Source organism: Pseudomonadota bacterium (assembly GCA_036141575.1).
Classification (GTDB): Bacteria; Pseudomonadota; Alphaproteobacteria; order UBA2136; family JAPKEQ01; genus JAPKEQ01.
This window is the reverse complement of record JAYZXF010000001.1, coordinates 115,343-173,013: the sequence shown is the minus strand read 5'-3', so window position 1 is coordinate 173,013 and position 57,671 is coordinate 115,343. Positions and strand designations below refer to the sequence as shown.

Below are 57,671 nucleotides of genomic sequence, written 5' to 3'. Positions count from 1 at the left end.
ACAGATTTCGCACAAAGCTCTCTTGGCGATGTTGTGTTTGTAGAACTACCAGAAGATGGCGCTGAAGTTTCTAAAGGCGATCACTTCGCTGTTGTTGAATCTGTGAAAGCAGCCTCAGAAGTTTACACACCAATCAGCGGTAAAGTTGTTGAAGTCAACACAGAGCTTGCTGATGCACCAGACATGGTGAACTCAAACCCATTTGGCGATGCTTGGTTCGTTAAAATTGAAATGAGCGACGCTGAAGAGCTTGAAGATACCCTAGACGCAGATGCTTACACAGCATACGTTGAAGGTATCCAATAGGCCCAACTTAAAACCACAATAATAAAGGGACACCGTACGTGAGATACCTACCCCATACAGATGAAAGCAGAAAGGACATGCTGAACGCGATTGGCGCAAAGCATATTGATGAACTATATACACATGTTCCAAGTGAAACTCTTATGTCAGAGCCACTTTCCTCGCTGCCATCCCACATGGGGGAAATGCAGGTTGAATCGCATATTAAAGCCCTTGCAGAAAAGAACACACCGACATCAAAGTTGCCATCTTTCCTTGGCGGCGGGTGCTACCATCACCATATCCCTGCAAGTGTTGACCACCTGATTCAGCGCGGTGAGTTTCTCACAACATACACACCGTACCAGCCAGAGGTTTCTCAAGGTACATTGACGTATGTTTACGAGTTCCAAAACTACATCGCACGCCTAACAGGCATGGATATCGCCAACGCCTCTATGTATGACGGCGCAACAGCGGTTACTGAAGCAGCCCTTATGGCCAAACGCCTCACAAAGCGTAGCAATGTAATCGTGTACCCATGCGTACACCCTGATTACATTGATGTCCTCAAGAGTTACTCAACACATAGCAATGGCACTGTAGAGCTTGGCACTGAACCTGATGAAAATACAGCTTGTGTCATCATCCAGTCACCAAACTACTACGGCCTTGTCTTTGACCTTAAAGAGCTCCGTGAGAAGTGTGACGCCGTTGGCGCTAAACTTGTTGTGGCTGTCACTGAGATTGTATCACTTGGCCTCCTTCCCGCTCCGGAAGTTGCAGATATCGTTGCAGGTGAAGCACAAAGTATTGGCGTTCCAATGAGCTATGGTGGCCCTCACCTTGGCTTCTTTGCATGTAAAAAACAGTACATGCGTCAAATGCCGGGCAGACTTTGCGGTAAAACAGTAGATGCTGATGGTAAAGAAGGTTTTGTTCTTACACTTAACACACGTGAGCAACATATTCGCCGTGATAAAGCGACATCTAACATTTGCACAAACCAAGGCCTTTGCGCGCTAGCATTCAGCATTCACCTTAGCCTTCTTGGTGAAACAGGCTTTAAAACACTGGCTCAGCTTAACCATACACAGGCTTGTAAACTTGCAGATGCCTTAGAAAGCATTGATGGTGTTACACTGAAAACGGAAAGCTTCTTTAATGAAGTAACTGCCTCTTTCCCAATCTCTACAGAGCTTTTGAAAGACGAACTCTCTAAACACAGTATTATCGGTGGTATTCCAGTTGGTAAAACTTTGCATAGCATGGTGTTCTGTGCCACAGAGCTCACAACAGATGAAGATATTGCAAAACTCAAAGCAGCGATTGAAACCATCTTAAGTGAACACAGCACAAATGGAGGGCTTTCTCATGCCGTTTGAAACTGAACTCCTGATCCATCAAAGTGTAAAAGGTCGTTATGGCGTAGATCTGCCAACACCTGAAGTGCGTAACCGTACAGGTCTTAATGCCCGCAGTGAAATTGGCCTACCAGAAGTGAGCGAACCACAAGTGGTGCGCCACTACACACGCCTTTCTCATCAAAACTACAGCATTGATGGGAACTTTTACCCGCTAGGTTCATGCACAATGAAGCACAACCCAAGGCTCAATGAAAAACTTGCTCGCCTCGAAGGGTTTGCAAACCTGCACCCTCTTCAAAGCGAAGAGCATTCACAAGGCGCGCTTGAGCTTATTTACCAGCTCACAGATTGGCTGAAAAAGCTTTCGGGCCTTCCAGGCGTAACACTGGACCCTGCTGCAGGTGCTCACGGCGAACTCACAGGTATGATGATGATTCGCAAAGCACATGAAGCAAAAGGCAACCCGCGTAAAGTTGTTCTTGTGCCTGATAGTGCTCATGGAACAAACCCAGCAACAGCTGCCACGTGCAAATACACGATCGTCACCATTAAAACTGGTGATGATGGTATGGTGGATATGGACGCATTCAACAGCGCCATTGAAACACATGGTGAAGATATTGCAGCCTTCATGCTGACCAACCCAAGCACATGTGGCCTGTTTGAGCCGAATGTAAAAGTTATCGCTGATACACTCCATAGCATTGGCGCTTACTTCTACTGTGATGGTGCAAACTTCAATGCCATTGTTGGTAAAGTCAAGCCGGGCGATATCGGCGTAGATGTTATGCAAATTAACCTACACAAAACATTCTCAACACCACATGGTGGCGGTGGCCCAGGTAGTGGCCCTGTTATGGTGACTGAAGAGCTTGTGCCTTACCTCCCTATTCCATACGTAGAGAAGAAGGAAGACGGAACATTCACTCTCATTAAAGAGAACGAGACAACAATTGGTCGTATCAAAGGCTTCCATGGTCAATTTGGCATGATGATCCGTGCCCTTGCTTACATGATGAGCCACGGTGCTGATGGCCTACAAAAAGTGGCTGAAGATGCTGTCTTGAATGCCAACTACATTCTGCATAACCTGAAGGATGACTTCCATGTGCCATACCCTGGCCCATGCATGCACGAGTGCCTGCTCACGCATAAAAAGCAGAAGGAAAACGGTGTCACAACAATGGATATCGCCAAAGCCCTTCTCGATGCAGGCTTCCACCCTATGACGGTTTACTTCCCGCTTGTAGTAGACGGCGCAATGCTGATTGAACCAACAGAAACAGAATCACGCGAGACACTTGATGGCTTTATTGAAGCGATGAAGACAATAGCAAAACGTGCCCGCGAAGGCGATGCTGACGCATTCCACGCTCAGCCACAAACAACCTTCCGTAAACGCTTGGATGAAACAAGGGCTGCACGTAAACCGGTTCTTGTTGAAGAAAAATAAGTACCTAAAAATAAAAAGAGGCCAGCAGGCCTCTTTTTTCAGTTCATCTCAAAAAAGGTTGGCAGAAATTTATTTAGTTCAAGCTCTTATTTTAAAATGGGTACAGATATGAAAAAAGGATTTCAGCAAAGGCTAGTAGAAGAGTTAGCCAACTTTTTCTACTTCAAAGAACTGGTGGAAAGCCTTAGGAAGCTGAACAACGTTATCTGCATCATAACCGTTTACAGATGTTTCAATTTGATGCTGTGCACGAAGCTGAGACGGGCGAATAGACTCTTCGCTCTGAGGAAAACGCTTATGCATAGACGTCGCCATACGCTCGATAAGATCGCTCATATGTGCTTTTTCAGATGACGTCATTTTACGAGGCTTGCGCATATTTTTCTTCTAGCTCCGTTTCGCTAACCACAAGATAGTCCCAAACAATATCTGGCCAATCATCCATAGCAACCTCACCTTCTGTTTCAGAAGGTTCAGAACTTGGCTCTTCTACAGCCATTAACTCAAGGATCTTATCTTGCATGTTTTTTTGTTCTTATTTTTATTACAGCTACTTAATAGCTGTGTTATGGCACGTATTGCCATAACCATGTGTGAATGCTAAGCAAAATCACATTTTGTGCAGGCATGAGCATCATGCCTCTAACTAAGAACTTACCTAAAAAAAGGCGCCAATTCTAGCGCCTTAAAGGTTTATACCTGTTTGGAGATGACCCTCTGTGTTATGAGAGTCACGATTTTAATTCCTCAATCTTTTTGTAAAGTTCCGCCCCACTGAGTGGTGTTTTTTCTTTCAACATATCGCGAATTTTCTTCACTTTATACCCCTCACCTAGAAGGTTCAAAATTTCACTTTCAAGTCCCTCACTTGTAAGTAAGTGGCTCCCTTCAGCGGCAGCGTCAATCACCACAACAAACTCACCAAGCACATCTTTTCTATCTTCAAGAGAGGCACGAACTTCACTCAATGTGCCTGTCAGGTGCTCTTCATATGTTTTAGTAAGCTCACGACCAACAAAGCAGTTTCGGTTGCCCAGCAAACGCTCTACATCTGCAAGCGTTTCAAGGATGCGGTGCGGTGCTTCATAAATCACCTGACTAAACGGCAAGTTCTTCACGCTCTCAAGTAGTGCTTCTCTCGCTTTGTTTTGGCGAGGTAAAAAGCCAAGGAAGGTAAAACGATCAGACGGAAGACCTGAAAGAGCAACCCCCATTGTTAGCGCCGATGTACCGCCTGACGCTTTCACATCAATACCAGCTTCACGAGCAGCTCTGACCAACATAAACCCAGGGTCACTAATACAAGGCATGCCTGCATCGCTCACATAAGCGACGCTTTGACCTGAGGTCAGTAAATTCACAATACCTTTTACAGATGAGTGCTCGTTGTGCGCCCCATGAGACAGAAGCTTCTCTGGTTTAATGCTGTGGTTACCCAGCACACGGAGTGCTTTACGGGTATCTTCAGCAGCAATCACATCAACAGATTTCAAAATCTCAACCGCATGAGGTGTCATATCCCCATCACGACCAATTGGAACACCAACAAGCCAAAGCATTACAGCACCTCAACCTTCCAGTAAACAGTAGCACGACCACTGCCCTTCGTCAGGCGTGAGGCCCATGTGCTTGCCACATCTACCTTTTCACCTGAGGCAAAGAACTGGTGCTCTAACCATTTAAAGCCAGCCTTTTCCCAAAGTGGTTTTACATGGCTTTCTAATGTCTCAGCTGTAATTTCTGGGAGGTGGTTTGTACGAAGCGTCTCACTATCTTGCAGCGCAAAAAGGTTGACGTAAATATCACCAATGGCATTCTCTTTGAGACACTTTTTAATGCCAGTAAGAAACGCCTCATCCGCAAGAACAGTGACATCCAACAGACTCCCCCACGGGAAGTTGATGCTAAATGTATCTGCAACTGGCTGGGCAAAATCATCAGGGAGCTCAATAGCATTAGCACAGACATAACGCACATTTGCTGCCCCACCCTTTGCAGGTTTCTTTGCAGCTTTTGTCGCACCAGTTACAAGGCTGTCCCTATCGGCATCAAGGCCAATAACAAGTTCATCCTCAACCTTACGTGCACGTCGCAGCGCAAACATGCCGTCTCCTGTCCCAAAATCAATATGGACTTTCGGATACGTTTGGCATAAAGCCAGAAAGTCGTCAGAAGAAATCTCCTGACGACTTTTCTTACTTTCAATGATCTCAACCAAGAAGTATGACCTCTTAGCTATGTAGTGCGCGACCATCCACAGCAAGAGCTGCTTCTTTTGTCGCTTCACTCATTGTTGGGTGAGCATGCACACTACGCGCAATATCTTCAGCAGAAGCGCTAAATTCCATAGCAACAGCTGCTTCAGCAATCATTTCAGAGGCATTTTTACCGATAATATGCACACCAAGAACCTTATCCGTTTCTTTGTCTGCAATAATCTTCACAAAGCCGTCTTCAGCATCTACCGCAAGGGCACGACCGTTTGCGCGGAAAGCAAACTTACCAACCTTAACAGCACGTCCGCCTTCTTTGGCTTCCTCTTCAGTTTTACCAACACCAGCAATTTCAGGCTCAGTGTAAACAACCCAAGGGATACAATCGTAGTTCACATGGCCAGCAATACCAGCAATGCGCTCTACACATTCCACACCTTCTTCTTCACCCTTGTGGGCAAGCATTGGGCCTTTCACACAGTCACCAATCGCGTAAACACCTTTAACATTTGTTTGGCCGTGGTGACCCGTTTCAATCACACCACGCTCATCGTAAGCAACGCCTGCTTTATCCAGTGTTAGACTTTCAGTAAAGGCACGGCGACCAACAGCCACAAGTACTTTGTCAGCGTCTAGAACTTCTTCCTTACCGCCAACTTCAATCTTCACTTTTGCTTTCGCGCCTTTTACATCAACGCTGGCAACTTTTGCACCCATCTTAAAGTTGAGGCCTTGCTTCTTAAATAGTTTCTCAGCTTCTTTACCAAGGTCGTGATCCATCACAGCAACTGGACGCTCTGCGATATCAACAAGCGTCACTTCAGAGCCAAGGCGGCTCCATACAGAACCCATTTCAAGACCAATCACACCCGCACCGATCACAACCATTTTACCCGGTACTTTATCAAGTGAAAGTGCGTCAGTACTATCAATCACAACTTTATGGTCATACTTTGCAAACGGTAGCTCAATTGGTGTAGAGCCCGCAGCAATAATGATGTGCTCAGCTTTTACAGCAGGTTTACCGTCTACAGCAACCACACCGTCACCTTCAAGTGAACCAAAGCCGTTAATCACATCAACTTTGTTTTTCTTCATAAGGAAAGCAACACCACCAGTAAGTTTTGTGACCACTTCATCCTTACGTGCAATCATTTTCTTCACATCCATCTTTACGCCAGATGTGCTAATACCATGGCCTGCAAGATCATGCTTTGCTTCATGGTATTTTTCAGATGAGTTAAGTAGAGCTTTAGAAGGAATACAGCCAACGTTTAGGCATGTTCCACCAAGCGTTTTATCTTTTTCAATAATTGCTGTTTTAAAGCCAAGCTGTCCAGCACGGATTGCCGCTACATAACCAGCAGGGCCCGAACCAATCACAACAAGATCGTATTGTTTCATCTTTTTTTCCTATTATTTATAAAACTTAAAAAATCAAAAGTAGTGCAAGTATCGCCATAGGGATAAACGTTGCCATCATCGCTACTTGTCTAAAGCGCATTGTTTTGTAGCGCTCTTCAAACACCACAATACTATAAGCATGCGCTACGCGGCCAAGAATGAATACGCCAGCAATACTGGTCAACCAATGCTCAGCAAGTTCACTCTGAAGCTCTACAAGAGCCATCAAAATAACAACAATCGGCACATACTCAGCAAAGTTACCATGCGCACGCACAGTTCTGCGAATCAAGCCATCAGGCACATCGAGCGTTTCTTGCTCTTTCATACGGAACTTAATCACAAGGATTGAAAGCACCAAATAGAGAAGAGCAAGAAGGCCCGCAGTTAGAGACGTAATCTCTAGGTTCATCTATTACACTCCAATAAGAAGACGGCTAGGATCTTCAAGTACTTCTTTAATGTGCTTCACAAAGCTTACTGCTTCACGGCCATCAACAATACGGTGATCATATGTCATCGCAAGGTACATCATTGGACGAATTTCAATCTGACCGTTCACAACAACTGGACGCTCTTGGATTGAGTGCATACCTAGAATACCAACCTGTGGGTAATTTAGGATTGGCATGCTCATCATAGAACCAAATACACCACCGTTTGTAATTGTGAATGTACCGCCAGCCATATCGTCAGGCATCAGCTTACCGTCACGCGCTTTCGCACCAAAGTTTGCGATTGATTTCTCAATATCAGCAAAGCTCATTTGGTCAGCATCACGAATAACTGGAACAACAAGACCACGCTCAGTACTTACTGCAATACCCATGTTGTAGTAGTTCTTGTAAACAATCTCATCGCCATCAATTTCGGCGTTAAGTGCTGGCCAAGCTTTAAGGGCATCAATTGTTGCCTTTGTAAAGAAGCTCATAAAGCCAAGCTTAATATCGTTCTTCTTCACAAACTGGTCTTGGTATGACTTACGAAGTTCCATCACCTTAGAAAGGTCAACTTCGTTGTAAGTTGTCAGCATTGCTGCCGTGTTTTGAGATGTTTTCAGGCGACCTGCAATCGTTTGACGCAGCTTTGTCATCTTCACACGCTCTTCTCGCTCAGCAGTGTTTTGTTTTGCAGTTGGTGCTGGCGTAGATGCAGCCGGCGCAGATTTTTTCACGCCAGTTTTCATAAAGATCAGTACATCTTCCTTTGTAATACGACCACCTTTACCAGTACCTGGAATATCAGATGCATTCAGGCTGTTTTCTTCTACAAGACGACGCACAGCTGGAGAAAGATCATCTGGAAGAGACACTGCTTCAGTTGCTGGAGCAGCAGCTTTGGGTGCCGACGCAGTTTCAGCAGGAGCAGCTTCAGCGGCGGCTGGTGCAGCACCGCCAGTAGCGCTTTCATCAATTTCACCCATGCTATCACCAGGAGAAACCGTATCGCCCTCACCTGTCATGATCTTCATAAGCTTACCTGCTTGAGGTGCGTTTACCTCTAGGTTTACTTTATCAGTTTCAAGCTCAGCAATCAGCTCATCCTGTTCAACAAACTCACCTTCAGCTTTCAGCCATTTGGCAACGGTTGCTTCGCTGATGCTCTCGCCCATAGTTGGGGCTTCAATTTTTACAGTCATTGGAATCGTTCCTTATTAATTATTTTTAAATACTTCATCAAGAATGGCTTGCTGTTGCATAGCATGCACTTTGCTAGAACCTACAGCAGGACTTGCAGAGGCTTCACGGCCTGCGTAGCCTAGCTTACCACCAGTGAGTGGTGCAAGGTGCTCAAGCATGTACCACCAAGAACCTTGGTTCTTCGGCTCTTCTTGTGCCCATACAACATCAGCATTCTTGTATGCTTTCAGCTGTTCTTTAATTTCTTTATCAGCAAATGGGTAAAGCTCTTCAACACGAACAATCGCCACATCTTTACGCTTCAACTTTTCACGCTCAGCAGCAAGATCGTAGTAAAGCTTACCCGTACAAAGTACAAGACGCTTCACATCTTTTGCTTTAACAGTTTCATCACCAATCACACGCTGAAACTCACCTTTTGTCAGTTCACTCACTGGAGAGACAGCTTGCGGGTTACGCAGCAGGCTCTTTGGTGTCATGATCACAAGAGGCTTACGCACTGTGCGGTGCATCTGACGACGCAGCACGTGGAAGATCTGTGACGGTGTAGAAAGGTTACATACGCTCCAGTTGTTCTGTGCGCTCAACTGTAGGAAACGCTCGAGGCGACCACTTGAGTGCTCAGGACCTTGGCCTTCAAAACCATGTGGAAGCATGATAACCAAACCACTGTAACGGCGCCATTTTGTTTCACTTGAACTCACAAACTGGTCAATCATCATTTGCGCACCGTTTGCGAAATCACCAAACTGTGCTTCCCAAATTGTCAGTGTTTTTGGATCTGCAAGAGAGTAACCAAACTCAAAGCCCATAACAGCAAGCTCACTGAGCGCACTGTTAATGGCATCAAATTTAGAGCCATCTTTGCTCATTGCACCCATAGAGATATGAGGCTCGCCTGTCTCTTGATCAAAGATGTAAGCATGGCGGTGTGTAAAGGTACCGCGGCGCACATCCTGACCTGTAATACGAACATTGTAGCCTTCGTTCAAAAGTGAACCATAAGCTGCAACTTCAGCTGTACCCCAATCTAGGTTTTCCTTACCAAGCATCATTTGCTCACGACGATCAAGCAACTTGCCAATTTTACTATTCACTTTGAACCCTTTTGGAAGAGCTGTGTAAGTTTTAGCAATTGCTTTTGTTGTTGCTGCACTAATAGATGTCTTTGGCTCTTTAGAAACTTTACTTTGGAACTTCTGCCAAACATCACCACCAAACATTTCAGGCTTAACAGTTGCGCCCTTCTTGTTCGCGTCAGCGTAAGCAGTATCAAGCTGAGACTTGTAGTCCTGCTCAATTATCTTCAGGTCGCCTTCTTCGATTGCGCCTGTTTCTAGAAGTTTCGCACGGTAAATTTCATATGGAGACTTATGAGTCTTCACCTTGTTGTACATCACAGGGTTTGTGAACATTGGATCGTCACCCTCGTTGTGACCAAACTTACGGTAACAAACAAGATCTACAAATACATCTTTACCAAATGTGTTGCGGTAAGCTGTTGCAAGCTCCATTACAAAGTTACAAGCTTCAACATCATCACCATTTACGTGGAAGATTGGCACTTGCAGCATACGTGCTACGTCTGTGCAATATTGACCACTAAATGTTTCATGCTTGCTCGCAGTAAAACCAATTTGGTTGTTAATGATAATGTGAACTGTACCACCGTTTGTGAACCCTTCTAGGTTCGCAAGGTTCAGTGTTTCAGCTACAATACCTTGGCCTGCAAATGCGCTATCACCATGGATCGTTACTGGCATAACGCGCTTAAAGCCTTCTGCACCAATTTTATCTTGTTTGGCACGCGCACTTCCGCACACAACAGGGTTGACCTGCTCTAGGTGTGACGGGTTGTTATGAAGTGAAATGTGAATGTCATGTCCGCTACGTGTTGTCACATCATATGATTTACCCATGTGGTACTTCACGTCACCCATAGCAAAATCGTCTTCCATCACAAGCTTCTCATTAAAGGCAGCCATGATTTCACCAAGAGGTTTATCAAGAATGTTTGCAAGAACGTTCAGGCGGCCACGGTGAGCCATACCCATAATCACTTCAGATACGCCAGAGTCACCAGCAACATCAAGCATAGTATCCAGCATTGGAATAAGAGCTTCACCACCTTCAACAGAGAAGCGCTTCATACCCACAAATTTTGTGTGAAGGAATTTTTCAAACTGACTCGCTACAACAAGCCCCTTAAACATACGGCGCTTTTGGTCTTTAGAGTAACTTGGCAGGTTGTGCGTTTTTTCCATACGCTCTGCAAGCCACTTGCGCTCTTCACGCTCAGATGTCAGTGCATACTGAACACCAATACGGTTACAGTAAGTTGTTTTAAGAGCGTCAACCACTTCACTTAGTTTACCTGTACCAGATGGCAGTAGACCATCACTGTCTACTGTTTGGTTCAGGTCAGCGTCAGTCAGGTTGAATGCTGCAAGACTCAAGTCTGCGCCAAGTTCTGGCTGCTCAGATAGAGGATCCAAATGTGCATATTTATGACCGTGATTACGGTACGCGTTAATCATACGAGAGACGCGATTTTGAAGAGAACCCTCAACATTGCTAGATGCACTTGGCATCTTCTTAGTCACGATATCTTGGCCAGTTTTTACACTTTCAAAGAAAGTACGCCATTCGTGAGAAACAGAGTTAGGGTCTTGTTGAAATTGCTCGAAAAGAGTTTCTACATAGTCCGAGTTGGACGCATACATAGTGCTGAAACGATCCACAGCGCATGCCTTTATTTTTTGTTATTGTCTAGACAGCGCTTATTCTAACAGGCGCCGCGACGTTAAACAAGTTTAAGGGGCATGAAATTTAAGATTTCGCCGAAAGCTCTTTAAGGAATGTGTCCGCACCATCTAAAACAGTCTGCTTTTCTGTTTGTGGGTTCTCGACCATCAGGTCATGCGGGTACTTTCCCCGTAGCCATGTACGCTGACGTTTTGCATAGCGACGCATTTGCTGGGAGACCTTTTCCACAAGCTCATTCCAAGGCAGCTTTCCATCAAAATAATCGTAAAAATCAGGTGCACCAATACTGGTCATGGCCGGTAGGTTCAGAGGGTATTTTTTGTCATACAGAGCACGCATCTCGGCCTCAACACCATCATCCACCATAATATCAAAGCGCAAGTTAATACGATCAATCAAACGCTGACGTTCTGGGTTTAAAGCAATATAATAAGGTGCACATTCTAGTGCCCCTACCCTTGGCAGTTTTTGCCACTCTACAATACTTTGCCCTGTCACTAAAAAGACAGAAAGCGCACGTACAATCTTTTGTCGGTCTAACGCATCAATTTGCTTTGCAGCTGCAGCATCTTTTTCTGAAAGCTCAGTGTAAAGCGCTTCCGTTTCACGCTCATTCAACTGCTCAATCAAACCTTCATCAATCTCAGGAATCGGCGAAAGCCCCTCAAGTAAAGACTGAATATAAAAACCAGTACCACCCAGAAGAATTGGAACCTTTCCGCGGCCCCAAATTTCCTCACAGGTCTTTTTTGCCATCTCTGCATATTTTAAAGCATCACATTTTTCACTCACTTCAAGCACTTCATAAAGGTGATGCGGCGCGCCTGCTTGCTCTTCAGCAGTTGGCATCGCTGTAATAATTGGCATCTCTTTATACAGCTGGCGACTATCAATATTCACCACCTCACCGCCAACATGGTTAGCGAGATCAACACCCAGAGATGTTTTACCAGAAGCCGTAGGCCCGAAAAGAACAATAAGGGGGCGTCTCGCCCCCTTATGTGTTTGAGTTTTGATCACTCTTCCTCTTCCTTCACTTTAAGCGCAAGGAACAGGTTGTTGCCGCCCCTGCGAACCAGCACCAGTGCAGTTGTATCTGCATCATCTAGCGCCTTTTTCACATCAGCAACAGCATTCACGTCATCGCCTGCAACTTTCACCAGCACATCACCACGACGAATACCAGACTGAGCTGCCATGCTACCGCGCTCAACTTCAAGAACAGCAACACCTCTTTGATCCTTCTCAAGAGAGAGTTGCTCTCTCAGTTTAGAGTTAAGAGGCTTCAGCGTCATACCAAGAAGGCCATCAGATGAAGCCTTTTCAGTCTTCTCTTCTTGAGCATCTTGCTCGTCAAGCTCTTCAATTGTAATATTGAGCATCACATCTTTTTCACCGCGACGCACAAGAACTTTCACATTTTTACCAATTGCTGTTTCAGCAACCTGCTTTGGAAGATCGTTCATTTTCTCAACACTGACACCGTCAAAGTTTAGAATCACATCACCAGACTGCAAACCACCCTTCTCAGCAGGGCTACCCTCAACAACCTCAGCAATGAGTGCACCTTTTGGATTATCCAAGCCAAGCGCATCAGCAAGGTCAGTTGTCACGGTTTGAATTTGCACACCGAGCCATCCACGAATTGGGCGACCATGCTCTTTAATCTGCTCAGAAATTAATTTAACCGTGTTAATCGGCACAGCAAAACCAATCCCTTGATAGCCGCCTGTACGGCTAAGAATCGCTGTATTAATACCAATCACTTCACCTTCACTGTTAAACAGTGGGCCACCTGAGTTACCCGGGTTAATAGCTGCATCTGTTTGGATAAAGTCATCATAAGGGCCTTGGTTAATGTTACGACCAGTCGCACTTACAATACCCGCAGTTACACTGCTTGCGAGACCAAACGGGTTACCAATGGCAAGCACCCAGTCTCCAACACGCATTGCGTCACTGTTTCCAAGTGGTGCAACAGGAAGGTCCTCACCCTGTGTATCAACTTTCAGGAGCGCAATATCGTTTTTAGGGTCAGAACCAATAAGCTCTGCCTTAAACTCACGAGAGTATCCATCAACTTTGACCAGAATATCGTCAGCACCTTTAACAACATGGTAGTTCGTAAAGATAAGACCATCCTTTTCAACAATCACACCAGAACCAAGAGAGCTCTGTGGACGGCGCTGTTTTGGCTGCATACCCGGCATACCTCCAAAGAAGTGTTCAAAAGGTGTCCCTTTAAGCTCAGGTGGAATCTCCGGCAGACTCTTTGCCTCAACAGGCTTAGGCGCTGTTTTTGTTGAAATGTTTACAACTGTATTTTGGTACTTTTCAATCAGTGGTGCAAAACTCTTTGGCATAGCATGCGCAGTTGAGCTTACAAGTACAATAGAAAGGGCAAGTATAGCTTGCTTCATCATGGGATTATGACTCCTCTTTTATCTATATTTACTAATTCACTACTTACTAAATTGCTTGAAAAAGCTCATATCGCTATCAAGCACCATATATGTGTTCTCACCCTTTAGGCCTGCACGGTAGGCATCAAGAGAACGCATAAAGCTGTAAAATTCAGGATCCTTGTTAAACGCAGTCCCTGTGATTTTAATAGAGAGCGCATCTCCTTCACCACGTAATTTTTCACTATCACGGTTTGCTTCTGCAAGGAGAATTGTACGTTGCTTATCCGCATCTGCACGGATCTTCTGTGCTTCCTCTTCACCCTGCGCGCGAATCTCTTTAGATTCCTTCTCACGCTCAGCGCGCATACGTTGATAAATCGCACGAGAGTTCTCTTCAGGAAGGTCAGAGCGCTTAATACGCACATCAACAATTTCAACACCAAGAGGCTCAGCCTGTACGCGTGCATTTTCAAGAATGCTTTGCATCATCTTCGCACGGTCACCTGATACAATCTCAACAAGATCTTCACGACCAAGGTAAGAGCGCATCGCAGAGTTAACAATAATGTTAATACGCTCAAGGGCTAGGTTTTCGTTACGCACAGATTCGTAGAACTTACGTGCGTTTACAATTTGCCAGCGTGTAAAGCTATCAACCAGAAGACGTTTCTTATCTTTTGTTACGTACTCAGTTGGTGTCGCATCTGTTTCAAGAATACGCTTATCAAACATCACAATGTTTTGAATGAAAGGTACTTTAAACTTAAGGCCTGGCTCACTAATAAGGCGATCAACCTTACCAAGAGTCAACACCATTGCTTGGTTTGTTTCTTTAACAATAAACAGCGAATTCATACCAATAATGACAGCAATCGCTAGACCAATCAGGCCAATAGTATGGATAGGTTTCATTAGCGGCGCCCTCCTTCTTTCATGCGATCCAGAGGTAGGTATGGTAGAACGTTACCGCCCGCACCTTCTGTAATCACAACTTTTTGCGTATTCGCCATAACCTCTTGCATTGTTTCAAGGTATAGGCGCTCTTTCGTTACTTCTTTTGCACCACGGTACTCTTTCAACTGAGCGCTAAAGCGTGCCGCGGCACCCTCTGCCTCAGAAACACGAGCACTCTTGTAAGCTTCTGCTTCTTGTAAAATTTGAGCAGCTTCACCACGTGCACGTGGAAGAATGTCATTGGCGTAACCAATGGCTTCGTTCTGCGCGCGCTCTTTATCGGCACGGGCAGCCTGTACATCACGGAAGGCATCAATAACTGGCGCAGGTGGGTTAACCTGTTGAAGTTCAACACCAGAAATCACCACACCCATTTCATATTCGTCCGCCACACTCTGAATCAGAGAACGAACTTCTTCCTGAATCATTGCACGGTTTTCAGTAAGCGCATCATCAATCGGGTGCTTACCAATCACTTCACGCATCGCACTCTCTGCAATGTTCTTAAGTGCACTGTTTGGGTTAGACACTTTAAATAGGTAGTTTTCAGGGATACCAATACGCCAACGTACAGTAAAATCTAGGTCAACGATGTTCTCATCACCTGTCAGCATGAGTGACTCTTGCTTAATATCAACAATCTGATCATCACGAAGTCTCTGACGCATCTGCTGACCAAAAACAGCACCCACATTACGACTACCTCTAAAGCCAACTTCAACAATGTTTTCCGTTGTTACTTTAGGCTTAATCACAGTTTCAATTGGGTATGGAAGGTGGTAGTTAGGGCCTGGCTCAGTTACCGTTTTCACGTATTCACCAAAACGTAGAACAACACCGTTCTCATCAGGCTGTACAATGTAAATACCGCTGGCAAGCCATACAAATGTAAGACCGGCAAGAACAAGGCCAAGCACCTTACCGCCGCCTTCACCACCAGAGCCGCCACGCCCGCCCATCATGTGCTTCATACGGTTTTGAGCTTCACGCAAAACATCATCAATATCAGGGCCGCCCGGACGGTACCCACCGCCACCAGAAGGACGCTTACCGCCACCTTTAGGTGAATCACCCCACGGGTTTCCACGTTTACTCATCATAATGGAACTTAAAATAGACATATTATTTCCTTGTTCTTTTTCTTAAATGTTTAAGAGGTTGGGCTAACTTCATAGTTATTTGACGCAGCGTGGCTGTGGCAAATTTTAAAACGAAGTGATCAAATAGTGTTTCCGCAAATTTTCGTGGCATTCCCACAAAAGCTTAAGGAAACCTATTTGGGTAACATTTGAAACGCCACCCTCTGGGCAGGCTATTTAAATTGCGACCTTTTAAATTTTTCATTGGTCATATAACTATAATATATTCCCTCTTCAAAATTCAAATTCTCATCAATTTAAACGTCCTGCGCTAACATCAAATAACTATGAAGTTAGCCCATATATTATGACCGACCTACAGGACGGGTCAAGATTATCCAGCCTCTTCAAATACGATTTTCACAGGTCCACTTGCGCCCTCTTCTGACGCATTCAAGTATGACCATACCTTCTCAGCAAGTTCAGTATATGCTTTTGCGCTTGCACTATCAGGCGCATAAATATTAACGGGCTTACCTTCATCAGTCAGCTCACGAAGTTTTGGTTCAAGTGGCACTTCCGTCAGCAGGGGCACACCCAGCTTATCAGCAGTTTTCTTCGCACCATCTTTACTAAAGATATGGCTTTCATGGTCGCAATTCGGGCAGCAGAACACACTCATATTCTCAACAATCCCCATCACAGGAATGTCAACCTTATTAAGCATATTCAAACCCTTAACCGCATCAATTAAAGCAATATCTTGAGGCGTAGAAACAATTACAGCACCATCAACAGAAGCTTGCTGGGCAATAGAGAGTTGAATGTCACCTGTCCCCGGAGGCATATCTAAAATCAGCACATCCAGAGGTGCCCAATTCACTTGACGAAGCATCTGCACAAGAGCAGATTGCACCATAGGGCCACGCCATACCATTGGCTCGTCTTCCTCAACAAGGAACCCCATAGACATCACCTTAACGCCATGGTTCAACACAGGTTCAATATTCTCACCATCACTCACAGGTTTTTGATCTTTTACACCCAACATACGAGGCTGAGACGGACCATAAACATCCGCATCTAAAATACCAACGCTGTGACCTTGGAGGTTAAGTGCGACGGCAAGGTTCATAGCTGTTGTTGACTTACCAACGCCACCCTTACCAGAAGCGACTGCAATAATATATTTTACGCCGTCAATTTTCATAAGATTTCAATTCTTTTTCTTACTATAAAACTGTTTAATTGCGTGTTGCATGGCATTCGAAAATTATGTTTTTGAGAGAACCGCAACACAATGTACTTAAAGTACCTGAGTAGCGGAAGCGGAGCAAAAACTAATTTGCAGAACCATGCAGCGCATAAGTTAACAGTTTTATTTTTACGCCTTTAAGCAATAAAGTGCAAGCTAAACAGGACTACATTTGGCCTATTTTTTATGCATATAAAAAGCCTCCCAATGGGGAGGCTTTTTAAGAGGTCAAGCTCTACGCCGCGTACGACATAACTTTCTCTTCTTCGTAAGAAGCGTAGTAAGCACCGTTCTTTGTTTCAAAGAATGCATCTAGAGGAATATCTTCCTGCTTAAGGAAACCTTGATCAGGCAGGCTACCGTTACTTACCATTTCAATCACAGCACATAGGCTTGCTGCTGTTGTCCAGCTAATTGCACGGTACATGCTGTCACCAATACGCTCTGGCTCGTAGCAACGCACAAACTCTTCACGTGTTAGCTTGCCGTGTTTTTCGCCTTCTACAGCTGCGTGCACAAGTACAAAGTCTTCGTTTACTGGAGGTTTTGCATGGACAAGAATATCCCCTGCTTCCTCGCGACGATCCTTCATGTGCAGCTCTTCAAAGAAGAAACGCATCAGGTGGCAATGCCCTGGGTAGCGCATTGTTTTGTAGTTCAGCGTATCAACTTTACCAGCGTATGTTTCGCACATTGTGCCAAGGCCACCTGATGTTGTGAACGCTTCAAGCTTCAAACCATCAATAAGAATTGTTTCTAGGCCTTCCATTGGAGGCACCATTTTGCGCTCACCATTATGGATCACTTCACAATCGTTCAGGTATTCGTTTACAACACCTTCTGCTGACCAGTTAAACGCGTAACCCATTTTACCACGAGGGTGCTGTGGTAGTGCGCCAACGCGCAACTCAATTGAGCGCAAGCTATCAAATGTTTTGGCAAGGCTAGAACCGACAATACCAATAAAGCCCGGTGCTAGACCACACTGTGGAGCCATCAAGCAGTTTGCGCCTTTGCTCATTTCAATAATGGCGTTTGTTGTTGGCACATCTTCAGTAAGGTCAAAGTAGTGTGTGTTAAGTTCTGCACATACTTTAGCGACTTCAATATTAAAGTTGTAAGGCAGGCAAGAAACCACCGCATCAAAGTCACCAACAAGCTTTGTCAAATCAGCTTTGTTTGTTACATCACCAACGATAGTGTTAAAAGAAAGATCACGGCTGACAGCGTCCATACCTGTCACTTCAAAACCGCTATTATGAAGAAGCGTCCCCACAAGATTACCAACTTTACCTAGACCAAGAACCAACGTCGATTTAATTTTCTGACTCATGTGCGAGCTTCTCCTTATTTAATTGTGCCACATTTATAACCTTAACTAGACTTGGGCGCAATATCAGGATACAAAGAAGTTATAAATATCTTTTCCCTCCCTTTTAAAGGATCACAACCATGGACCTTTTTCCTTGGGTTCTGCTTGCGATTTCTTGTGCCGTCAGCTTTACAGCCCTAGCCATCTGGATTCGGGGCCTCCTCCCTAAAAACAGAAAAAAGCTAGATGATGGCTACAAAGATTTCCATATGGATGCAGACCTCTTCGCTGGTGGCGAACCTAGCCCCCACGAACTCGAAGAACGTCCAAAGAGTAAAGCGGAAACATTTTATATCATTCACGTCTCCGCGCGCATGATCTTTATGTTTACAGCACCGTTTGTGTTTATTGCAATTGCTTTGCTTTTCATTGGATGAATCGAAAAAAAGCTCCCCTCTTTGGGGAGCTTTTTCTTATGCGGCTTGCGCAATCTTGCGTTTGTAGTTCACATACTTAAAGGCTGGGTGGGTTTCTCCTGCAGGAATGCATTCTTCATCTAACATTTGCCAAAGTGAAAAATCAACTTCAGGGAAGAATGTATCCGCCTCAGGCGCATCATCCACTTCTGTCAATAGAAGCTTTGTGGCATGCGGAAGAGCCATTTTATAAATTTCCCCTCCTCCACCAATCATCACTTCAGAGTGCCCTGCATTTTTACAAGCCTCTAAAGCCTCCTCTAGAGAAGAAACAACCACAGAGCCTTTTGCCTGATAAGACGTATCACGTGTCAGCACCATCATCAAACGCCCCGGGAGTGCTCCGTGAGTTTCAAACGTTTTACGACCAACAATATACGGTTTACCAGATGTGAGCTTTTTAAAACGCGGAAGATCCCCTGGCAAGTGCCAGAGGAGCTTCTCGTCTTTACTGATTCCGCGGTTCTTTGCAACCGCTGCAATGAGTGTAATATCCATTGGAATTACACAGCCACTGGCGCAGCAATACGGCCATGTGACTCGTAGTTTTCAACAACGATATCATCGTAAGTGAAATCAAACAGATTCTTCACGTCTTTGTTCAACTTCAACTTAGGAAGTGGAAACTCTTTACGCAGAAGCTGCGTGTTCACCTGTTCAACATGATTTTTGTAGATATGCACATCACCAAAGGTATGGACAAAGTCACCCACTTCTAGGTCACACACTTGTGCAATCATATGCGTCAGTAGTGCATATGATGCGATGTTAAATGGCACACCAAGGAACACATCAGCACTACGTTGGTAAAGCTGGCAGCTCAGCTTGCCATCCGCCACGTAAAACTGGAACAAGCAGTGGCATGGAGGCAGCGCCATGTTATCGACTTCTGCCACGTTCCAAGCCGATACAATCAGGCGACGTGAATCCGGGTTATTTTTAATTTGATCAATTAGGTTTGTAATTTGGTCTACGTGCGTGCCGTTTGGTGTCGGCCAGTTACGCCACTGTGAACCATACACAGGACCAAGGTCGCCGTTTTCGTCCGCCCATTCGTCCCAAATTTTCACACCATTATCTTTGAGATACTTGATGTTTGTGTCCCCTTTTAGGAACCAAAGCAGCTCGTGAGCGATAGATTTAAAATGAACTTTTTTTGTTGTGAGCAGAGGGAACCCTTCATTCAAGTCAAAGCGCATTTGGTGACCAAACAAGCTATATGTGCCCGTACCAGTGCGATCTTCCTTAAGTGTTCCTTCTGTTTTGATTTTTTCTAATAGGTCATGATATTGCTTCATAATGGAGTCTCCCCATTCTTTTTATTATTTATAGAATGTAAACACATCTGATCTGAAGCACTTTACGCAAGAACGAGTCCCCCGAACTTACATACTGCAGTTTTCTGCGCTTACTCTATTATGATAGCAAAGGATCACTCTGCGAGCTATGACTATCTGAATTTTCAGAAGCCGTTACCGCATAATGAAGCACATCATAATGCAGTAAAATCTTAAGCATACGCTCTGTTCTTTCACGCATCATATTTTCACCTGTACCAAGACTAATGACACGCTCCTCCCAAAGGGCCACCATGTCTTGCGGTTCATCTGGACGCGCTGTACGTCCATAATACTTCCCTATTGTTTCATTAAACTTAGGGTGCATATCTGGCTGGAATGATAGATAAAAATAATCATAATCAGAAATAAGGTTCAGCCACCTTAGGCCCTGACACAAAACCTGCATTTTACGAGGGGAAATATGATGAACATCATACGTGGTTAAAAGGTGTACCAGCCTCTGCATTTTGGAATCACTAGAATATTTAATACGGTGTAAAACAATCGTCACCACATCTTCATAAGCCAGTGACGGTTGGTCATTTTTTAAAAAGCTAATACCAGTATTTCGTTCAGTGCTTGACCACATTCAGCATCTCTCCTTCGTTGCATATTACATACGCACAAACGAGCCTTGCCCACTAAACACAAGGTATATCAAGCAAAACCAGTGCCAAACTGGTTTATTTATTCATGAATGGATTGACTTTTTTCTTAGGTTCTTTTTGCTCAAACTTCGGAGGATCCATTGGTCTTAGGCCTTTAGATTTACGGATTGCATCCACTTCAGCCTGAGCCCTTTTATTTGCTTCATCCTGTGCAGCCTTACGCTTTTGCAGTACGTCAGCAGCTGTTTTATGAGACTTAGATTTAATAAACTGATCATTTTCAAAAAGCGTAAAATAAAGCATAGCCTGATCCATGCCTTCAACCTTCGGCGCAATAATTTGGAATGTTGCTTCTTCATTGGGCGCAAGACGAATCTTATTAATCAGAACACTTGTATCACTGAGCTTTTTCTTCTCCCCATCAATAAAACGGACATTTGCCATCAGGTAAGGCATGTCTTTATCGCTGTAGTTACGAAGTTTACCCACAACAATGGCAAAGCCGTCCATAAATTTCCATGTCCAGTTCTCAACCACAACATCGTAGTTTGCATCTTCACCATCAGGGGAGCCTTGGTCTTGAGAAATCATATGCTCAGCGCGGTCATCATATACAACAGCGTTTCGCAACAGGCGCCAAACAACATCACCAAGAATAAGCACAAGAACCAGCACAAGCATACCAACTGTTACAAACATAATGGTCTGCGCCTTAAAACCAGAAGTCAGTACAAAGAACATCACACCAACGCACATTAAAAGAACGACGGCAGATTTAATCTGTGCCATCCCCTTTTTCTCAGAATCCAAACGGTGCCTTAAACGGCGTTTCGCTGATTCATTCTGCTCGTAAATTTGCTGTAGATTTTGTGCCATCTAAACTTATTTTTATTACAAACTTAATTTTTCAAAACTTTAGGAAATACTCCCTACCCCGTATCACTACACTTTTAGGCAAAGGTACCAATTTACAGCTGACATCATAGCAATAAATTGACGAACGTGCAAAAAAGGATTACAACAATTTTATCTGTGGCTCTAATCAAGTGGGGACGACATGGTTTCGACGGGAATGGAAAGCGCAGAGGAGCATGTGGAGGGGCGAGCGACCCGCCTTAAAAAACGTTTAATTGTATATAGTCGGCAATTCTTACGACTACGCTCTAGCTGCCTAATTAACGCAGCTTCCGCACTTGGGCTCTTTTCCGTCTGGGTTCAAACTGCGGTCATTTCGACGGAATAGGTAAAAGTAGCGCCTACCTGCCTAGCCGAATTTTTTAGTAGGATCGACTTTGCATCGGTTGTTTTGCGCCAGTGTGATTTTTAAATTTTAAGCAAGACTGAACATGGAGAGCCTCACGTAGACTTTTTTCGGACGCGGGTTCGACTCCCGCCGTCTCCACCACTCGTAACCAAGTCTAGTAAAATAAGAAAAAGGCCCTAAAAAACAATGTTTATAATGGTTTCGGACATGTAAAATAATGATAAGCTATAGAAGATATATTTTACAACAAAGGGTCAAAAAAGTCTGATGGATATAAAATGTGCAATCATTGAGTTAAAACCAAACTCACGTCATGCCGTAAAAGAATGGAGCAAAACTCTAAATGAGCGAAAAGATGAAGTTCTTGAAACTTTAAAACAGGAAGGTATTAAAGTTGAAAGTGCATTCCTAACAGCTATTGAAGATAAAGATTATCTTATTTACTATGTTAGAGCAGAAAACATACATCATGCAATTCAAACAACCCAAACATCCAGCCTAAACATCGACATTTACCACAAAAAATTCAAAAAAAACACATGGAATAAACATATCGAGACTCAGCTGTTGCTAGATGTAACCACCGATTAAAGTAAAAGCCCCACGCATACTGCGCAGGGCTTTTTTCGATTAGCAAAATGGGTCATCAGGTATTTCATCTCCACATATTCCCCGCAAAGATTTCGGGTTTAAAAGGTTGGGATGAATAACCCGCACCAATGCGCCTTCAGCATCATTTTTCAAAGCACAATACCTGAGCTTATAAGCATCAATGCCAGTACAATCAAACCATCGCATAAAATCTGAGCTTTTCTGGGAAGAATACCTCCTTCCCACAATAAGCTTAGAAAAATGCAAAGACCTGAACATGGACACCTTTTCTTGACTTAATGATGCAAGCCTCTTACCAGAGTGAGAAGGGTTCAATTTACCATCTTCCCCAAAAAGAATTCCATCGAGTAGCATAAAAGCTTCCCTTTTAGACTTCTCAATGGATACATCCATGCAATGTGCAACACTAGAGCCACAAAGCCATATCCCTTCCACCTCTTGCTCAACAACAGTGAGGGCGAAAGGAATTTCATTTAGAGTGCTGTAAGTACAAACTTTGTATTCGCCGTCAAGCTTCTCCGAAGAAATTAGGTATAAAGGAGCCCCATAATACCAGACCAGACTCAACATGTGCCTCTCAAAAGATTCCATTATTGCATGATTTAACGCACCTTTCAAATTTGAGTACCAAGCCATACCATTAGAATCTAAAAGAGGAGAAGACCCAGCAGTAACGTGGTGAAATAACAAGTTATGTGCAGGGCACTCCCCTGTTTTTTCATGAGTCAACCAATGATGCATATCCAAGACTTCCCCCTTATCAGACGCCCCTTTCCAAACATCATAGCAAGCATAAAAGCGTTCTTTCAGCTCATATACAGACCTCTGAGCAACTTCAGCTTCCTCACGCCCAAACGCAAAGCCAAACAAGTGGATTGGCTTACCATCAGCCAACCTAAGGCCAATGGCTGATTTCGCGATATAATATCCGTAAGGAGCCCTAGATGCCCTAACGAATGTTTTAATTGGAAGAGGCATACTTAGCGTACCTTCATCAAAACTTCTGGATACTGCATGATAAGATGTTGACCAAGTGTAGTAAGCTCTGCATACTGATTAACAGTACTCAACCCATGCTCAAACTGTCTCACAAAACATTGGTGAGCATCACACACATTTTCATCCGACAACTGATCAGAAAGCACTTTAAATACTTGGCACATTCTGCTAAGCACAAAAGTTGCATGGAACACGCCATACATAGGACGCAGGTCTGAGCGAATTGGCGCGGGGTAATGTTCATCAGGAGAATTCAGGACCAAAGGGTCCATCGCCATTAGAGCGTGCAGATACAAGTGAGATGTTTCATGAACGATGTGTTCACAATAGTAAACAAGAGGATCAATCTCCCCCTTATGTCTCCGAAGAAAAATATCTCCATAGACTCGCACATCAGAACCACCAATCATTTGCTCTTCTGTCCCAACATCATCAAAGAAGTAGAGCCCCGACAAGAGGGTTAATATTTCAGCAGCCATTTCAGGGTGGTACTGTTTAAGAATAGCAAGAGCTTTTTGAGCATCTCCCGAACAACTTTGAACAATCTCCCTACTCACTGGGAGCAAAGGGGTTTTCTTTTCATGGTTCGGGAGTTCTGGAACAACATCTTCATGACGTTGACATTCACCAATACTGCCAAAAATCAATTTTGGTCCTGCCAATTCAAGAGTTGGAATCCTAAATTGCATTAAACACCGTTCAACAGACTGCCTATTTTGACTTTTTACAGCACTCAACAGAGCGTGATAAAGAGCAAAAACATCAGAAGGAATTGAATCCTTTGGTAGCAAAGTAGACACATATCCCTGAACTACAGAGACATCAATGCCAGCATTTGAAATGGAAAGCAATAGCTTCTCCAAGCTTTCCAACATTTTTTCATTATACAAAGTACGTACCTTCAAAGAAGATGCGCCTTTAATCACAGGGGTCGCAAGAGTAGATATCATGAGATTCTCCATATCTAAGAGTATGTACAAAAAAGGAGGGCATATATAAATGCCCCCCACCTGTATCTATCAAGAATAAGCCTGAAGCTTATTCGTCGGGACCATACTGCACAGTTGCAGGGGTTGCCTGCAGCAGGCTTTGATCCACTTCGAAAGTTGCATCAGGTGCTTCGTCGGGACCATACTGCACAGTAGCAGGAGTTGCCTGCAGCAGGTTTTGATCCACTTCGAAAGTCTTTTGGGACGCTTCATTTGCCATATTTATATCTCCTTTGGCAAAAAAGGTTATTACACCTTACTAAATTACCTACTTCACTGCATATGAAATAGGCTTACTCGTACACAAGACACCAGTTAAAACGGTACAAGGGAAACCCCTTGATTTAAAATCGACAAACGTATACATGCCCTGGATAGAATTGTCAATCAATGATTGTACCCCACCATTCCTTCACCTAACTAAAACGAAACTTTATTCATAGTAAAGTTGATTTAACAACTTATTTAAGCTACAGATTTCACTCAACAAAAGTTTCGTAAATTCAAGGTCGATTTCCACCATTTGATAAACGTGAATTTTAGAAAAACCGGCGCTGCCGGTTTTTATTTTTATATTTCAAAATATTATGCAGAAGTATTTTTGATCTCTTTATATGTAGCCCCCCAGAGAGCGTCAATATTCAGATCCCCTGAGGATAGCTCTATTTCCATTATATTAGCCCGTACATGTTTTTATCCTAGAAAGCCCTTAATGTTCAATATAGTAAAAGAGATTACTTGAACATTCCTTAAATTTCCACTATTTTCTCAGTCATATACTTTTACAAACTGATGTGAGATCCAATGGATAACGACATAATGACAATGAAAGAGGTTTCAGAATACCTCAAATTAAACGAAAAAACAGCCTATCGCCTCACATCCGAAGGTAAGCTCCCAGCCTTTAAGGTTGGAGGCTCATGGCGATTTCGTAAAAGCGAAATAGATCGCTGGATAAAAGAACAAGAGCAAAGCGCTAGGAAACAAAGATAGTCATGCTTTTAGATAACAAAAACCACGGAAATGTTATTACTGAACTGAAGAGTCATATAGATTCTTCAGCTAAGCTTTCTATTCTTTCTGGTTTGTTTTCGATTTATGGGTTTTCTGCTTTGAAGAAGGAGCTGAGTAATATTGATAGTTTAAGGCTCCTTCTTTCTCGTTGGGATGATAATTCTCTCGTTGCTTTAGCCGGTACTGAGAATGAAATCCGTCTTAAAAACGTACTTAATCAATCCCGTGTAGCTAAGGATTGTGCTTCTTGGTTGTCAAAAAATATTCAAGTTAAAGTTAGTCATGCGCCTATAGGGCAAAACATTTTTCATATTGATAATGGCCAATCATCATTTGCGATACAAGGAAGCTCTAGCTTTACCGCTTCTGGTCTTGGTGTAGTTAAATCGTCCGGCTTTGAGATGAACACTGGTATTAGTAATCCAGAAGATACAAAGCAACTTCTATCTTGGTTTGATACAATCTGGAATGCCCCCAAAGCGGTTCAAGATATCAAGGCTGAGCTAGATAAGCACCTGCAGTACCTAGCATCAGAGAAGCCGGGAAGCTTAATTTATTTCATAACACTTTATAATATTTTCAAAGAATACTTGGAGGATATAGACGAAGACAGCATTATCCGCTCTAAGACTGGTTTTAAGGATACTTTGGTTTGGAACAAACTTTATAAGTTCCAGCGTGATGGGGTTATGGGTGCCATTGACAAGCTAGAGAAATACAATGGATGCATCATCGCTGACAGTGTTGGTTTGGGTAAAACTTTTGAAGCTCTAGCTGTTATTAAGTATTACGAGCTTCGTAACGACCGTATCCTTGTTCTTTGCCCTAAAAAGCTACGTGAAAACTGGACTGTTTACACAATAAACGATAAGCGCAACTTACTTGCTGCTGACCGTTTTAACTATGATGTACTTAACCACACTGACCTCAGCAGAAGCACTGGTAAGTCTGGTGAAATAAACCTAGAAACACTTAACTGGGCTAATTATGACCTTTTGGTTATTGATGAATCTCATAACTTCCGTAACAGTGGAACGAAGGCTGGCGGTGAAACTCGTTACCAGAAGTTAATGGATCAAGTTATTCGATCTGGCGTAAAAACAAAGGTCTTAATGCTATCGGCCACCCCAGTTAACAGCCGAATGAACGACCTTAAAAACCAAGTTGCATTCATAACTGAAGGTCGTGACACTGTTCTATCTGAGTTTGGTATTAACAGCATTGAAAATACACTGAAAAGAGCGCAAGAAAAGTTCAATAAATGGCTTAAATTGCCTGAAGGACAGCGAAAAACCGAAGCTCTTTTAGAAAGTGTGAACTTTGATTACTTTAAACTTCTAGACCTTATGACAATTGCAAGGTCACGTAAGCATATTGAGAAATATTACGACACTTCAGAAGTTGGTAAGTTTCCTGAACGCTTAAAACCAATGAATATTAAAGCTGATATTGATACCAGCGGGCAGTTCCCTCCATTAAAAGATATCAATATGGCTATTAAAAAATTGAATCTGGCGGCATATGCCCCTCTTGAATATGTCCGTATGGATAAAAAGGAAGAATATAACCGTAAGTATGACCAAGAAGTGAAAGGCGGCTCTGTATTTAAACAGGTTGACCGTGAACGTAGCTTGATTCACTTAATGCGTATTAATCTCCTTAAACGTATGGAAAGCTCAATCAACTCTTTCGCTCAAACTATTGATAAAGTACATGGAAAAATTGATGGTTTGTTAAATCAAATTGAAGCGCATGAGAGTTCGGAAATTGAAGAACTAAATATTGAAGATATCCAAACAGATGATCCAGCCTTGGAAGATTACCTTATTGGTAATAAAGTAAAGGTTTTGGTGCAGGATATGGACCTTGTGCGCTTGAAGCAAGACCTTGAAGAAGACCGAGCCCTGCTTAAGAAACTCCTTGATGATGCGAATAACGTAAACCCTGCAAGAGATGCTAAGCTTCTTAAATTAAAAGAAGTTCTTCAGCAAAAAGCTAGTTCCCCAATAAATGATGGCAATAAGAAGGCTATTATTTTTACCGCATTCTCAGATACTGCTGAATATATCTACGAAAACATTTCTAAGTGGGCGCTATCTGAGCTTGGGTTGCACTCAGCTTTGGTTACTGGTAGCGGTACAAACCAATGCACTATTAAAGGACTTAACAAGGATCTGAACAACGTTCTAACGCACTTTTCACCGGTCTCAAAAGAACGTGAGAAAATCGCCCCTGAATCCACAACTGAAATTGATATTCTAATCGCAACAGACTGTATTTCTGAAGGCCAAAACCTGCAGGACTGCGATATGCTTATTAACTACGATATCCACTGGAACCCAGTTCGTATTATTCAGAGATTTGGTCGCGTTGACCGTCTTGGTTCAACAAATAAATCTATTCAGCTGGCTAACTTCTGGCCAAATATGGAGCTGGATGAGTATATCAACCTTGAAGCCCGTGTAAGTGGACGCATGGTTCTGCTTGATATTTCTGCTACCGGCGAAGAAAACGTCATCGAGTATGACAAAGATAAGCAGATGAACGATTTAGACTACCGCCGCAAACAAATGAAGCAACTGCAGGAGTCCGTTCTAGACCTTGAAGACATGGATGGTAGCGTATCTATTACCGATATGACTTTAAACGACTTCCGTATGGATTTATCAAGCTATATGAAAGAAAACCTTGAACAACTAGAAAAATCACCAACCGGATTTTATGCAGCGGTTCAAAATCCAAACAAAGAGTTTGTTGCTGGCACAATCTTCTGCCTGAAAGACATCCACGGCAAAGTTGAGTTTGATGCTAACTACGCCCTAGCACCGTATTACATTGTTTATGTTGCTGAAAATGGTGATGTTGTTTTCAACCACCTGCAGGGTAAAAAGAGCCTCGATATTTTCAAAAAACTATGCTCACTCAATAAAGAGCTAGATGTTAAAGCTATCGATAGTCTTAACAAAGCCACCCGTGACGGCAAAGATATGGGTACATATCAGTTTATGCTAGAAGCTGCTATTCAGTCCGTTGTTGGTAAAACTGAAGAAAAAGGCGTGGAAAGCCTGTTCAGCCGTGGTGGCACCTCTTTAACGCAGGATCACTTCTCTGCATTGGAAGATTTCGAAGTTATCAGCTACCTAATTATACGGGAGGCTGAATAATGGTTCAGACGTTTTTAAATGTCTTAGGCATACCAGAAAAATGCTACCTAAACAAAACTCTGTTTAAAAAGCTTTTTCAAGAGAATGCTGACCTTGATATTACCGATAAAAAAGCCTTAAAGGACGATATTGATAAAATCCGCTGGCTATACACCCTAAAGCCAAGCACCGTAAATATAGAACCTTTCAAGGATGCTGAACGTGAGTATGACGAAGTTGCCATATTGCAAATAGACCTCACCAATGCCACCCGAATGAAGCGTATTTCATCTTTTGTGCATAAGGCTATTCCATATCCAATTATAATCATATTTACCCATGGTGATGATATTGCATTAAGTGTGGCTGATAAACGTATTAACCAAGCAGATAAAACCAAATGGGTGGTAGAAGAAGGCTGGCTAACCGAGTGGTTTAACCCAAGCAAACCAAATAAAGTGCAGCAGCAGTTTATGGCAGGTTTAAGCTTAAAAAACTTGTCTTTCGTGAACTTCTACGCCTTCTATACAGATGTAAAGAATTTAGTAATTTCCTTAAACGCTGCAGAGCAAACAGGCAGCTACAATGTAACCAAAGGCAGCGACGCGCAAAGCCGTATAGAAAAATTACGAGAGCTTGAGAAGTTGGAACAAGAAAAGTCAGAACTTCAAAATAAGCTTAAAAAAGAAAAGCAGATGGGCAGACAGGTAGACCTAACCACCCATATTAAAAAAATTGCAGACCAAATAAACGGTCTTAAACAAGAGTTATAGAAGAAGGGCAAATAACAATGACAGAAGTAGCTATGAAAAAAGTAGAATTACAAGACGGTGCATCTGCCGATATCGTGCAGGAGAATGTAGAACAGCTAAAAGAGCTGTTCCCGGATGCATTTACCGAGAACGGTGTGAATTTTGATACGCTGCGTCAGCTTCTGGGAGACCTGAAAGTACTAGATGAAGGTGAAGAAAAATACGGCCTGAACTGGCATGGTAAAAAACAAGCCCGTCAAATTGCCCTAACACCATCCCTTGGTACGCTTCTGCCTTGCCCCGAAGAAAGCGTGGATTGGGATACAACCCAAAACTTGTTTATTGAAGGTGATAATCTTGAAGTGTTGAAGCTTCTGCAAAAAAGCTACGCAAACAAGGTGAAGATGATTTATATCGACCCGCCTTATAACACAGGGAAAGAGTTTGTTTATCCAGATAAATTCCAAGATAATCTAGATACGTATTTGAAATACACCGGTCAAAAAGATGATGAAGGTCTGAAATTTACATCAAACACAGAAACTGGAGGGCGAAAGCACACCAATTGGCTGAATATGATGTACCCGCGATTGAAGCTGGCAAAGAGCTTGTTACGCCAAGACGGTGTAATATTTATCTCCATTGATGAAAATGAAGTAATTAATTTGCAAGAAATATGTACCGAAATTTTTGGTGAGGAAAATGTACTTGGAAACTTCCCTGTAATCATGAATTTAAAAGGTAACCAAGATGCTTATGGATTCGCAGAAACTCATGAATATGTGATTGTATGTCTTAAGTCAAAAGATGACTGTACGTTAAACCACTTTTCTGTTGATGAAGAAGAAATAGCTAAAAACTGGCTTGAAGATGAGTATGGCTTATATAAAGAGGCCGACAACCTTCGTGCTACGGGCGTAAATGCTCCAAGAGAAAAACGCCCTAACTTGTGGTATCCAATTTTCCTCAACGAGCAAACTAAAGAGTTTTACATTACTGAAGATAATAGACCTTTAGTAGATACTGATGTGGAGATATTGCCATTAAACCCATCAGGAGAAGAGCTGAGTTGGTATTGGAGTAAAAATACTTTTAATGATAGCAAGCACAACTTAATTTTGAAGCATACTTCAAATGGTTGGCAGTTCTATCGCAAACAACGTCCTCAACTCGGTGACTTACCAACGAAAAAGCCTAAATCAGTTTTTTACAAGTCAGATTATAGCACTAGCACTGCAACTACTAAGTTAAAAGATTTGTTAGGTAAAAAGCTGTTTGATGGCCCTAAGCCAGTACCATTTATTTCGGATTTATTAGTTATTGGAAGTAATTCCAGTGATATTATAATGGATTTTTTCGCAGGATCAGGAACAACCGCACATGCAGTAATGCAGTTGAACTCAGAAAACAAAGAAAGCCGTAGGCATATTTCAGTTCAGTTGCCTGAGCTTACAGATGAAAAAACAGAAGCTTTTAAAGCCGGATATAAAACAATTTCTGACTTATCCAAAGATCGCATCCGCCGCGCGGCAAAGAAAATCAAGGATGAAAATCCTGATTATGATGGCGATTTAGGTTTTAAGGTTTTCAAACTGGCCAGCTCTAACATTAAAGCGTGGAACCCAGACCGTAAGGACTTGGAAACAAGCCTGCTAGAACACCAAGAACACCTTGTTGAAGGACGTACGGAGCAGGATGTTCTTTACGAACTGCTGCTTAAACGTGGTGTAGACCTAACCACCCCGATTGAAAGTAGAGAGATTGCGGGCAAGAATGTTTACAGCATTGGTTATGGTAAAATCATTACCTGCTTAGATGATTTGATTACAAATGACCAAGTGGAAGAACTTGCTGCAGGCGTTGTGGCTTGGCAAAAAGAGCTGAAAGAAACACTGGGCGTTAAAGTGCTAGAAACTCACGTGTTCTTTAAAGACTCTGCCTTCCGTGATGATGTGGCCAAAACCAACATGGCCGCCATCCTTTCCCAAAATGGCATTGACCATGTACGCAGCTTGTAAGGAGGTGCTTTAAAAATGAAATTACATTTTGAAGATAACCTAGATTATCAACAAGCAGCGATAGAATCTGTTGTTGGTTTGTTTAAAGGGCAAGAGATCTCTCGCTCAGAATTTACGGTTGTGGCGGAAAAAGATACTGGTGAAGTTGGTTATCAGTATTCTAGCCATGAAAACGAACTTGGCTTTGGTAACCGCCTACAGCTGATTGATGATGAGCTGGCTGAAAACTTACGTAATATTCAAATTAAAAACGGTCTCCGCCCTTCTGAAAACCTAACCAGTGGTGACTTCACCGTTGAAATGGAAACAGGTACAGGTAAAACCTACGTTTACCTTCGCACCATTTTTGAATTGCATAAAAATTATGGCTTCACCAAGTTTGTTATTGTGGTGCCTTCTGTTGCTATTAAGGAAGGTACAAATAAAACGCTAGAAATTACCCGTGAGCATTTTGAAGCTTTATACCCCAATGCCAAAGGGTATGAGTTTTTCCAATATGACTCTAGCAAGCCCGGTAAGGTTCGTAACTTTGCCACCAGTGCAAATATCCAAATTATGGTGACAACCGTTGGTGCCATTAACAAACAAGATGTGAATAACCTTTATAAGGAAAACGAAAACACCGGCGGTGAAAAGCCTATTGACCTGATTAAGGCAACCAACCCAATTATTATTGTGGATGAGCCCCAGTCAGTTGATGGGGGTATGAAAGGCCAAGGTAAAAAAGCCCTTGAAGCCATGAACCCACTTTGCACATTGCGTTACTCTGCCACTCATGCAGATAAATACCATATGGTTTACCGCCTTGACGCTGTAGACGCTTATGAGCGTGGTCTAGTGAAGCAGATCGAAGTTGCATCATTGGAAGTTGATGGAGGTTATAACAAGCCTTTCGTTAAGCTTATTGAAGCTAAAAACGTTCGTGGATCTATTACTGCAAAAGTTGAGTTACATGTTCAACGTGGTAAGAACATCAAACCTGAAATTCTGACCGTTGAAGACGGTGACGATTTAGAACAAATAACCAACCGCGCTATCTATGAAAATATACAGATTGGTACAATCACCTGCGGTAAAGATAATGAATCTATTGAAGTCAAAGCACCGGGCGCAGATACAACTCTTTACCCCGGCGATGCTCTTGGCGGTGTAAATCCTGATGAGCTTAAACGCTTAATGATCCGCCGTACTATCAAGGAACATCTTGATAAAGAAATGCACTTTGCTCGCAATAAACAGCCCATCAAAGTTTTAAGCCTATTCTTTATTGATAGCGTTGAACATTACCGTAGCTACGATGAAGACGGCAATGAGATTGAAGGTAAATATGCTAAAATATTTGAAGAAGAATATCGCAAGTTGGCTAAAAGCCCAGCCTACCAAACGTTATTTGAAAAGGTTGATTTGAATATTGATGCTTCAGAAGTGCATGACGGGTATTTTTCTATTGATAAGAAAAAGCGCTGGACGGACACAGCTGAAAACAATCAATCAAACCGCGATAATGCAGAGCGTGCTTATAACCTGATTATGAAGGATAAAGAGAAACTGCTGAGCTTTGATACCAAGCTGAAGTTCATCTTCTCTCACTCAGCCCTGAAGGAAGGTTGGGATAATCCGAATGTGTTCCAAATATGCTCACTGCGTGAAATAGGCACTGAACGTGAGCGTCGTCAAACAATCGGTCGTGGCTTGCGTTTATGTGTGAACCAAGAAGGTTTGCGTTTGCGTGGAAACGATATTAATACCCTAACGGTTATTGCTTCTGAAGGTTATGAACAGTTCGCAGAAAATCTTCAAAAAGAGATTGAAGCTGACACTGGCATCCGCTTTGGCATTGTTGAAAGACATCAGTTCGCAGCTATTCAAGTGCAAAAAGAAGACGGTTCACTTTCTCCTCTTGGTGTTGATACATCTGAAAAAATCTGGAAGTTCTTAAATACTCAAGGCTTTGTTAATAATAAGGGTAAGGTTCAAGACACTCTTCGTGAAGCATTGAAATCTGGGGACTTTGAACTACCAGAAGAATTTAAAGATCAAAAAGATGCAGTAGAAGATATCCTTAAGAAGCTTGCTGGTAAATTGGATATTAAAAACGCTAATGAGAGAGAAACAATCCACCTGAACAAAGAAAAATTCTTAGGTGATGATTTCAAACAGCTATGGGATCGTATTAAGTATAAGACCACCTATCGAGTGGACTTTAACAATGAGAAGCTTATTGCAGATGCTGCTGAAGCTATAGAAAAGTGTCCTCCTATTACCAAAACAAGAGCTCAATTTAGGAAAGCTGGCATTGAAATTGGTAAAGGTGGTGTTAGAGCAGATGAAACATCTGTATCCGGATTTACAACAATTCATGAAAACGATATCGAATTACCAGATATTATTACGGATCTGCAGGATAAAACGCAGTTAACTCGTCATAGTATTGTTAAAATACTTACAGCTAGCCGCAGAATACAAGATTTTGCTCGCAACCCTCAGCAGTTCATAGATATGGCATCAGAAGCTATTAACCGTACTAAGCGGTTAGCCCTAGTCGACGGTATTAAATATCACAAAATTGGAGATAAAGAGTTCTATGCTCAGGAGCTTTTTGAGCAGGAGGAGCTTAAAGGATATCTGAAAGATACAGTTAAAGCCGAGAAATCTGTTTATGAACATATAGTTTATGACTCTGCTGGAGTAGAGAAGAAGTTTGCCGAAGATTTGGAGACTAATGAAGCAGTTAAGGTTTATGCCAAACTACCTGCATGGTTCAAAGTGCCAACGCCATTGGGTTCCTACAATCCCGACTGGGCGGTTTTAATTGAAGATGATGGACACGAGAAGCTGTATTTCGTTGTGGAGACAAAAGGTAGCAATTGGTGGGATGACTTACGTCACCAAGAAGGTGCAAAAATCCGTTGTGGTGAGAAGCACTTTGATGAAATTGCAGCTACCGAAAACCCAGCAGAATACATTAAAGCTACTAGCGTTGAAGACGTTATGGGGCATATTAAATAATAAAAAATGATTGCAGTATGACGCAAATAAGAAAAGCGACAGATGGTTCTTAGGGCTTTATATGGCACCTATCAAACGGCATTAACTTTTTTATGAGTAGCGTATTACGCAGTTCAAAAAAATAATAGTACATTTGATAATCACGGTATCTCAGCGCTTGATTTATCAGCGTCTGTTAAAAATATTTCCCTGATAATTCCCTGTTATTTTTGGGGTCAGATTCATGAAAAGCGTTGGTAGCAGTGCTTTTTATTTAGAGACTCTATTTAGGGTTTAATAATTTTCCCTGTATTTACATTATTAAACAGGGAATTTCGGATGTGTGAGACTTTATCGCAAGGATTTGAATGCAGAGATGAAATTCATTAACTAGACCGTCTTTTTCAGCGGACTTACAGAGACCGTTTCGCTCGATGGCGATTGCAGATTCTGAGATTCATTTAGTAGACCGTCTTTTTCTATTCGGACTTATGAGAGAATTTCGCTCGATGATGAATGGAGTGTATAGATTTAGTAACGATGGAACAAAAGAAGATACTCCGTTGCTCGGAGTTGAATTCTCCACCATTTATTTTAGCTTATGTATCTCGTGAATGCTTCACGCCGTACATCCCCTTATCCGCTTTAGAAATAAGATCTTCATAAACCACACCATCTTCTGGTGCCATTGCCGTACCAATGGATGCTCCTATATGAATAAGCTCATCAACTCCTTCTATAGAAATCTTCTCAGAGATCGCTTTTTTCAAAGCGTTTGCAATAGCCTGACTCTTATCATTCAAAATACCAATACAAAACTCATCCCCGCCCATACGCGCAATAAGGGATCCTGAAGGCAGAATGCCTTTCATACGCTCAGCTGCAATCGCAAGAACCTCATCCCCAACCTCATGGCCATATGTATCGTTAATTGGCTTAAACTTATCCAAATCAATATAAAGAAGAGTCAAAACCTGTCCAGATTCCAACAGCTCTCTAACTTGCGCAGCAAAAGAAGAACGGTTGAGTAACCCCGTTAAAGCATCACGGCTAGCTACACGGCTTCGATAGCACCTCGCAACTTTCTTACTTTCAGATTCAATAAGCGCAAGAGTTCCTCTACCTTCTTTAATCACTGCAAGCGTGCTCTCTGGAATATCTAGAAGTTGGGCGGCTTTTGCCTTATGCCCTTTTGCAAATTCTAATGTATTCATAACAATTTCATAGTCATCTTCTGCTGACTCACTGTGGTGAATTGCAAGAGAACGCCCCCTGAGAAGCGCTGCCTTAAGAGCAATGAGCCCGCCACCTTCTCCAGACTCTCTAATCATACGCCTCATACGCAGAAACGTAGTAAGACCTGCCCCAAGCGTCATAAGAACGGCAATCGCCAAAAGCTGACCGCCTCTCCCATCTGAAAACGTCATATGCCCTGACGGCATAAGAGAGAGCATAACAAGGGCTTTCTCAAACGCATATGTCACCATTGGAATGAACGCCATGAAGAGAAGTAAATTTTCAGCCTTAAGGTTCTGGCTTGCTGACCATTTAAAGTAACGAATAAACGGCAAAATAAGCGCCCCATAAAACAAGGCAGCAAATACTGTATTTTTATCCGCAAAGCGCTCTATAGGCACAATAAACTTTTCAGGGAGCACACCAATATGCCCGCCAGTCCAGCTTAAAATAAGCGCTAAAAATAAAAATACCGCACTCGTCACAAATGTAACAAGGCCTGTCACACGCCACTCATCTCTCATTGTCCCTGCTTGCACTGCTTCACTGGCCTGTTTATGGCTTTCAGCCAGTACAAACTGTAGGGTTTGGAAAAATGCAGAAAGCCCAACAACAAACAAGATCGCCAGCAGCATCTCTTGTGGCTGCAAGAAAATCAGCCAAACAACACCCAGCATAATGACAGAAACACCCAATAAGTCTGAAGGCTTTACTTTACGCTGGAAAAAGACCCAAGCAATAAGAAGGGCAATGGGAATACTTAACCGGCTAAAAAAACTTGCCTCAGTTGCACTGATATAAAACATCACGTAAGTATCGACAATATATGTACTCACCAAAATAAAGCTATAAATCCAAGTAATTTTAGATTTAAGCGTTTCCTTTACAAGCTTACCTGGGCCCGCTGCAAGCGTGAGAACAAACGCTGCCATAAGTAAGCAATAACATGTGAAAGGTACAGGCTCCACATGCCACTCCTGCACAGCCATACGTAAAAACACATTAAAAAATGAAATCAGAACAGTGAGGCCAAGAGCCTGAAAAATACCAAGATACAACATGCCTACCCTTTCAACACCGCCAGCAAAGTAACTGTCACAAGAATCATGGCCATAAAGACAAGCGACACCGCCCAAAGATAAATATCAGACTGAGATGCCGATGTGATAATACGCATATCTGCACGACGTTCATTATGCTTACGCTTTTGAGGTGGCGATTGCCGGCGTTCTTTTTGAACCATTTTTAACTTTCTATGTGCCAAGCTTAAATACCGTTAAAGTGTAAGAGCTAAAAATTAAGATTTCTACCCCTAAATAAACAGTTCTTGCTCGCGCGCATGAAACTGCTCTTGCTCAGGGCCAGTGGCTTCACGTACCATACCTACTTCATGCCCGCTTTCTTTTAAGGCAGCTTTCATAGCATCTTTATGGGGCTGCATTTCTTGTGTGGCTGCTTCAATAGCGCCACCATTGCCGCCAAGCTTCATTCCATTATGCAGAGCTGTTACGCCTGAGGCCGCACTGCCCTCAATCGCATAAAGCGTGTCATCTTCCATATGGAAACACAGGTTCTCTTGCACATGGGCCTCAAACTGATCAGCCAACGCCTGCGCCTCTTCTTCTGTCGCTTTAATAATAATTGAATATTCATCCCCACCGTGACGCGCCATCACCACATGGTCTGGGAATGTTTCTGATATAGAATGGGCAATATGGCGTAAATACGTGTTCCCGCCATCGTATTCAAGGGTATCGTTTACCTTTTTCAAGTTATTGGCATCAATCATAACAAGTGCATGACCTTCTAGATGGTCATCCACATAAAGCTTTTGGTACGCATCGTCGAGACGCTTTTTATTGCCAAGCCCTGTCAGATCATCACGACGGCTCAAATCAAGCTCTCTTTGCATACTTGTCATACGGTTATGAAGATCATAAGATTCTGCACGGGCCGCACTTAAATCAGACTCCAAAGCGCGCGCCTGTGCCTGACTTTCATTCAAGTCAGATTGTGGCACGTAGCCTAGTTTCTTCATCATGTTGTTAATAAAGCCCAAAAGGATCCTCCCTTATCCCATATTTATTTATGGGTGGGGGCATTAGATTGGGAATTTGCTTTCTGCAATTTTTATTCTAAATACATATGTAGATCTATTATATAAACCAAAAACTAAAGAAGTTGATGCAGCGGAAAATCTACTTCTTGGCTCATCAATTCTTGATTTATGCCCCTTTTCTAACGCATCAACATAAGACATTCCTGCCATTAACGATTTCGATATATCTGCAATTCGTTCATCTTTAAAGGAACATAAAACATTATGTGCAAAACTATTTCTAATCTTTCTAATTATCTCAATTTCTCTAAATTCAGCCTCATTAATCAAACCAAGAGCTCTGCATAATAAAGTTTTTGAAGAAAGGTTTGATAATGGTGCATTAGGAACATTAAAGAGCTTTTTCACAGCTTTATTATCAAGCATAAAATTTGTTAGTATTTCTTCCAACATTTCTTCAATTAACGAGGCTACAACTAGTGCTTTGCCTCTATCACTTTCGTTATTTGATTCTTTCAAAAAATCTCTCAACCTTTCAAAATAAGGATCTTGTAGAAAATTTCCTTTCTTAGACATGAACTTTATCCACACATTTAAATAAAACTAAAGCATTATAAGTGAAAAAATATGACCTGAGCAGGATTCTCCTTCTTTCAGTCGGAGGAGCGCTTCGCTTTCAAACCTACCCGTGGCTTCGCCACTTTTGTAGGCTCTCATCAACTGCACCAAACTCTTCAAATAAAAAAATCGCCCAGAGGGCGAATTTACATTTGAAGTGGTGGTGAGAGTAGGATTCGAACCTACGTACGCTTACGCGGGCAGATTTACAGTCTGCTGCCTTTAACCACTCGGCCATCTCACCACGTGTGGTCATCAACGAGGTGCAATTTAACCACCTCCGTCGCAGTTGTCAATTGCTATTCATAGAGAAATCGCAAAAAATCTGCAAACCCGCCTACGCATGCTTAAAAATTAAGCAAATTTGTGCTATTAGAGGGTAGTTTGAACACTTTTCTTTGTATGTCGTTCAAAGTCATCTGCACAGCTAAATACAATAAATCCAGCCACTGCAAGCAGCAGAATCGCAGATATGTTCGATATAGAAAGAGTCATAGTCTTTCACCCTCATATTCAGTTTTTACCGTATACAAGTATAGTGCTTTTACGCAGCTCTTACAAGCGGTGTCAGCATAAGCTCTTGGAACTTCGCCTCAAATTGCTCAAAGTTTTCTTCAAACATGTCTTGAAGCATTTTTGCTTGTTCCATGTAGGCTGTCTTATCCTTCCAAGTACTCATTGGGTTAAGCACATTGTTAGGCACACCTGGACATGTTGTTGGCATAGAAAGGCCAAATACAGGATGCGTTGTGTAGCATGCTGTTTCAAGCTCACCGTTGAGAGCAGCTCTGAGCATAGCACGTGTATAAGCAATTGGCATACGCTCACCCGTACCGTAAGCACCACCTGTCCAGCCAGTGTTTACAAGCCAGCAGCGCGCGCCTGTTTCTTCGAGTTTTTCAGCCATTAGCTTTGCGTATTCTACTGGATGGCATGGCATAAATGGTGCGCCAAAGCATGCAGAAAAGGCTGCGACTGGTTCATCACCAAGCCCCTTCTCCGTACCAGCAATTTTAGCTGTATAACCAGAAAGGAAGTGATAAAGCGCCTGCTTTGTATCTAGGCGGCTAATTGGAGGCAATACACCAAAGGCGTCAGCTGTCAGCATCACGATATCCTTAGGTGTTGGGCCCGTACCTGTTGCACTTGCGTTTGGAATAAACTCAAGCGGGTATGACGCACGCGTGTTCTCAGTGAGAGACGCATCATCAAGATCCAGCTCACGTGTGACATCGTCCATAACCACGTTTTCTAGAATTGTTCCAAAACGCTGTGTTGTGGCGTAAATTTCAGGTTCAGCATTTGCACTTAGGCGAATTGTTTTCGCGTAGCAACCGCCTTCAAAGTTAAAGAGGCCGCGCGTACTCCAGCCATGCTCGTCATCCCCTACAAGTGTGCGAGAACTATCAGCTGAAAGCGTTGTTTTACCTGTACCAGACAGACCAAAGAATACCGCTGCATTGCCCATATCGTCCACGTTAGCACTACAGTGCATTGGGAATACACCCTGCTCTGGCAGTACGTAGTTAAGGACTGTAAAGATAGATTTCTTTATTTCACCTGCGTAGCTTGTACCACCAATCATCACGCGCTTATTTGTGAAATCAATCACAATAAACGTGCCTGAGTTCGTGCCATGCTTTTCAGGTGTCGCTGTAAATTCTGGTGCATGGTAAATCGTAAAGTCTGATGAAAAGTCTTCGTATTCTGCATTTTGCAGACCAATAAACATATTTTGTGCAAAGAGTGTATGCCATGAAGATGGGCTGACTGTGCGTACCCCAATGCCATAGTCTGCATCAGCGCCTGCGTAAGAATCTTGTACGTATAAATCTTGACCTTCATAAGAAGCCATAACATCTGTAAAGAGCGTTTCGGCTTGCTCAGTCGTCATTGGCTGGTTCACTTTCCCCCAGTCAATCGTGCCTTCTGTTGTGCTGTCTTTCACAATAAACTTATCGTTAGCACTTCGGCCTGTGTGCTCACCAGTTTCAACAACCAAAGCCCCATTTTTAGAGAGTTTAGCTGTGCCTGCTTTAAGGGCATGTTCTGTGAGCTCACCTGCTGTAAGATTTGTGTAAACAGTACGTGTTTTCACGAGAGTTTCTGGTAGAGTTTCACCAGTTTGACGTCCAAGAATAGGCATAAATCCCACTCCTTACTTGTTATTGTTTTGAGACGTTATTGTGCCACAGAGGAAACACCGAATCACTCAATTTTTAAAAATTCGTCGGCTTTTTTTAATTGTCAGATTCCGCTCATGCTAGAATGCATAATAAATCTAGGGTAACAGGGATTAAGGAGACACCATGGACGACGGCTTCGGCGGTATCACAAACAAACCACTTCCTCCAATTGGAGACAGTAACGAGCAAGATCAAGCTCCTCAGGCGCCACAAACAGAGGCACCTGAACGTACATCTATACCAACATCCCCTCCTCCATCTGCAGCGCCAAGTGCACCTGCACCGCAAGCGCCTACAGCTGCACCAAGCGAGCCTGTTGCAAGTGACGATGATAAACTTAAAGAATTCCTAGACCAGAAGCGCGCGTCAGAGGTTAAACCTGCTGCGCCAACAGGTCTTTACAGCGATGATCCTATGGCACGTCGCTACCTCCTACCCATTCTTAAATACATGGAACGCGATGACATTGAAAACTTCAAAGAGCTTATTATTAATAAGCCTGGCCAAGTGATTATGGAAGATGCGCGTGGTAAATGGATTTACCACGACGATCCAGCTCTTACGCTTGATGTTCTTGAAGACATGGCCCGCGTTCTCGCCAACCGCACAGGTCAGCTTTACCACCCAGGTAAGCCAATTCTCTCTTGTAAGTTTGAAGGCGGACACCGTGTACAGATTGTCGGTGGATTCAACACCATTACAGGTTTCATCATGTCAATTCGTATTCAGCGTAAAGAGACATTTACCATTGATGACTTCCACATGACACCTGAGGATAAAGAAAAAGTAATTGAAGCCATTACAGGCCACAAAACAATTCTTATCTCTGGCGGTACAGGTACGGGTAAAACCTCCTTTATGAATGCCGTCCTCCCTTACGTACAAGAAGAAGACCGTCTTGTGACGCTAGAGGACGTACCCGAGCTGCGCATTACACAGCCAAACTGGTGTCCGATGATTTTCAGTAACAACGATACGGGTGTTGGTAACCAAGATATTAAAGACCTCTTGAACGCCACACTGCGTCTGCGTCCTGACCGTATTATTCTTGGTGAGATTCGTAAAGAGAACGCTTTCACCTTCTGTAGTGCCATCAACACGGGTCACGAAGGGTCAATGGCAACCATTCACGCCAACAACCCAGCAACAGCGCTTGATGCCGTTATTAACCGTGTCCTTCTAAATGGTGATACAGCTGAAAGTGCACTAGGTGTCCTGCGTCGTCAGCTGATTGCAGATATTTATGGCGTTGTTCAGCTCAAACGTGAAGGTGCACGCATTAGTGCCTACTTCCACAAGCTTGAAGTGGATGACCCAACACTCAAAAGTAAACAAGATTAAACATAGCCCCCAACTTGGGGGCTTGTTTTTGCCCTAAACCATCACCATAATTTAACTACTGAACCCATGCAGAGTAAGACTTACCCTGCAAAGGGAAACTCTCGTTCTGTTTCTTTTCTGGGAATTTTTTCCCCTTATGTCTTAAGGAGACTCACCATGACCATTGCAAATGCAATGACCGCTCTGACCGAAGGAAAAATTGCAGGCTTTGTTGTGGAAGGCACCTACCTGACGCAACACAAAATTCCGGCTTTCAATGGTCGGGAACGGAAATACAAACTGGTGTTCCAAATGCACCCGATGAGCGGAAATGTCTGTTGCAGCGAGGTTGGCGGCATTCGCCGTTATGGCCCCGCAGACAGCGATACATTTGATGAAGTGCTGACCCAATACACGGGAAGCGCCGACCCTGCTCCCTCGAACCAGGTCATCATCCGCCAGGCAGAAGAGGCAGAACTCACGGTTTTCGGTGATCCTGACAGCCTGGTTGTCGAAGAGCTGAGCGACGCAGAACTGCGCGCCATGGGCTTTACCGCCTAATCGAATAAAAGCTAAGGCCCCTGTATTGTAGGGGCCTTAGCTTATTTTACATTCTGTTTTGTTTGAGAAAGCATCGCCATACTATGAGCTTCATCCGCGTCATAGCCAGCCTCTTCAAGTACTTTTTCAGCAAGGCCTTGGCTCACAGCCAAATGCTCAGGAACTGCATCTACGTATGGGATTTTTTCTAGAATGGCTTCCTCGCTCTCATCCTCTGCACGAGCATAAATCGGTAAGTTCGGATGAAGCTTACGAATATTTTTAGCAAGCTTTTTGGTTGCAACAGGTTCATCTAACGTAATCACTGCACACAATGCATGTTCTAACTCAGCAGCCATAACCGTCGTTTTCTTACTAGAGTCCGCAAAGTACACAGGGTAGCTGGTTGATTTCAGTTTATGTATTTTTGCAGCATCATTATCAAAACCAACAACCTTCATCCCCTCTCTGCACAGGATTTCAGCGACAGTTTGACCCATACGTCCAAAGCCAAAAATGACGATATGGCCTTTTTTCACTTCTTCTGGGACAAAGATATTTTCTTCTTCAACTTCTCTGACCTCTACCCATGCTCCAACTTTGCGAGAAAGCACCGTAATAAGTGGCGTCACAAACATTGTGAGACCAACTGTAATCAGCATGAACTGTCCAACATTTTCTGCTACAAGACCAAGCGCCAGCGCAGAACCAATAACAAGAAGGCCAAACTCACCAGCTTGAGAGAGCATAATTGCAGATTCAGCAGCAACAGCCTTACTCTGCTTCCACATTCTGCAAAGTGGGTAAATGATTGCAGCCTTAATCATCATAAGGCCAACAACAGAGAGCCCAAGCCAAACTGGTTTTTCCGCGATAAAATCAAGGTTAATGCTCATACCAAAAGATAAGAAGAAAATCCCGAGAAGCATCCCTTTGAACGGTACAACCATCGCCGTAATTTCATGACGGTACTCTGTATCAGCCAGAAGTAAGCCTGCAATAAAAGCACCCAATGCCATAGACATCCCTGCAAAACCAGCAACAGATGCACTTACCACAACAGTCAGTAAACTCAGCGCCATAAACACTTCATGCCCGCCATACTGGTTTGCAAAGGCAAAGACGGGCCTCAAGATACGTTGACCAATCACGTACATTGCCGTCGCTGTCAGCGCCATAATAGCAAGAGATTTAGTTGTGAATAAAAACATGTTTTCGCCTGGCTCAGCAGCAAAAATAGTCAGAAGGAATAAAATTGGAATCACGGCTAAATCTTGTAAAAGCAAAATACTAAAACTCGCACGCCCAGCGGGCGCAGCAAACATCTTCTTCTCATGAATCCATTGAATAATAATGGCCGTAGATGAGAGAGAAAGCCCAAGACCAAGAAGAATAGAAAGCTGAGCACTGTTCCCCCAAAGGAAGGCAATTCCCCCAATCACAAATGCGCTCGTTAAAACTTGTGCACTCCCAAGTCCAAAAACCAGATTACGCATTTGCCACAAACGTTGCGGTGTAAGTTCCAGCCCAATCACAAATAACAGCATAATAATACCAAGCTCTGCGAGCATTTTTACATGAGCAGTCTCAGTCAGAGCAAAATGAGAGAAGAAAGGCGAATACTCAGCAAGAGCTCCAACGCCATAAGGGCCGAACACCACGCCTGCAATCAAATACCCCAGTACGGACGGCACTTTAAAACGTTTAAGCAGTGGAATAATAAGTGCAGCCAACGCTAAAAACAGCCCTGCTTCTAAAAGTACGTTGAGGAGTAATGATTCTTTCATCCCCCCATTGTACCGAAGTGATAAAGAATATCAAACCTATTGAAAAGGGTACAAAAACCGTGCTAGTTTTGAACCAATAAATTAAGGATAAAAAATGACTGCTCTTGTTTGGTTTCGTGATGATCTTCGTATAGCTGACAACCCTGCGCTTAACGCGGCTTCAGAGTCAGGCAAAAATGTTGTTGCTCTTTACATTTTAGAAGACCATTTTAACTGGAACATTCAAGGCGCTGCTAAATGGTGGCTCCACCACAGCCTGACAGCGCTTCAAGAAGAGCTTAAGTCTAAATACAACCTTCCCCTGACAATTCTACGCGGAAATAGCGAAGAGCTTCTTCCAAGGTTTTGTGAACAACACCATATCTCAGACATTTTCTGGAACCGTAGATATAGTGAAGAGCAGCGTGCAAATGATAAAGCCTTAAAAGACATCCTGCCAAAAGTAACCAGCTTTAATGGCAACCTTTTAAATGAACCATGGCAAGTTCAAAATAAAACAGGTGGATTTTACAAAGTTTTCACACCTTATTGGAAAATGGTGCAAAGCATGCCTTATGAGACGCCTCTCGCAGCACCAAAAACGCTGAAGCCATATACGGCTTCTATTGAGTCACTTTCTATTGCAGACTTAGATCTTCTGCCAACCACGCCCAACTGGGCTACAGGTTTCAAGGAGTGGACACCGGGTGAAACTGGTGCATGGAAACGCTTTATGCATTTTATGGAAAACGGCATCAAAGGCTACAAAGATGGCCGAAACATCCCTTCACAAGACAATGTTTCTCGCCTCAGCCCACACCTACGCTTTGGTGAGATCTCACCAAGGCAAATTTTTGAGGAAACAGAAAAGTTTAGAACGGCTCACGGGCACGATAATGATGTTCTGCACTTTCAAAGCGAGGTTGCTTGGCGTGAGTTTTCATACCACCTGCTTTATCACTTGAAGGACCTCCCCCGCATACCTCTCAGAGAAGAATTTAATCACTTCCCTTGGGCACAGGTAGATGAAGAAACATTGAAAAAATGGCAAACAGGCAAGACAGGCTACCCAATTGTAGATGCTGGCATGCGTGAGCTTTGGCATACAGGCTATATGCATAACCGTGTACGCATGATTGTAGCCTCTTTCTTGGTTAAACACCTGCGCTACCACTGGCACCATGGAGAAGACTGGTTTTGGGATACACTCCTAGACGCAGACATTGGGAATAACAGCGCTAGCTGGCAATGGGTCAGCGGCTGCGGTGCAGATGCCTCTCCTTACTTCCGCATTTTCAACCCCATCACTCAAGGGGAGAAGTTTGACCCTGAAGGCACTTATACTAAAAGATGGGTTCCAGAGCTTAAAGAAGTCCCTAAAAAACTTCTCTTCAAACCTTGGGAAATGACGCAGATGGAACAGCTGACAAGCGGTGTAAAAATTGGTGAAGATTACCCAGAGCCGCTTGTTGAGCATTTTAAAGCGAGAGAGCTGGCCCTAAGTGCATATCAATCTATTAAAAAATAATCTTCCGCAATGAATGGGAGGAGTTTTTTCTTTTTAGAAAACGCTGAGTAGTTCAGCTACTTAAGTTGCGCTAAAAAGGAAAGAATACCCCATTTAAAAAGTAGCTTTTTTTGTGCAAATCGCTTACAAGGTCTAAGAACTTAATCAAAGAGATAGATTCATGAGCACGGAAAACATTCGTAATATTGCAATTATTGCCCACGTAGACCACGGGAAAACAACCCTGGTAGACGCCCTACTTTCACAAACAGGTACATTCTCAGCGCACGAAAACGTGAGCGAACGTGCTATGGATACAGGTGACATTGAAAAAGAACGTGGTATTACGATTCTTGCGAAAACAACGGCGATTCAGTACGAAGGTCACAAGATTAACGTTGTAGATACTCCAGGTCACGCAGACTTTGGTGGTGAAGTAGAACGTGTTCTTGGTATGGTTGATGGTGTTGTTCTTCTTGTAGACGCTGCTGAAGGCCCAATGCCACAAACGAAGTTTGTACTTGGTAAAGCCCTTGCGCTTGGCCTAAAGCCAATTCTTGTAATTAACAAGATTGACCGTGGTGACTCTCGTATTGATGAAGTTGTAAACGAAGCCTTTGATCTCTTTGATAGCATGGGTGCAACTGAAGAGCAGCTCGATTTCCCTATCCTTTACGCTGTTGGCCGTGATGGTTGGGTGAGTGAAGATCCTGAGAAAAAGACAGACAACTGCTTCCCTCTTCTAGACCTTGTGCTTAAGCATGTAGAAGCACCAAAAGGTGATGAAAACGCACCAGCAGCAATGCTGGGTACAATCGTTGAGCGCGATAGCTTTGTTGGTCGTATCGTAACAGGCCGTATCCACAGTGGTACGTTCAAAAAAGGTATGCCTCTTAAAGCTCTAGACCGTGACGGTAAAGAAATTGAAAAAGGTCGTATCACGAAACTTTACGGTTTCAATGGCCTGAAAAAAGTAGAAATTGAAGAAGCGCAAGCAGGTGACATCGTTGCCATTGCTGGCCTTGAAGAAGCATACGTATCTTACACACTTTGTACGCCTGAAATGAAAGAACCGCTAGAAGCGATTGCGATTGACCCACCAACAATTGCGATGACATTTGGTATTAACGACTCTCCACTTTCTGGTGATGACGGTAAGAAGCTTACATCTCGTGAAATTGGTGACCGCCTAACGCGTGAAGCTGAAATTAACGTTGGTCTTATTGTTGAGCAAGGCGCTACACCTGAAACATTCCGTGTTATGGGTCGTGGTGAGCTGCACCTTGGTGTCCTTATCGAAACAATGCGCCGTGAAGGTTTTGAACTTTCAATCTCTCGCCCTGAAGTGATTATGACTGAAGGTGAGAATGGCGAAAAGCTTGAGCCGTTTGAAGAAATTATTATTGATGTAGATGCCGAGCACGCAGGTGCAGTCATGGAAAAAATGGGTCTGCGTAAAGCTGAACTGACTGATATGATTGCTGACCACCAAGGTAAGCAACGCCTTATCTTTGAAGGCCCTAGCCGTGGTATGATCGGTTACCGTAGTGAATTCCTAACAGACACACGTGGTACAGGTATCCTCACGCGCCAATTCAAGCACTACGGTCCTGTGCGCTCTGTTGCCAGCACACGCCGTAACGGTGCTCTTGTAAGTATGGAGAAAGGTGACGCTGTGGCGTTCGCACTCTTCAACCTAGAAGCTCGCGGTATTATGTTTGTAAACCCAGGTGACCCTGTTTACGACGGTAGCATCATTGGTGAAAACAGCCGTGTGGAAGACCTTGAAGTGAACCCAATTAAGGGTAAGAAGCTTTCTAACGTACGTGCAAGCGGTAAGGATGAAGCGGTAACGCTAACACCTCCTCGCGCTATTACGCTTGAGTACGCCCTAACGTACATTCAAGAAGATGAGCTTGTGGAAGTAACACCAAACCACATTCGCCTACGTAAAAAAGGCCTTGATAGCCACACACGTAAAAAGCTCTCTCGCCAAATGGCAAGCTAAGGGTTGAAAACCTATTAAATCCTCCCCATATATGAGTTATGACTCAGTATTAGGGAGGATTTTTTTATGCTGACACAAGATGTTTTAAACGGTTATAAATCTGGTAGTGCCCCAAACGGTGATAACGCTGACTTCTGCCGTATTCGCAATGATGAGAATGATATGAATGGTGTTGATGAAAACTCTAAAGCATTCCAAGCTGTAAACGGTTCAACCGATGAACGATTGGAACAATGGAGCGGTATGAGCCTGCGCCATGCCATTGAAAAAGGTGAAACGCTTGGTGAAATTTTAGACAATGCACAAGAATCAAAAAGTTCAAATATTATTCAAACTGAATATGGCCCAATGGTTAAGGTGGCTCAGATGCCTGAAAACCAAAGCAGGTACGACGGTGTTACAAGTTATGATGCATATATCTTTGAAGATGGCTCTGTCGCTATTGAACGTTCTGAGTTTGGTGAATTTGAAGCCCAATTCCATAGTCATGCTATTACACCAGACGCACTAAGAGAAGTAGCAACAGATCAAGCACGCTATATTGATGATAAAGATGCAGCTCTAGAAGAAGTTGGTAAACTCATGTCTACGATTAAGGCTGTTAAAAACGGAGAAATGGAACTAAGTAATGTTGAGCCATGCAATTTAGCAGAACTTGCACGCAAACAAGAAGAAACTGAAATGGCACAACACCAAGATGATTATGGTCTTGACTGGGGACTTGATGATTATCGCTAAATATATCTAATAAAAAAGCTCCCAAACGGGAGCTTTTTTATTGTATTTATGACCTAAAGGTCGAAGCCTGTCATGCGAAGCATCAGGGTATTCTCACTCCATTCAGATTTCACTTTCACACGTAGGAACAGATGAACATCTGTTTCCATCATTTCCATAAGTGCGCGACGAGAACGAGATCCGATTTTCTTAAGAACTTCACCGCCCTTACCCACAACAATTTGCTTTTGACTATCACGCTTTACGTAAATCATTTGATCAATACGGATGGACCCATTATCACGCACTTCATAGTTGACTGTTTCGACTGCCATCGCATATGGAAGCTCTTGCCCAAGAAGCATATAAGCTTTTTCACGCGTAATTTCTGCTGCCATCATACGCATTGGAATATCTGTAATATCATCAGGGTCAAACAGGAATGGACTTTCAGGCATTTCCTTTTCAAGAGCATCTAATACATCATTCGTACCGTCGCCTTTCTCTGCTGAAATTGCAAAAATCTGTTTAAAGAACCCAAATTCACCTGCACGCTGCATAAGCGGCAGAAGTTTATCTTTATTGAGAGTGTCAACCTTGTTGAGTGCAAGAAAGATTGGTTTACGGCTTTCACGAAGCCCTTCAAGAACCATCGTTTCTTTTTCACCGAACCCTTTTTTAGCATCTAGCACAAACAGAGCAGCATCTGCTTCCTGCACTGCGCTCCAAGCACTCGCAACCATAGCCTGGTCCATCTTTGACTTACCTGGCTTATATACCCCAGGCGTATCAACAAATACCAACTGAGAGTCATCCCGGCTCACAATACCACGTACATTAAAGCGCGTTGTTTGTACCTTAGGTGTTACAATTGAGATCTTCTCACCAACCACTTGGTTCATGAATGTAGATTTACCAGCATTTGGCGCACCAATAATGGCAATAAAGCCTGCACGAGTTGTCATAAGTTATAGAACTCCTTGCTCTTTAAGGAGCACTTGAGCGGCATTTTGCTGTGCCTGCTGTTTAGATTTTCCAGAGCCGAGCGCTTCACCAAAGTTATTCGTTTTACAAGAACCTTGAATGTTGCGTCATGGGCTTCACCAAGCATTTCTGAAAGTTCATACTCTGGTAGCGGCTCACCTTGCTTCTGTAACCATTCTTGCAGGCGAGACTTTGCATCAATAAAGCTTGTTGCCAGAATATCCTCTGACCAAAACTCAGCAATCACCTTTTTAGCCTCAACAATTGTACCGTTATTATCTAGGTAAATCGCTGCAAGCAGGGCTTCCATGGCATCTGCAAGGATTGCATCTTTTTCAGCACCACCGTTTTGACGCTCACCTTTACCAAGAAGAAGAAACGCGCCAAGCCCAATCTTACGTGCTACTTCAGCAAGCGTTTCTTTACGCACAAGGCTTGCTACACGCTTAGAAAGGCGGCCTTCCGGCTGGTTCTTCATCTGGTGATAAATCATGTCTGCAATACATAGGTTCACAACACGATCACCAAGAAACTCAAGGCGTTCATTACTAATGTGCGTGCCATCAGGGTGCTTGGTATATGAAGAGTGGCAAAGCGCCTCAATAAGAAGCGCTCTGTTTTTAAACGTATAATTAATTTTGTTTTCGAGTTCCGAAAACTCTGGCCAATGCGGCCTATCTTTAGGATTCATTCTCTTTTACCTTTAGGTTAAGGAACATACGGTCAAACCTTGGCATGTAGTTATGGCCAAGTGAAAGCCACGTAAATGACGCACGACCAACAATATCTTCACGAGGAAGGAAGCCCCAGTTCGGATACATCCATCCACGGCTATCATGGCTGTTATCACGGTTATCACCTATCACAACATAATGGCCTTCTGGTACAGTTGCTTCACGCAGGTTTTTCTCTTCTACCATTGGCGTCAAGTACACATCATGTACCGTTCGTCCGAGGTCCTCTTTATACAGGTTAACTTTATAGCTAAAGTTCCCATTATCTACATAAGTCTTTTGTTCTACATATTCAAGTGGGGCAACTTCACCATTAATGCTTAAAAATTTACCTTCATAAGAGATTTTATCACCCGGTACTGCAACAATGCGTTTAATAAAGAACGTTGGCCCTAGCCCCATAAAGCTACCAGGAAGTTCAGGAGCTTCACGTTTAAACACAACAATATCACCACGCTTAGGTGCTTTTTCAAAGAATGTTTTATCTGTGAAAGGAATATTCAAACCGTATGTATATTTATTCACAAACAGAAAATCACCAATCTCAAGTGTTGGCACCATTGAACTTGATGGAATGCGGTATGGCTCAAACCAAAAACTACGAATCACAAAGGCAATCGCAAGTGCAATTGCGATTGTTTTAATAAAATCCCATACTGAGTACAGGAATGATGTTGGCTTTTCAGTTGCCATTTTCCTACTTTCTTTTTTTCTTCAGATCGCGACCAAAGGCGATAAGTTCTGTATAAATCTCTACACGGTCTCCCTCAGAGAGCATTGTATCAATAGATGTTCTTTTACCATAAATTCCAACATCTAGGGCGTTTAAACTTTCAAGGCTGTTCACTTTTACAAGGCCACTTTTTACAATCGCAGCTCTCACAGTGCTTCCTACCGGCAAAGACAGCTCTTTTTGAAGGGCTTCATTCTGCTCTGCAAGAGCCACTTTCACTTGAATCATTTACATTTTCTCCGCAACAACATAGGCCACAGCAAGGCCCGCTTCATCAGAAAGAGAAAGGTGTAGCTTTACATCTCCAAAGTGTGCAATAGCCTTTTCAGAAAGCATTACATAAGGCTGTCCACTTTCATGATGAGAAATTTCAATATCTTGAAAGGAGAGCTTTTCACCAATGCCAGTACCAAGAGCTTTAGAGACAGCTTCTTTAGCAGCAAATCGCTTTGCATAAGCCTCAGCAGAATCTTTACAAAGTTCCCCCTCAGCAAGTAAACGCTCAGAAAACTGCTCTTTGCTTTTAGAGAAAATCTTTTCTATACGCGCAATTTCACAAATATCAACACCGACACCAAGGATCATGCTTCTTCATCCTTACTCATCATGTCTTTAACCTTTTCAAAGCCTTTTTTAATAAGCTCCCTCTTCTCTTTATTTTGCTCACGACGCCTTTTAAGAAAAGCTGAACGCGCTTTACGGTAAGACTCAATATGCAGGTAAATCACGATATACGTCACAGAGCCAGCAACAATACCACTTGGCACCCCACCCACCGTCATAGGAAGCAAGTATTCATCCCATAAAACACGCATATTAGAAAAATTAAAGCTTTCAATCAAAAACTTAGGGTCAAACTCATGAATCTCTTGATAAATCATGAACTGGCCGAGGCTATATGTCCATGCAAAAATAAAGGGGAATGTCCAAGGGTTTCCAACAATAATAGACACTAAAACAGAAACAACAAATGAGCCCTTTAGCAAATAACATAGCAAGAACATTGTCGCAATTTGCGTTCCGAGATATGGCGTAAAAGAAATAAAGACACCAATCGCCGCACCCATTGCCACATAGTGTGTAGAGCCTTTAGAGCGCTTAATACGTAGCTCCGCCCACCTTAGAAGTGCTGCAACGCCCATGCTTGGCCAAAACACTTCTGACCAGCGGTGCCCTACATGAAGACGCTTTTTCGTGTGGCGCCCTCTCTTACGCTGTTTTTTATTCACTTTAAAAACAGTTCTCACTGCGCGCGCTCCACGCTTGTTACACATGAGAGTGCTTTAAGACCTGCAATAATCTTTTCGTAGTGCAAAATATCACGTACTTCAATATCTGTACGAATCTCATACGTATCTGTTGAGCGACGCTCAATATGAAGGTCAACAATGTTACCCGCACCATTAAAGACAGCTGTTGAGAAGTTTGATAGCGCACCAGGCTCATGAGCAAGCTGCACCTTCACACGCACAACATAAACGCGATCTTCAGATGTATCTTCACCATCCCAGTTCAGGGAGATCCAACGATCAGGTTGATCTGAAAGCGTTGTCAGGTTCTTACACATTTTTGTGTGAACCGTCACACCGCGGCCCGTGTTAATAATGCCGACAATGGGTTCACCCGGTAGCGGGTTACAACATTTACCAAAGTGGATTGAAATACCCGGAGTAAGCCCCTGAATCCCAACAGAAAGATCTCTTTCTGGTTCTTTATCAGGACGAGATTTAGTTGTCTCTGCAAGGCGGTCACCCTGCGCCTTCTCAGTTAGATTTTCTTTGTAAAGATCAGGGAAGACTGTCGCCACCAATTGTTTAGGGAAGACACGCCCCTGCGCAATACCAACATAGGCATCATCAAGATCTTTCAGGCGATACTTTTCAAAGAAAGGTTTTAGGTCTGCATCCTTAAGATTCAGTCCTTCTTTCTTGAGGTACTTGTCAAGCATCTCACGGCCAAGGCGCAAGTGCTCAACTTGTTCTTTAGAGCGCAGGTAACGGTTAATGGCTGCCCGCGCTTTACCGGTTACAACAAAGTCTCTCCAAGCTGGAGAAGGCTCTTGCCCTTTGTTTGTAATCACCTCAATTTGGTCACCATTATTCAATCGCGCACGCAGCGGCACTACACGGCCATTAATTTTAGCCGCTTGGCAACGGTGCCCCACTTCTGAGTGAACTTCATAAGCAAAGTCTAAAGGCGTTGCCCCAACTGGAAGAGACACAAGGTCACCTTTAGGTGTAAAGACAAATACATGCTCTTTAAATAGGTCAAGCTTGGTATTCTCTAAGAATTCTTCTGGGTCATCGGTATTGTTCAGCATCTCAAGCATTTTTCTTAGCCATGCATATTGAGAGCCCTCAGAACTTCCATCTGCCTGCTTATACAACCAGTGTGCTGCGACACCAATCTCACTCACCTCATCCATTTCTGTCGTACGAATTTGAACTTCCATACGGTTACCAAACGGGCCGATTACAGAAGTATGAAGTGACTGGTAACCATTCGGTTTCGGGTTAGAGATGTAATCTTTAAAACGACCCGGAATCGCTTTATACAAGCTGTGAATCATACCAAGAATTTCGTAGCAGGATTTGTCATCCTCCATCACAACGCGATAGGCAACAATGTCTGTGAGCTGATCAAACGTGAGGTTCTTTTTCACCATTTTACGATAGATTGAGTAGATTGTTTTTGCACGCCCCTTAATATATGCATCGGGGAAACCGTGATTACGTAATTCATCTTTCAGCTCATGAGCAACCTTATCAACAAGCTCTTCTTTCTCAATAAACTCATCAAGACGACGAGAAATGCGCTGATACTCATCAGGGTTAATTTCCTTAAAAGACAGGTCTTCTAGTTCGCTCTTAATAGCATAAAGGCCAATACGGTCTGCCAGAGGCGCGTAAATATCAATTGTTTCTTGTGCTTTACGGCGGCGTTTATCCTGGGATGAGATATGCTCCATCGTACGCATGTTATGGAGCCTATCAGCAAGTTTCACAAGTAGAACGCGAATATCCTTAGACATCGCCAGGAACATCTTACGGAAGTTCTCCGCCTGTTCTACGGCCTTCGTGTTAAAGGTAATTTGAGACAGCTTTGTTACACCGTCTACAAGATCAGCAATTTCACGACCAAAAATATCTTTAATTTCATCATACGTTGTCAGTGTATCTTCCACCGTGTCGTGCAATAAACCAACACAGATACTTGCATCATCTAGCTTCAAATCAGCAAGGATAGATGCCACCTCTAGAGGGTGAATGAGGTACGGTTGACCACTGGCACGTTTTTGGTTGCCGTGTGCACGCATAGAAAAGACATAAGCCTTGTTGATAAGTCCCACATCACAAGAAGGGTTGTAAGATTTTACTTTATCAATAAGTTCGTAATGACGAATCATGGGGGTTCCTTTAATTTAACAGGATTCCATACTAACAAGAGACCCTAAAATAGGCAAAAAAGAAAAGAGCCCCGAAGGGCTCTTTTTAAAGCTTAATGTGACTAGATTCTGTTCACTTTGTTTAGCTCAGCTTCTAGGGCCTCATCGCTAATTTCAACACCTTCATCACCTGATGCTTCAAGCTCTTCAGCAGAAGCTTCTACAGTGCTCTCTTCGCTGTCATCTTCAAATGCGATTTCTTCAATCTCAGAATCTGTACCAGGAGTTGATTGGTCAGCGTTAAAGCTTTCTTGAACAAGGCTAAGAAGTGCATCATCTTCCATGTTCAGGTCGCTATGACGGTTCACACCACGAGAGATGTGACGACGTAGCTCTTCAAAATCTACAGTTTGTGCTGCTACTTCACGTAGGGCTACAACAGCATCTTTATCGTTATCACGGTCTACTGTTAGAGGAGTCCCCGCAGCAATATCACGAGCTCGTTGTGCAGCAAGCAGCACAAGCTCAAAGCGGTTATTTACAACTCTTACGCAATCTTCAACGGTAACGCGGGCCATGATTTATCCTTTATTTGAAACTCGTTTCTATGCATACATATAATGCGACCGTATGCAAAAAGCAAGTATTTAATGGAGATTTTTTATACGTATGTGCCAGATTTATCTAAGGAAGATACGGCTTTTTTCACGTCTCCGAACTGAATGCCATCATGAATCACTTCATCACCAAGCTGAACAGACATGAAATAATGCCCGCCTTCCCTCAGTTTTAAACCAACAGAATTTAAGTCTTTTGAGACGAATTCGTGCGTTACTTCACCAACAACACCTTGCTCTTTTAACGAGCGCTCACAAAGCTTTTTCAGGTTTTCAACATCGTTTTCACCTGCCTTAATAGCCTGACGAACCACACCCATAGATGTGCGTACTTTGCGCTGTTTAGCAGTCATCGTTTCTGCACTCATGTCCTGAGTCACGAGCGTAAAGAGCCCATCAAACTCATGAGAGAGTGTTTTGAGTGTCTGCGTTTCTACAAATTTGGCACTACTCACCGTCACCACAAGAGGCAAGACTTTCAAAATTGTTTTGAGGAAAAACGTTCCATCGGCTTTACCATCCACAATCAAGCGACTTTTCGGCTTTAAGTTATATGTGCTTTCCACATACACCACATCAGCTCCTGCTCCCTCAAGGTAAGGCTTATAGCGCTCACTTAAGTGGTTACCTTGCACAGCCACAACTACAATATCGCATAGCCTCGCAGCTTGTCGTACAGCCAAAATGTCGTCAGCAGAAGGTTCAGCCCCAATAAAGGCCACAGAAAAACTTCGATCTTCAGGATACTCAAGAAGAGCTTCAGAAAGCTGGGCCTTGGTTACAACCCACTTCATTTATTTGCCCTTATAACTTTGAAGCAGACGATGCTGCTGACGATTCCAATCACGCTCTTTAATCGTCGCGCGCTTATCATGGTTCTTTTTACCCTTCGCAACACCAAGCTGCACTTTCACTTTACCGTCTTTAAAGTAAAGCTTAAGCGGGATAATCGTCAGGCCAGAGCGTTCTTTTTCATCAAACAGACGGTCAATTTCTGCCATATGCATCAAAAGTTTTCTGGTACGACGCTCTTCATGATTAAACTGGTTCCCGTGAGAATATTGGCTAATAAATGCATTAAACAGGAACATCTCACCGCTCTGGAAAATACAGTAGCTTTCGCCCAACTGAGCTGTACCACCACTGCGTAGCGCTTTTACCTCTGTCCCTTGCAGAACAAGGCCTGCTTCATAAGTATCTAGGATCGCGTAATCATGCCGAGCCTTACGGTTATCGGTAATCAATTTCGTTCCCGGAGGAGATGTTGGTGTCTTTTGCTTTTTCGCCATAATTCAGGAAACTATATCAAAACTTCATAAAGTGCAAATAAAGTGCACTTTGAGATGAATTTTTGTCTTTTAAGGATGCGCTGAGTACATCTGCGTACTTGAGCAGACGTAAAAGCAAAAAGTCGCTTAAAGAGACTCTAGCTTAGAAAGAATATTATCGATTACTTTAATACGCGCTCCGCCTTTCGGAAATGCACGATGCACTACCAAGCTCTGGTCAGGCTTCACACTCATAATGCCGGCATTTTGCAGCACATAATGTAAGAGTTGCTCAGCTTTTCTAAAGGTTTGCTTATGGAACTTAATCACAGCGCCTTTATCACCCACTTGCAGACGATCAATATTAAGAAGCTTCAAACGGTTCTTTGTGCGCACCACATCAAAGAGAGCTGTCACTTCTTCAGGCGGTTCACCAAAGCGGTCCAATAGCTCATCTTGCATGTTCTGAATATCATCTTCGGTCTTCAACTTAGAAAGTCTACGGTACAAGCCAAGCCTTGCATGAAAATCTTTCACGTAAGATTCTGGAATCAAGAAAGATAGACCCAGTTCCAAAGATGGTTCCCATATCTCTTCAATAGCCTTTTTATCGCCTTTACCAGCCTGCGCCTCTGCAATGGCTTCCTGAAGCATTTGGTTATAAAGCTCAAACCCAACTTCACGGATATGACCACTTTGTTGTGTTCCAAGCAGATTCCCTGCCCCACGAATATCAAGGTCATAACTTGCAAGCGTAAACCCTGCCCCAAGCTTATCAAGCTTCTGCATAATCTTGAGGCGCTTCTCAGCATTATCGGTTACAGCACCGCGTTCAGGTAGAAGCAAGTAACAGTAAGCACGCGCATTACCTCGACCCACGCGGCCACGCAGCTGGTGAAGCTGAGCCAAACCAAAGCGATCTGCACGGTTTACAATCAGCGTGTTTGCATTTGGTACATCAATACCAGATTCCACAATTGTTGTAGAAATGAGGACATTAAATTTACCCTCATAGAACTCAACCATTACATCTTCCATTTCATCGCGGCTCATTTGACCGTGCGCAATACGGATAGATGCTTCTGGCACAAGCGCACTGATACGCTCTGAGAGTTTTGGAATATCATCTACGTAAGGTGTCACAACAAACACCTGACCATCACGGTGAATCTCACGAAGAATCGCCTCACGAATCACTTTTGAGTCTAGCTTCATCACATAAGTACGGACCGCAAGACGGTCCACCGGAGGCGAAGTAATAAGCGACAGATCACGCAGTCCACCAAGCGCCATTTGCATGGTACGTGGAATTGGCGTAGCCGTAAGGGTCAGCACATCCACATTTTCTTTCATCTGCTTCAGGCGCTCTTTGTGGCGTACACCAAAGTGGTGTTCTTCATCCACAATCACGAGGCCAATATCTTTAAACTTAACAGTTTTACCAAGTAGAGCATGGGTACCAATCACCACGTCCACCTGCCCCTTCTCAAGACCTTCAAGTGCTTTTTTACGAAGCTTTGGCTGAACGAGACGGCTCACCATCGCCACATTAATAGGGAACTGTGCAAAGCGGCTCTTAAAGTTTTGATAGTGTTGACGTGCAAGCAGTGTTGTTGGCACGACCACAGCCACCTGACGGCCATCAGAAGCCGCAAGG

Annotated in this window: 53 protein-coding genes, 1 tRNA gene and 1 other RNA gene (2 of these 55 running past the window's edge); 16 read left to right on the top strand and 39 right to left on the bottom strand. The window is 43.2% G+C overall.

The window, feature by feature from the left end; genetic code table 11:
• The 3 genes in view from gcvH to gcvPB are tightly spaced (at most 38 nt apart) and all read left to right on the top strand, a layout consistent with a single transcriptional unit that may run on beyond the window.
• Window positions 1-306, top strand: the 3' portion of a protein-coding gene (gene gcvH, locus VX730_00765; protein MEC9290913.1) for a glycine cleavage system protein GcvH. Its footprint begins 81 nt before the window's first position; the window shows 306 of its 387 coding nt (coding positions 82-387); the start codon falls outside the window, past its left edge; the stop codon is at window positions 304-306.
• 38 nt (window positions 307-344) lie between these two features.
• The gene (gcvPA, locus tag VX730_00760) at window positions 345-1,670 is read left to right on the top strand and encodes an aminomethyl-transferring glycine dehydrogenase subunit GcvPA (protein ID MEC9290912.1); all 1,326 of its coding nucleotides are present in this window, start codon (window positions 345-347) and stop codon (window positions 1,668-1,670) included.
• Window positions 1,660-3,105, top strand: a complete 1,446-nt coding sequence (gcvPB, locus tag VX730_00755) for an aminomethyl-transferring glycine dehydrogenase subunit GcvPB (GenBank protein MEC9290911.1) — start codon at window positions 1,660-1,662, stop codon at window positions 3,103-3,105. The genes gcvPA and gcvPB overlap by 11 nt, the downstream gene beginning before the upstream one ends.
• 144 nt (window positions 3,106-3,249) lie before the next feature.
• On the opposite strand, the gene VX730_00750 is transcribed toward gcvPB, so the two are convergent.
• The 14 genes from VX730_00750 to VX730_00685 all read right to left on the bottom strand — a co-directional run bounded on the left by VX730_00750 (window position 3,250) and on the right by VX730_00685 (window position 18,154).
• On the bottom strand, window positions 3,250-3,441 hold the full coding sequence (locus tag VX730_00750; protein MEC9290910.1) for a hypothetical protein: 192 nt from the start codon (window positions 3,439-3,441) through the stop codon (window positions 3,250-3,252).
• A 25-nt stretch (window positions 3,442-3,466) separates the two neighbouring features.
• Entirely contained in the window at window positions 3,467-3,628 is a 162-nt protein-coding gene (locus tag VX730_00745) for a hypothetical protein (GenBank protein ID MEC9290909.1), read from the bottom strand.
• A gap of 208 nt (window positions 3,629-3,836) precedes the next feature.
• Window positions 3,837-4,664: a 16S rRNA (cytidine(1402)-2'-O)-methyltransferase gene (gene rsmI / locus VX730_00740; protein ID MEC9290908.1), complete on the bottom strand. Its 828-nt coding sequence runs from the start codon at window positions 4,662-4,664 to the stop codon at window positions 3,837-3,839.
• A complete protein-coding gene (locus VX730_00735; protein ID MEC9290907.1) occupies window positions 4,664-5,323 on the bottom strand; it encodes a class I SAM-dependent methyltransferase in 660 nt (219 codons plus the stop codon). Before VX730_00735 ends, rsmI begins: the two co-directional genes overlap by 1 nt.
• A gap of 13 nt (window positions 5,324-5,336) precedes the next feature.
• The gene (lpdA, locus tag VX730_00730) at window positions 5,337-6,722 is read right to left on the bottom strand and encodes a dihydrolipoyl dehydrogenase (GenBank protein MEC9290906.1); all 1,386 of its coding nucleotides are present in this window, start codon (window positions 6,720-6,722) and stop codon (window positions 5,337-5,339) included.
• 25 nt (window positions 6,723-6,747) lie between these two features.
• Complete coding sequence (locus VX730_00725) at window positions 6,748-7,134, bottom strand: MAPEG family protein (protein MEC9290905.1); 387 nt, start codon at window positions 7,132-7,134, stop codon at window positions 6,748-6,750.
• A gap of 3 nt (window positions 7,135-7,137) precedes the next feature.
• Window positions 7,138-8,361, bottom strand: a complete 1,224-nt coding sequence (gene odhB, locus VX730_00720) for a 2-oxoglutarate dehydrogenase complex dihydrolipoyllysine-residue succinyltransferase (GenBank protein MEC9290904.1) — start codon at window positions 8,359-8,361, stop codon at window positions 7,138-7,140.
• A 15-nt stretch (window positions 8,362-8,376) separates the two neighbouring features.
• Complete coding sequence (locus VX730_00715) at window positions 8,377-11,103, bottom strand: 2-oxoglutarate dehydrogenase E1 component (protein ID MEC9290903.1); 2,727 nt, start codon at window positions 11,101-11,103, stop codon at window positions 8,377-8,379.
• Between the two features lie 88 nt (window positions 11,104-11,191).
• Window positions 11,192-12,148 (bottom strand): tRNA (adenosine(37)-N6)-dimethylallyltransferase MiaA, encoded by a 957-nt coding sequence (miaA, locus tag VX730_00710; GenBank protein MEC9290902.1) that lies wholly within the window; start codon window positions 12,146-12,148, stop codon window positions 11,192-11,194.
• Complete coding sequence (locus VX730_00705; protein ID MEC9290901.1) at window positions 12,145-13,551, bottom strand: DegQ family serine endoprotease; 1,407 nt, start codon at window positions 13,549-13,551, stop codon at window positions 12,145-12,147. Before VX730_00705 ends, miaA begins: the two co-directional genes overlap by 4 nt.
• A gap of 39 nt (window positions 13,552-13,590) precedes the next feature.
• The gene (gene hflC, locus VX730_00700; protein ID MEC9290900.1) at window positions 13,591-14,445 is read right to left on the bottom strand and encodes a protease modulator HflC; all 855 of its coding nucleotides are present in this window, start codon (window positions 14,443-14,445) and stop codon (window positions 13,591-13,593) included.
• A complete protein-coding gene (gene hflK / locus VX730_00695) occupies window positions 14,445-15,608 on the bottom strand; it encodes an FtsH protease activity modulator HflK (GenBank protein ID MEC9290899.1) in 1,164 nt (387 codons plus the stop codon). Before hflK ends, hflC begins: the two co-directional genes overlap by 1 nt.
• A 352-nt stretch (window positions 15,609-15,960) precedes the next feature.
• Window positions 15,961-16,776 carry an Mrp/NBP35 family ATP-binding protein gene (locus tag VX730_00690; GenBank protein ID MEC9290898.1) on the bottom strand — a complete coding sequence of 272 codons (816 nt, stop codon included), beginning with the start codon at window positions 16,774-16,776 and terminating at the stop codon, window positions 15,961-15,963.
• A gap of 280 nt (window positions 16,777-17,056) precedes the next feature.
• Complete coding sequence (locus VX730_00685; GenBank protein ID MEC9290897.1) at window positions 17,057-18,154, bottom strand: saccharopine dehydrogenase C-terminal domain-containing protein; 1,098 nt, start codon at window positions 18,152-18,154, stop codon at window positions 17,057-17,059.
• A gap of 119 nt (window positions 18,155-18,273) precedes the next feature.
• Between VX730_00685 and VX730_00680 the strand changes: the two genes are divergently transcribed.
• A complete protein-coding gene (locus tag VX730_00680) occupies window positions 18,274-18,570 on the top strand; it encodes a hypothetical protein (protein MEC9290896.1) in 297 nt (98 codons plus the stop codon).
• A 36-nt stretch (window positions 18,571-18,606) separates the two neighbouring features.
• Here the strand turns inward: VX730_00680 and VX730_00675 are convergent, their stop codons facing one another.
• The 4 genes from VX730_00675 to VX730_00660 form a co-directional block, all read right to left on the bottom strand.
• Window positions 18,607-19,107 carry a dihydrofolate reductase gene (locus VX730_00675; GenBank protein ID MEC9290895.1) on the bottom strand — a complete coding sequence of 167 codons (501 nt, stop codon included), beginning with the start codon at window positions 19,105-19,107 and terminating at the stop codon, window positions 18,607-18,609.
• A 5-nt stretch (window positions 19,108-19,112) separates the two neighbouring features.
• Window positions 19,113-19,907, bottom strand: coding sequence for a thymidylate synthase (locus VX730_00670; GenBank protein ID MEC9290894.1), 795 nt, complete (start codon window positions 19,905-19,907; stop codon window positions 19,113-19,115).
• 118 nt (window positions 19,908-20,025) lie between these two features.
• Complete coding sequence (locus VX730_00665) at window positions 20,026-20,538, bottom strand: hypothetical protein (protein MEC9290893.1); 513 nt, start codon at window positions 20,536-20,538, stop codon at window positions 20,026-20,028.
• Window positions 20,539-20,632: 94 nt separating this feature from the next.
• Window positions 20,633-21,433, bottom strand: coding sequence for a hypothetical protein (locus VX730_00660; protein MEC9290892.1), 801 nt, complete (start codon window positions 21,431-21,433; stop codon window positions 20,633-20,635).
• Between the two features lie 172 nt (window positions 21,434-21,605).
• Here VX730_00660 and ssrA point away from each other — a divergent pair.
• Window positions 21,606-21,962: a transfer-messenger RNA gene (gene ssrA, locus VX730_00655) on the top strand.
• A 126-nt stretch (window positions 21,963-22,088) separates the two neighbouring features.
• A complete protein-coding gene (locus VX730_00650; protein MEC9290891.1) occupies window positions 22,089-22,412 on the top strand; it encodes a DUF6176 family protein in 324 nt (107 codons plus the stop codon).
• A 39-nt stretch (window positions 22,413-22,451) separates the two neighbouring features.
• Here the strand turns inward: VX730_00650 and VX730_00645 are convergent, their stop codons facing one another.
• From VX730_00645 to VX730_00635, 3 genes are all read right to left on the bottom strand, one after another.
• Entirely contained in the window at window positions 22,452-23,411 is a 960-nt protein-coding gene (locus VX730_00645) for a YcaO-like family protein (GenBank protein ID MEC9290890.1), read from the bottom strand.
• 2 nt (window positions 23,412-23,413) lie between these two features.
• Window positions 23,414-24,382 carry an HEXXH motif-containing putative peptide modification protein gene (locus VX730_00640; GenBank protein ID MEC9290889.1) on the bottom strand — a complete coding sequence of 323 codons (969 nt, stop codon included), beginning with the start codon at window positions 24,380-24,382 and terminating at the stop codon, window positions 23,414-23,416.
• A gap of 88 nt (window positions 24,383-24,470) precedes the next feature.
• Window positions 24,471-24,641, bottom strand: a complete 171-nt coding sequence (locus tag VX730_00635; protein ID MEC9290888.1) for a hypothetical protein — start codon at window positions 24,639-24,641, stop codon at window positions 24,471-24,473.
• A gap of 584 nt (window positions 24,642-25,225) precedes the next feature.
• Between VX730_00635 and VX730_00630 the strand changes: the two genes are divergently transcribed.
• Genes VX730_00630 through VX730_00610 form a run of 5 tightly spaced genes read left to right on the top strand, consistent with a single transcriptional unit; the run spans window position 25,226 to window position 34,357 of the window.
• Window positions 25,226-25,414 (top strand): helix-turn-helix domain-containing protein, encoded by a 189-nt coding sequence (locus tag VX730_00630; GenBank protein ID MEC9290887.1) that lies wholly within the window; start codon window positions 25,226-25,228, stop codon window positions 25,412-25,414.
• A 2-nt stretch (window positions 25,415-25,416) separates the two neighbouring features.
• Window positions 25,417-28,599, top strand: a complete 3,183-nt coding sequence (locus tag VX730_00625) for a helicase-related protein (GenBank protein ID MEC9290886.1) — start codon at window positions 25,417-25,419, stop codon at window positions 28,597-28,599.
• Window positions 28,599-29,351: a DUF4391 domain-containing protein gene (locus tag VX730_00620; protein MEC9290885.1), complete on the top strand. Its 753-nt coding sequence runs from the start codon at window positions 28,599-28,601 to the stop codon at window positions 29,349-29,351. The genes VX730_00625 and VX730_00620 overlap by 1 nt, the downstream gene beginning before the upstream one ends.
• A gap of 17 nt (window positions 29,352-29,368) precedes the next feature.
• Entirely contained in the window at window positions 29,369-31,348 is a 1,980-nt protein-coding gene (locus VX730_00615; GenBank protein MEC9290884.1) for a site-specific DNA-methyltransferase, read from the top strand.
• Between the two features lie 15 nt (window positions 31,349-31,363).
• A complete protein-coding gene (locus VX730_00610; GenBank protein ID MEC9290883.1) occupies window positions 31,364-34,357 on the top strand; it encodes a DEAD/DEAH box helicase family protein in 2,994 nt (997 codons plus the stop codon).
• A 578-nt stretch (window positions 34,358-34,935) separates the two neighbouring features.
• On the opposite strand, the gene VX730_00605 is transcribed toward VX730_00610, so the two are convergent.
• The 6 genes from VX730_00605 to pckA form a co-directional block, all read right to left on the bottom strand.
• Window positions 34,936-36,633, bottom strand: a complete 1,698-nt coding sequence (locus VX730_00605; GenBank protein MEC9290882.1) for a diguanylate cyclase — start codon at window positions 36,631-36,633, stop codon at window positions 34,936-34,938.
• 2 nt (window positions 36,634-36,635) lie between these two features.
• Window positions 36,636-36,836, bottom strand: a complete 201-nt coding sequence (locus VX730_00600) for a hypothetical protein (GenBank protein ID MEC9290881.1) — start codon at window positions 36,834-36,836, stop codon at window positions 36,636-36,638.
• A gap of 48 nt (window positions 36,837-36,884) precedes the next feature.
• Window positions 36,885-37,631 (bottom strand): GGDEF domain-containing protein, encoded by a 747-nt coding sequence (locus tag VX730_00595; protein MEC9290880.1) that lies wholly within the window; start codon window positions 37,629-37,631, stop codon window positions 36,885-36,887.
• Window positions 37,632-37,673: 42 nt separating this feature from the next.
• Window positions 37,674-38,207, bottom strand: a complete 534-nt coding sequence (locus tag VX730_00590) for a hypothetical protein (GenBank protein ID MEC9290879.1) — start codon at window positions 38,205-38,207, stop codon at window positions 37,674-37,676.
• 200 nt (window positions 38,208-38,407) lie between these two features.
• Window positions 38,408-38,493: transfer RNA gene (locus VX730_00585), tRNA-Tyr, on the bottom strand.
• A gap of 300 nt (window positions 38,494-38,793) precedes the next feature.
• Window positions 38,794-40,395 carry a phosphoenolpyruvate carboxykinase (ATP) gene (gene pckA / locus VX730_00580; GenBank protein MEC9290878.1) on the bottom strand — a complete coding sequence of 534 codons (1,602 nt, stop codon included), beginning with the start codon at window positions 40,393-40,395 and terminating at the stop codon, window positions 38,794-38,796.
• 163 nt (window positions 40,396-40,558) lie between these two features.
• On the opposite strand from pckA, the gene VX730_00575 reads away from it, so the two are divergent.
• Together VX730_00575 and VX730_00570 are read left to right on the top strand one after the other, a co-directional pair.
• The gene (locus VX730_00575) at window positions 40,559-41,776 is read left to right on the top strand and encodes an ATPase, T2SS/T4P/T4SS family (GenBank protein ID MEC9290877.1); all 1,218 of its coding nucleotides are present in this window, start codon (window positions 40,559-40,561) and stop codon (window positions 41,774-41,776) included.
• Between the two features lie 156 nt (window positions 41,777-41,932).
• Window positions 41,933-42,316, top strand: a complete 384-nt coding sequence (locus tag VX730_00570) for a hypothetical protein (protein ID MEC9290876.1) — start codon at window positions 41,933-41,935, stop codon at window positions 42,314-42,316.
• Window positions 42,317-42,357: 41 nt separating this feature from the next.
• On the opposite strand, the gene VX730_00565 is transcribed toward VX730_00570, so the two are convergent.
• Window positions 42,358-44,082, bottom strand: coding sequence for a cation:proton antiporter (locus tag VX730_00565; GenBank protein ID MEC9290875.1), 1,725 nt, complete (start codon window positions 44,080-44,082; stop codon window positions 42,358-42,360).
• A gap of 94 nt (window positions 44,083-44,176) precedes the next feature.
• On the opposite strand from VX730_00565, the gene VX730_00560 reads away from it, so the two are divergent.
• From VX730_00560 to VX730_00550, 3 genes are all read left to right on the top strand, one after another.
• A complete protein-coding gene (locus VX730_00560; GenBank protein ID MEC9290874.1) occupies window positions 44,177-45,589 on the top strand; it encodes a deoxyribodipyrimidine photo-lyase in 1,413 nt (470 codons plus the stop codon).
• Between the two features lie 160 nt (window positions 45,590-45,749).
• A complete protein-coding gene (typA, locus tag VX730_00555; protein MEC9290873.1) occupies window positions 45,750-47,576 on the top strand; it encodes a translational GTPase TypA in 1,827 nt (608 codons plus the stop codon).
• 66 nt (window positions 47,577-47,642) lie between these two features.
• The gene (locus tag VX730_00550; protein ID MEC9290872.1) at window positions 47,643-48,314 is read left to right on the top strand and encodes a hypothetical protein; all 672 of its coding nucleotides are present in this window, start codon (window positions 47,643-47,645) and stop codon (window positions 48,312-48,314) included.
• Between the two features lie 53 nt (window positions 48,315-48,367).
• On the opposite strand, the gene era is transcribed toward VX730_00550, so the two are convergent.
• From era to mfd, 11 genes are all read right to left on the bottom strand, one after another.
• The gene (era, locus tag VX730_00545) at window positions 48,368-49,258 is read right to left on the bottom strand and encodes a GTPase Era (protein MEC9290871.1); all 891 of its coding nucleotides are present in this window, start codon (window positions 49,256-49,258) and stop codon (window positions 48,368-48,370) included.
• Window positions 49,255-49,968, bottom strand: coding sequence for a ribonuclease III (rnc, locus tag VX730_00540; protein ID MEC9290870.1), 714 nt, complete (start codon window positions 49,966-49,968; stop codon window positions 49,255-49,257). The genes era and rnc overlap by 4 nt, the downstream gene beginning before the upstream one ends.
• A complete protein-coding gene (gene lepB / locus VX730_00535; protein MEC9290869.1) occupies window positions 49,958-50,704 on the bottom strand; it encodes a signal peptidase I in 747 nt (248 codons plus the stop codon). The genes rnc and lepB overlap by 11 nt, the downstream gene beginning before the upstream one ends.
• A 4-nt stretch (window positions 50,705-50,708) precedes the next feature.
• Window positions 50,709-50,972 (bottom strand): RnfH family protein, encoded by a 264-nt coding sequence (locus VX730_00530; protein MEC9290868.1) that lies wholly within the window; start codon window positions 50,970-50,972, stop codon window positions 50,709-50,711.
• On the bottom strand, window positions 50,973-51,329 hold the full coding sequence (gene acpS / locus VX730_00525; protein ID MEC9290867.1) for a holo-ACP synthase: 357 nt from the start codon (window positions 51,327-51,329) through the stop codon (window positions 50,973-50,975).
• Window positions 51,326-51,973 carry a DUF2062 domain-containing protein gene (locus VX730_00520; protein ID MEC9290866.1) on the bottom strand — a complete coding sequence of 216 codons (648 nt, stop codon included), beginning with the start codon at window positions 51,971-51,973 and terminating at the stop codon, window positions 51,326-51,328. Before VX730_00520 ends, acpS begins: the two co-directional genes overlap by 4 nt.
• A gap of 14 nt (window positions 51,974-51,987) precedes the next feature.
• Window positions 51,988-54,150 (bottom strand): bifunctional (p)ppGpp synthetase/guanosine-3',5'-bis(diphosphate) 3'-pyrophosphohydrolase, encoded by a 2,163-nt coding sequence (locus tag VX730_00515; protein MEC9290865.1) that lies wholly within the window; start codon window positions 54,148-54,150, stop codon window positions 51,988-51,990.
• Between the two features lie 101 nt (window positions 54,151-54,251).
• On the bottom strand, window positions 54,252-54,707 hold the full coding sequence (rpoZ, locus tag VX730_00510; protein ID MEC9290864.1) for a DNA-directed RNA polymerase subunit omega: 456 nt from the start codon (window positions 54,705-54,707) through the stop codon (window positions 54,252-54,254).
• A gap of 83 nt (window positions 54,708-54,790) precedes the next feature.
• Window positions 54,791-55,540, bottom strand: coding sequence for a hypothetical protein (locus VX730_00505; protein ID MEC9290863.1), 750 nt, complete (start codon window positions 55,538-55,540; stop codon window positions 54,791-54,793).
• Window positions 55,541-56,035, bottom strand: coding sequence for an SsrA-binding protein SmpB (gene smpB, locus VX730_00500; GenBank protein MEC9290862.1), 495 nt, complete (start codon window positions 56,033-56,035; stop codon window positions 55,541-55,543). It abuts the gene before it with no gap.
• A gap of 126 nt (window positions 56,036-56,161) precedes the next feature.
• Window positions 56,162-57,671: the end of a transcription-repair coupling factor gene (mfd, locus tag VX730_00495; protein MEC9290861.1), read on the bottom strand. 1,937 nt of this gene lie beyond the right edge of the window; only the last 1,510 of its 3,447 coding nucleotides appear in the window; its start codon lies off the right edge, out of view; it ends in the stop codon at window positions 56,162-56,164.

Excerpts from the sequence above, each read along its gene's own strand:
- gcvPB (MEC9290911.1), top strand. The coding sequence starts at position 1,660 with ATGCCGTTTGAAACTGAACTCCTGATCCATCAAAGTGTAAAAGGTCGT.
- VX730_00750 (MEC9290910.1), bottom strand. The coding sequence starts at position 3,441 with ATGAGCGATCTTATCGAGCGTATGGCGACGTCTATGCATAAGCGTTTT.
- VX730_00745 (MEC9290909.1), bottom strand. The coding sequence starts at position 3,628 with ATGCAAGATAAGATCCTTGAGTTAATGGCTGTAGAAGAGCCAAGTTCT.
- rsmI (MEC9290908.1), bottom strand. The coding sequence starts at position 4,664 with ATGCTTTGGCTTGTTGGTGTTCCAATTGGTCGTGATGGGGATATGACA.
- lpdA (MEC9290906.1), bottom strand. The coding sequence starts at position 6,722 with ATGAAACAATACGATCTTGTTGTGATTGGTTCGGGCCCTGCTGGTTAT.
- VX730_00725 (MEC9290905.1), bottom strand. The coding sequence starts at position 7,134 with ATGAACCTAGAGATTACGTCTCTAACTGCGGGCCTTCTTGCTCTTCTC.
- odhB (MEC9290904.1), bottom strand. The coding sequence starts at position 8,361 with ATGACTGTAAAAATTGAAGCCCCAACTATGGGCGAGAGCATCAGCGAA.
- VX730_00705 (MEC9290901.1), bottom strand. The coding sequence starts at position 13,551 with ATGATGAAGCAAGCTATACTTGCCCTTTCTATTGTACTTGTAAGCTCA.
- hflC (MEC9290900.1), bottom strand. The coding sequence starts at position 14,445 with ATGAAACCTATCCATACTATTGGCCTGATTGGTCTAGCGATTGCTGTC.
- hflK (MEC9290899.1), bottom strand. The coding sequence starts at position 15,608 with ATGTCTATTTTAAGTTCCATTATGATGAGTAAACGTGGAAACCCGTGG.
- VX730_00690 (MEC9290898.1), bottom strand. The coding sequence starts at position 16,776 with ATGAAAATTGACGGCGTAAAATATATTATTGCAGTCGCTTCTGGTAAG.
- VX730_00685 (MEC9290897.1), bottom strand. The coding sequence starts at position 18,154 with ATGAGTCAGAAAATTAAATCGACGTTGGTTCTTGGTCTAGGTAAAGTT.
- VX730_00680 (MEC9290896.1), top strand. The coding sequence starts at position 18,274 with ATGGACCTTTTTCCTTGGGTTCTGCTTGCGATTTCTTGTGCCGTCAGC.
- VX730_00675 (MEC9290895.1), bottom strand. The coding sequence starts at position 19,107 with ATGGATATTACACTCATTGCAGCGGTTGCAAAGAACCGCGGAATCAGT.
- VX730_00670 (MEC9290894.1), bottom strand. The coding sequence starts at position 19,907 with ATGAAGCAATATCATGACCTATTAGAAAAAATCAAAACAGAAGGAACA.
- VX730_00665 (MEC9290893.1), bottom strand. The coding sequence starts at position 20,538 with ATGTGGTCAAGCACTGAACGAAATACTGGTATTAGCTTTTTAAAAAAT.
- VX730_00660 (MEC9290892.1), bottom strand. The coding sequence starts at position 21,433 with ATGGCACAAAATCTACAGCAAATTTACGAGCAGAATGAATCAGCGAAA.
- VX730_00650 (MEC9290891.1), top strand. The coding sequence starts at position 22,089 with ATGGATATAAAATGTGCAATCATTGAGTTAAAACCAAACTCACGTCAT.
- VX730_00645 (MEC9290890.1), bottom strand. The coding sequence starts at position 23,411 with ATGCCTCTTCCAATTAAAACATTCGTTAGGGCATCTAGGGCTCCTTAC.
- VX730_00640 (MEC9290889.1), bottom strand. The coding sequence starts at position 24,382 with ATGATATCTACTCTTGCGACCCCTGTGATTAAAGGCGCATCTTCTTTG.
- VX730_00635 (MEC9290888.1), bottom strand. The coding sequence starts at position 24,641 with ATGGCAAATGAAGCGTCCCAAAAGACTTTCGAAGTGGATCAAAACCTG.
- VX730_00630 (MEC9290887.1), top strand. The coding sequence starts at position 25,226 with ATGGATAACGACATAATGACAATGAAAGAGGTTTCAGAATACCTCAAA.
- VX730_00625 (MEC9290886.1), top strand. The coding sequence starts at position 25,417 with ATGCTTTTAGATAACAAAAACCACGGAAATGTTATTACTGAACTGAAG.
- VX730_00620 (MEC9290885.1), top strand. The coding sequence starts at position 28,599 with ATGGTTCAGACGTTTTTAAATGTCTTAGGCATACCAGAAAAATGCTAC.
- VX730_00615 (MEC9290884.1), top strand. The coding sequence starts at position 29,369 with ATGACAGAAGTAGCTATGAAAAAAGTAGAATTACAAGACGGTGCATCT.
- VX730_00610 (MEC9290883.1), top strand. The coding sequence starts at position 31,364 with ATGAAATTACATTTTGAAGATAACCTAGATTATCAACAAGCAGCGATA.
- VX730_00605 (MEC9290882.1), bottom strand. The coding sequence starts at position 36,633 with ATGTTGTATCTTGGTATTTTTCAGGCTCTTGGCCTCACTGTTCTGATT.
- VX730_00590 (MEC9290879.1), bottom strand. The coding sequence starts at position 38,207 with ATGTCTAAGAAAGGAAATTTTCTACAAGATCCTTATTTTGAAAGGTTG.
- pckA (MEC9290878.1), bottom strand. The coding sequence starts at position 40,395 with ATGCCTATTCTTGGACGTCAAACTGGTGAAACTCTACCAGAAACTCTC.
- VX730_00575 (MEC9290877.1), top strand. The coding sequence starts at position 40,559 with ATGGACGACGGCTTCGGCGGTATCACAAACAAACCACTTCCTCCAATT.
- VX730_00570 (MEC9290876.1), top strand. The coding sequence starts at position 41,933 with ATGACCATTGCAAATGCAATGACCGCTCTGACCGAAGGAAAAATTGCA.
- VX730_00565 (MEC9290875.1), bottom strand. The coding sequence starts at position 44,082 with ATGAAAGAATCATTACTCCTCAACGTACTTTTAGAAGCAGGGCTGTTT.
- VX730_00560 (MEC9290874.1), top strand. The coding sequence starts at position 44,177 with ATGACTGCTCTTGTTTGGTTTCGTGATGATCTTCGTATAGCTGACAAC.
- typA (MEC9290873.1), top strand. The coding sequence starts at position 45,750 with ATGAGCACGGAAAACATTCGTAATATTGCAATTATTGCCCACGTAGAC.
- VX730_00550 (MEC9290872.1), top strand. The coding sequence starts at position 47,643 with ATGCTGACACAAGATGTTTTAAACGGTTATAAATCTGGTAGTGCCCCA.
- era (MEC9290871.1), bottom strand. The coding sequence starts at position 49,258 with ATGACAACTCGTGCAGGCTTTATTGCCATTATTGGTGCGCCAAATGCT.
- rnc (MEC9290870.1), bottom strand. The coding sequence starts at position 49,968 with ATGAATCCTAAAGATAGGCCGCATTGGCCAGAGTTTTCGGAACTCGAA.
- lepB (MEC9290869.1), bottom strand. The coding sequence starts at position 50,704 with ATGGCAACTGAAAAGCCAACATCATTCCTGTACTCAGTATGGGATTTT.
- VX730_00530 (MEC9290868.1), bottom strand. The coding sequence starts at position 50,972 with ATGATTCAAGTGAAAGTGGCTCTTGCAGAGCAGAATGAAGCCCTTCAA.
- acpS (MEC9290867.1), bottom strand. The coding sequence starts at position 51,329 with ATGATCCTTGGTGTCGGTGTTGATATTTGTGAAATTGCGCGTATAGAA.
- VX730_00515 (MEC9290865.1), bottom strand. The coding sequence starts at position 54,150 with ATGATTCGTCATTACGAACTTATTGATAAAGTAAAATCTTACAACCCT.
- rpoZ (MEC9290864.1), bottom strand. The coding sequence starts at position 54,707 with ATGGCCCGCGTTACCGTTGAAGATTGCGTAAGAGTTGTAAATAACCGC.
- VX730_00505 (MEC9290863.1), bottom strand. The coding sequence starts at position 55,540 with ATGAAGTGGGTTGTAACCAAGGCCCAGCTTTCTGAAGCTCTTCTTGAG.
- smpB (MEC9290862.1), bottom strand. The coding sequence starts at position 56,035 with ATGGCGAAAAAGCAAAAGACACCAACATCTCCTCCGGGAACGAAATTG.